General features: G+C 48.3%; 38 protein-coding genes and 2 pseudogenes. 22 read left to right on the forward strand and 18 right to left on the reverse strand.

Going from position 1 to position 54,887, the window contains the following annotated elements:
- The first annotated feature begins 41 nt into the window (after positions 1-41).
- From GXO76_04550 to GXO76_04570, 5 genes and pseudogenes are all read left to right on the forward strand, one after another.
- Positions 42-1,144, forward strand: a pseudogene (locus GXO76_04550) (DegT/DnrJ/EryC1/StrS family aminotransferase).
- Between the two features lie 209 nt (positions 1,145-1,353).
- Positions 1,354-2,622 (forward strand): serine--tRNA ligase, encoded by a 1,269-nt coding sequence (serS, locus tag GXO76_04555; GenBank protein ID NOY77121.1) that lies wholly within the window; start codon positions 1,354-1,356, stop codon positions 2,620-2,622.
- A gap of 15 nt (positions 2,623-2,637) precedes the next feature.
- Complete coding sequence (locus tag GXO76_04560; GenBank protein NOY77122.1) at positions 2,638-2,829, forward strand: hypothetical protein; 192 nt, start codon at positions 2,638-2,640, stop codon at positions 2,827-2,829.
- Positions 2,817-3,119 (forward strand): type II toxin-antitoxin system RelE/ParE family toxin, encoded by a 303-nt coding sequence (locus tag GXO76_04565; GenBank protein NOY77123.1) that lies wholly within the window; start codon positions 2,817-2,819, stop codon positions 3,117-3,119. The genes GXO76_04560 and GXO76_04565 overlap by 13 nt, the downstream gene beginning before the upstream one ends.
- 13 nt (positions 3,120-3,132) lie before the next feature.
- A pseudogene (locus GXO76_04570) lies at positions 3,133-4,565 on the forward strand (sodium:solute symporter).
- A 128-nt stretch (positions 4,566-4,693) separates the two neighbouring features.
- Here the strand turns inward: GXO76_04570 and GXO76_04575 are convergent.
- From GXO76_04575 to GXO76_04610, 8 genes are all read right to left on the reverse strand, one after another.
- A complete protein-coding gene (locus tag GXO76_04575) occupies positions 4,694-5,608 on the reverse strand; it encodes a glycosyltransferase family 2 protein (GenBank protein ID NOY77124.1) in 915 nt (304 codons plus the stop codon).
- Positions 5,601-6,641, reverse strand: coding sequence for an aminopeptidase P family protein (locus GXO76_04580; GenBank protein ID NOY77125.1), 1,041 nt, complete (start codon positions 6,639-6,641; stop codon positions 5,601-5,603). The genes GXO76_04575 and GXO76_04580 overlap by 8 nt, the downstream gene beginning before the upstream one ends.
- Positions 6,642-6,691: 50 nt before the next feature.
- The gene (locus tag GXO76_04585; GenBank protein NOY77126.1) at positions 6,692-7,939 is read right to left on the reverse strand and encodes a tetratricopeptide repeat protein; all 1,248 of its coding nucleotides are present in this window, start codon (positions 7,937-7,939) and stop codon (positions 6,692-6,694) included.
- A gap of 130 nt (positions 7,940-8,069) precedes the next feature.
- Entirely contained in the window at positions 8,070-8,588 is a 519-nt protein-coding gene (locus GXO76_04590) for a hypothetical protein (GenBank protein ID NOY77127.1), read from the reverse strand.
- A complete protein-coding gene (locus tag GXO76_04595; GenBank protein NOY77128.1) occupies positions 8,563-9,771 on the reverse strand; it encodes a sigma-54-dependent Fis family transcriptional regulator in 1,209 nt (402 codons plus the stop codon). The genes GXO76_04590 and GXO76_04595 overlap by 26 nt, the downstream gene beginning before the upstream one ends.
- On the reverse strand, positions 9,765-10,526 hold the full coding sequence (locus GXO76_04600; protein NOY77129.1) for a ribonuclease Z: 762 nt from the start codon (positions 10,524-10,526) through the stop codon (positions 9,765-9,767). The genes GXO76_04595 and GXO76_04600 overlap by 7 nt, the downstream gene beginning before the upstream one ends.
- 2 nt (positions 10,527-10,528) lie before the next feature.
- Positions 10,529-11,452 carry an SDR family oxidoreductase gene (locus tag GXO76_04605; protein NOY77130.1) on the reverse strand — a complete coding sequence of 308 codons (924 nt, stop codon included), beginning with the start codon at positions 11,450-11,452 and terminating at the stop codon, positions 10,529-10,531.
- Between the two features lie 214 nt (positions 11,453-11,666).
- Positions 11,667-14,393 (reverse strand): UPF0182 family protein, encoded by a 2,727-nt coding sequence (locus GXO76_04610; GenBank protein NOY77131.1) that lies wholly within the window; start codon positions 14,391-14,393, stop codon positions 11,667-11,669.
- An 819-nt stretch (positions 14,394-15,212) separates the two neighbouring features.
- Between GXO76_04610 and GXO76_04615 the strand changes: the two genes are divergently transcribed.
- The 6 genes from GXO76_04615 to GXO76_04640 all read left to right on the forward strand — a co-directional run bounded on the left by GXO76_04615 (position 15,213) and on the right by GXO76_04640 (position 21,862).
- On the forward strand, positions 15,213-15,968 hold the full coding sequence (locus GXO76_04615; protein NOY77132.1) for a YjbH domain-containing protein: 756 nt from the start codon (positions 15,213-15,215) through the stop codon (positions 15,966-15,968).
- Between the two features lie 7 nt (positions 15,969-15,975).
- Positions 15,976-16,509, forward strand: coding sequence for a hypothetical protein (locus GXO76_04620; protein NOY77133.1), 534 nt, complete (start codon positions 15,976-15,978; stop codon positions 16,507-16,509).
- Between the two features lie 7 nt (positions 16,510-16,516).
- Positions 16,517-18,928: a penicillin acylase family protein gene (locus GXO76_04625; GenBank protein ID NOY77134.1), complete on the forward strand. Its 2,412-nt coding sequence runs from the start codon at positions 16,517-16,519 to the stop codon at positions 18,926-18,928.
- 551 nt (positions 18,929-19,479) lie between these two features.
- Positions 19,480-20,484 carry an HD domain-containing protein gene (locus GXO76_04630; GenBank protein ID NOY77135.1) on the forward strand — a complete coding sequence of 335 codons (1,005 nt, stop codon included), beginning with the start codon at positions 19,480-19,482 and terminating at the stop codon, positions 20,482-20,484.
- A gap of 26 nt (positions 20,485-20,510) precedes the next feature.
- Positions 20,511-21,038 (forward strand): macro domain-containing protein, encoded by a 528-nt coding sequence (locus tag GXO76_04635; protein NOY77136.1) that lies wholly within the window; start codon positions 20,511-20,513, stop codon positions 21,036-21,038.
- Positions 21,035-21,862, forward strand: coding sequence for a glycosyltransferase family 9 protein (locus tag GXO76_04640; protein NOY77137.1), 828 nt, complete (start codon positions 21,035-21,037; stop codon positions 21,860-21,862). Before GXO76_04635 ends, GXO76_04640 begins: the two co-directional genes overlap by 4 nt.
- 8 nt (positions 21,863-21,870) lie before the next feature.
- On the opposite strand, the gene hemW is transcribed toward GXO76_04640, so the two are convergent.
- The 3 genes from hemW to lepA all read right to left on the reverse strand — a co-directional run bounded on the left by hemW (position 21,871) and on the right by lepA (position 25,755).
- Entirely contained in the window at positions 21,871-23,022 is a 1,152-nt protein-coding gene (gene hemW / locus GXO76_04645) for a radical SAM family heme chaperone HemW (protein NOY77138.1), read from the reverse strand.
- Positions 23,023-23,110: 88 nt separating this feature from the next.
- Positions 23,111-23,836, reverse strand: a complete 726-nt coding sequence (gene lepB, locus GXO76_04650) for a signal peptidase I (GenBank protein ID NOY77139.1) — start codon at positions 23,834-23,836, stop codon at positions 23,111-23,113.
- Between the two features lie 119 nt (positions 23,837-23,955).
- Positions 23,956-25,755, reverse strand: coding sequence for an elongation factor 4 (gene lepA / locus GXO76_04655; protein NOY77140.1), 1,800 nt, complete (start codon positions 25,753-25,755; stop codon positions 23,956-23,958).
- A 177-nt stretch (positions 25,756-25,932) separates the two neighbouring features.
- On the opposite strand from lepA, the gene GXO76_04660 reads away from it, so the two are divergent.
- Both GXO76_04660 and GXO76_04665 read left to right on the forward strand, forming a co-directional pair.
- Complete coding sequence (locus tag GXO76_04660) at positions 25,933-27,054, forward strand: aminopeptidase (GenBank protein ID NOY77141.1); 1,122 nt, start codon at positions 25,933-25,935, stop codon at positions 27,052-27,054.
- Complete coding sequence (locus GXO76_04665; protein ID NOY77142.1) at positions 27,051-27,578, forward strand: metallophosphoesterase; 528 nt, start codon at positions 27,051-27,053, stop codon at positions 27,576-27,578. The genes GXO76_04660 and GXO76_04665 overlap by 4 nt, the downstream gene beginning before the upstream one ends.
- Positions 27,579-27,616: 38 nt before the next feature.
- Here GXO76_04665 and GXO76_04670 read toward each other — a convergent pair whose 3' ends face one another.
- Both GXO76_04670 and GXO76_04675 read right to left on the reverse strand, forming a co-directional pair.
- The gene (locus GXO76_04670; protein ID NOY77143.1) at positions 27,617-29,422 is read right to left on the reverse strand and encodes a chloride channel protein; all 1,806 of its coding nucleotides are present in this window, start codon (positions 29,420-29,422) and stop codon (positions 27,617-27,619) included.
- A gap of 99 nt (positions 29,423-29,521) precedes the next feature.
- Positions 29,522-31,594, reverse strand: coding sequence for a CBS domain-containing protein (locus GXO76_04675; protein NOY77144.1), 2,073 nt, complete (start codon positions 31,592-31,594; stop codon positions 29,522-29,524).
- A gap of 299 nt (positions 31,595-31,893) precedes the next feature.
- Here GXO76_04675 and GXO76_04680 point away from each other — a divergent pair, with 299 nt between their 5' ends.
- Positions 31,894-32,322, forward strand: coding sequence for an Rrf2 family transcriptional regulator (locus GXO76_04680; GenBank protein NOY77145.1), 429 nt, complete (start codon positions 31,894-31,896; stop codon positions 32,320-32,322).
- Positions 32,323-32,417: 95 nt separating this feature from the next.
- Here the strand turns inward: GXO76_04680 and GXO76_04685 are convergent, their stop codons facing one another.
- From GXO76_04685 to uvrA, 4 genes are all read right to left on the reverse strand, one after another.
- A complete protein-coding gene (locus GXO76_04685) occupies positions 32,418-33,299 on the reverse strand; it encodes a hypothetical protein (GenBank protein ID NOY77146.1) in 882 nt (293 codons plus the stop codon).
- 1,335 nt (positions 33,300-34,634) lie between these two features.
- On the reverse strand, positions 34,635-35,903 hold the full coding sequence (locus GXO76_04690) for a hypothetical protein (protein ID NOY77147.1): 1,269 nt from the start codon (positions 35,901-35,903) through the stop codon (positions 34,635-34,637).
- Between the two features lie 106 nt (positions 35,904-36,009).
- The gene (locus GXO76_04695) at positions 36,010-36,576 is read right to left on the reverse strand and encodes a nitroreductase family protein (GenBank protein ID NOY77148.1); all 567 of its coding nucleotides are present in this window, start codon (positions 36,574-36,576) and stop codon (positions 36,010-36,012) included.
- A 212-nt stretch (positions 36,577-36,788) separates the two neighbouring features.
- Positions 36,789-39,647: an excinuclease ABC subunit UvrA gene (gene uvrA, locus GXO76_04700; GenBank protein NOY77149.1), complete on the reverse strand. Its 2,859-nt coding sequence runs from the start codon at positions 39,645-39,647 to the stop codon at positions 36,789-36,791.
- 614 nt (positions 39,648-40,261) lie between these two features.
- Here uvrA and GXO76_04705 point away from each other — a divergent pair.
- The 6 genes from GXO76_04705 to GXO76_04730 all read left to right on the forward strand — a co-directional run bounded on the left by GXO76_04705 (position 40,262) and on the right by GXO76_04730 (position 51,596).
- A complete protein-coding gene (locus tag GXO76_04705) occupies positions 40,262-43,447 on the forward strand; it encodes a PAS domain S-box protein (protein NOY77150.1) in 3,186 nt (1,061 codons plus the stop codon).
- Positions 43,448-43,624: 177 nt separating this feature from the next.
- A complete protein-coding gene (locus tag GXO76_04710) occupies positions 43,625-44,380 on the forward strand; it encodes a tetratricopeptide repeat protein (GenBank protein ID NOY77151.1) in 756 nt (251 codons plus the stop codon).
- 224 nt (positions 44,381-44,604) lie between these two features.
- A complete protein-coding gene (locus GXO76_04715; GenBank protein ID NOY77152.1) occupies positions 44,605-46,710 on the forward strand; it encodes a sodium:solute symporter family protein in 2,106 nt (701 codons plus the stop codon).
- Between the two features lie 383 nt (positions 46,711-47,093).
- Positions 47,094-49,841 (forward strand): PAS domain S-box protein, encoded by a 2,748-nt coding sequence (locus GXO76_04720; GenBank protein ID NOY77153.1) that lies wholly within the window; start codon positions 47,094-47,096, stop codon positions 49,839-49,841.
- 228 nt (positions 49,842-50,069) lie between these two features.
- Positions 50,070-50,966, forward strand: coding sequence for a 1,4-dihydroxy-2-naphthoate octaprenyltransferase (menA, locus tag GXO76_04725; protein ID NOY77154.1), 897 nt, complete (start codon positions 50,070-50,072; stop codon positions 50,964-50,966).
- Positions 50,967-50,969: 3 nt separating this feature from the next.
- Positions 50,970-51,596, forward strand: a complete 627-nt coding sequence (locus tag GXO76_04730; GenBank protein ID NOY77155.1) for a CPBP family intramembrane metalloprotease — start codon at positions 50,970-50,972, stop codon at positions 51,594-51,596.
- Between the two features lie 74 nt (positions 51,597-51,670).
- Here GXO76_04730 and GXO76_04735 read toward each other — a convergent pair whose 3' ends face one another.
- Entirely contained in the window at positions 51,671-51,958 is a 288-nt protein-coding gene (locus tag GXO76_04735) for a GlsB/YeaQ/YmgE family stress response membrane protein (GenBank protein NOY77156.1), read from the reverse strand.
- A gap of 555 nt (positions 51,959-52,513) precedes the next feature.
- On the opposite strand from GXO76_04735, the gene GXO76_04740 reads away from it, so the two are divergent.
- Positions 52,514-53,548: a Gfo/Idh/MocA family oxidoreductase gene (locus GXO76_04740; GenBank protein NOY77157.1), complete on the forward strand. Its 1,035-nt coding sequence runs from the start codon at positions 52,514-52,516 to the stop codon at positions 53,546-53,548.
- A 205-nt stretch (positions 53,549-53,753) separates the two neighbouring features.
- Positions 53,754-54,842 (forward strand): deoxyhypusine synthase, encoded by a 1,089-nt coding sequence (locus GXO76_04745; GenBank protein ID NOY77158.1) that lies wholly within the window; start codon positions 53,754-53,756, stop codon positions 54,840-54,842.
- Positions 54,843-54,887 lie beyond the last annotated feature (45 nt).

The raw sequence follows: 54,887 nt of genomic DNA on the forward strand, positions 1-54,887 counted from the left end.
GCAAACAACCCTATGACAAATCATAAAAGCAAGGAGGAAAAATGAAAGTACCCTTAGTGGACTTAGTGACCCAGTACAATAACATAAAGCCAGAAATGGATGCGGCTATTCATGGTGTTTTGGACAGCGGGGCCTTTATTTTAGGGCCTGCCGTTAAGGAATTTGAGAAGAATATGGCCGAGTATACCGGTGTGAAACACGCCGTGGGTGTGGCGTCCGGAACGGATGCCATTCAGCTGGCACTGATGGCCTACAACATTGGGCAGGGCGATGAGGTGATTACCACGCCCATGACATTTGTGGCCACGGTGGAAGTGATGGTGCTGCTGGGTATCAAACCGGTGTTTGTGGACATCGATCACAAAACCTACAATATTGATCCCGATCAGATTGAAGCCAAAATCACTTCAAAGACCAAAGCCATTGTACCGGTGCATTTGTACGGCCAGTGCGCGGATATGGATGCCATTAACGACATTGCAAAGCGTCACAATTTGGTGGTGATTGAAGATTCGGCTCAGGCAGTGGGCGCAACCTACAAGGGTAAAAAGGCCACCTCCCTGGGCAATGCCGGCTGCTTGAGTTTCTTCCCCAGCAAAAACCTGGGAGCTTACGGCGATGGGGAATGGTGCTGACCAACGATGATGAAATTGCCGACCGCGTGCGCAAACTGCGTGTCCACGGCTCAGCCACCAAATACCAGCACGTGTACCTGGGCGTGAACAGCCGGCTGGATTCTATTCAGGCAGCCGTGCTGAACGTGAAGCTGAATTACATTGACCAGTGGAACGAGATGCGCCGGCAGAATGCGGAAAAGTACAACGAACGGTTAAAAGATACACCCGCCATTACCCCCTTTGTAGCGGATACCAATGAACACATTTACCACCAGTACACCATTCAGGTGGATGACCGGGAGGGCCTGCAGGCGTACCTCAAGGAAAATGAGATTGCCACAGGTATTCACTATCCCATCCCGCTGCATCTCCAGCCCGCTTACCAGAGTCTGGGTTACAAAAAGGGTGATTTCCCCGTGGCCGAAGAGGTTTCCAGTCACGTGGTGTCTCTGCCCATGTATCCGGAGCTCCCGGAGGAACACATCGACTACACGACGGAACACATCAAGAAATTCCTTTCAAAATAAAAAAACGGCCTTTCAGGCAGAGGACGATTTCGCAGGAGATCGTCCTTTTTTATTTTTTAATTGATTTATTTCCTGCAAAGACTTATTTTATAATGAAAATCCGGCCACGAAGATTCAAAGACTCAAAGGAAAACCTCGTGTCTTTGAGTCCTTGTGGCAAATTGTTTTTTATTTGTTGTAATTTTGGTTTGAAATTTTAAGGGAATACTATGTTAGATTTGAAATTCATCCGGCAACACCCGGACGTGGTAAAGGAAGCGGTTAAGAATAAGAATGAGAAAGCCGATATCGACCGCCTGCTCCAATTGGACGAGGAACGGCGCCAGATTATTCAGGAGGTCGAAGAACTCCGACGTCTGAAAAATGAGGTGTCGGCACAGATCAATCAACTGAAGAAGCAGAAGCAGGATGCCTCGGACAAGATTGCCGAAATGCGCAAAGTAGCGGAACGCACCAAGGCCCTGGACGAAAGGCTGCGCGCCGTTCAACAGGCGATTCAGGAAATCCTTATCTGGGTGCCCAATATTCCGCACGAATCCGTACCGATCGGCCCCGACGAGAGTTTCAATCAGGAGGTCAGGCGCTGGGGAAAAATCGAGGAAGTTGATTTTGAGCCGAAGCCCCACTGGGAATTGGCGGAAGCCCTTCATTTAATAGATTTTCAGCGGGGAAGCAAACTCTCCGGCTCTAATTTTGTGGTGTTCAAGGGAATGGGAGCACGGCTGGAGCGTGCGCTGATCAATTTTTTTCTGGATTACCACACGCAGAAGCACGGCTATCAGGAAGTGGCTCCTCCGTTTGTCGTGCGCCGGGATACAATGTTCGGCACGGGACAAATTCCCAAGCTGGAAGAGGATATGTACCACATCGAGCAGGACGACCTGTTTCTGATTCCCACGGCCGAAGTGCCGGTGACCAATCTGCACAAGGATGAAATTTTGCGCGGAGAGGATCTGCCGCTGTACTACACGGCGTACACGCCCTGTTTCCGGCGTGAGGCCGGTTCTTACGGACGAGACACCCGCGGCCTGATGCGTATCCACCAATTTGACAAGGTGGAACTGGTGAAGCTGGTGCCACCGGAAACCTCCTGGGACGAGCACGAAAAGCTGCTTCACGATGCGGAGGAACTTCTCCAGCTTTTGGGTTTGCCCTACCGGGTGCTGAATCTGGCTACGGGCGATTTGAGCTTTGCGGCAGCCAAATGCTACGATCTGGAGGTTTGGGCGCAGGGTCTGGGTAAGTGGCTGGAGGTCTCGTCGGTGTCCAATTTTCTGGATTTCCAGGCCCGGCGGGCGAACATCCGTTTTCGGCGCACGCCCGATTCCCGACCCGAATTTGTCCACACGTTGAACGGTTCCGGCCTGGCCCTGCCCCGCACGGTCATTGCCATTCTGGAAAACTACCAGACAGACGAAGGCACCGTGGTGGTACCGGAAGTGCTGCGGGAATACGTCGGTGTGAGTGTGTTGAAATAAAGAAAGGATATTAAAATGTCTGTAGCCGTTTCAAAAGAGAAAATTTTAGATTCAATTAAAGACCTGCCGGAGAATGTCTCGATTGAAGAGGTCATGGAGCGTCTTTACTTGCTTTACAAGATCGAAAAAGGAATTCAACAAGCGGATGCGGGTCTCACGATTTCTCATGAGGAAGCTCAAAAACGATTGGGAAAATGGCTGAAATAGTTTGGACAAAACAGGCTATTGAAGATGTAGAATCGATTTGCGAATACATTGCCGGTGACTCGCCCCATTACGCAAAGCTATTTGCTAATCACGTGTTCGAAACCGCTAAAAAAATAGGCGGATTTCCGGAAATGGGAAGGATTGTTCCTGAAATTAACCGAAAGGAAATTAGGGAACACATTTTGGGGAACTACCGGATTATTTATCGCTTTTCTCAGAATAGGGTTGAAATCGTATCCGTATACCATTCCGCTCGACTTTTGGATGTTCAAAAAATACTGAATAATTAAACTAATTGCAACCATGACTGAAACCACCGGCTGGCTTTCCATTATTCCTCCGCTTTTAGCGATCTTTTTGGCTATTCGTACAAAACAGGTGTACCTTTCTAGGTGTACCTTTCTCTCTTCCTGGGCATCTGGGCAGGATGGCTGATCCTGGCCCACTGGAATCCCCTTTCCGGACTCAATCTGGCGCTGGAAGCCTGTATCAATGTGTTCAAAGACCCGGACAACACAAAAGTCATTATTTTCAGTGCGCTGGTAGGAGCCCTGATTGCCTACACTCAGCGCTCCGGCGGCGTGGACGGTTTCATCAAGGCAATTACCGAAAAGGGAATTGTCCGGGGACGCAAAACGGCTCAGCTTCTCACGTGGGGATTGGCTGTGGTTGTTTTTGTGGAAACCAGCATCAATGTGCTGGTGCGGGCGTCCTTCGCACGTCCCCTGTTTGACAAATTGCGCATTTCCCGCGAAAAATTGGCCTACATTTGCGACTCCACCTCGGCGCCCATTTGCGTGCTCATCCCGTTTAACGCCTGGGGCGCCTATGTGCTGGGACTCCTGGACAGCCAAAACGTCGCGCAGCCCATGCGTACCTTTGCAGAAGGCGTGCCCCTCAATTTTTACGCCATCTCGGCTATTTTATTTGTGCTGTTCATTATTCTTACGGATAAGGACTTCGGTCCGATGAAGGAAGCCGAACGCCGCGTGCGCGAAGAAGGCAAACTCCTGCGCGATGGTGCCGAACCGCTGATCTCCGAAGATGTGGTAATGCTGCCTGCCAAACCCGGGGTTCCTCAAAAATCCGTGAATATGATTATACCGGTGCTGACGATGGTAGCCATGATGCCGATTGGCCTGTTGATTACCGGTCGCGGGAACATCACCCAGGGTTCCGGTTCCACCGCGGTTTTCTGGTCGGTGCTCATGGCCATTGCCGTAGGGGCTGTGATGTACCGATGGCAGAAAATCTTGACCACCTCCGAGCTGACCGATCTTTTTCTCAAGGGTGTGGGCGGGTTGATCCCCATGGCCATTCTGATGATGCTGGCGTTTGCCCTAGGCAATACCTGTAAGGCGCTGGGAACCGGTCCCTACGTGGCAAACGTGACCAAAGGCTGGATGATTCCGGAGATTGTGCCGGCCGTGATTTTTGTCGTGGGTTCATTTATTGCGTTTGCTACGGGTACCTCCTGGGGCACCTTTGCCATCATGATTCCCATTGCCATACCGATGGCCCAAATTATTGGCGTGAATCTGCCCCTGACGCTTGGAGCCGTCCTCGGCGGGGGTGTCTTTGGTGACCACTGTTCTCCCATCTCCGACACCACCATCATTTCCTCCATGGCCTCCGCCACCGACCATATCGACCACGTACGTACCCAGCTCCCCTACGCCCTGGTTTCGGGGGCTATTGCTTTGGTGTTGTATTTGATCGCCGGATTTTTGATTTGACAGGATTGAAGGAGTTGGTTTTTACGACAGATTGTTTTGCATTTTAAATGGCACGTATTTAATTTAAGAAGAATCAATTCGTGAAAATGTGAGTTATTCGTGAGAGATAGCCTTTTGGAGCAGGCTTGTTAATTCTTCCTGTTCCGAAAAAGTGTTCCAGGCAGGGCCAGCATTATCCGGATGGCACCTGCGATCAAAAGCAAAAGAGTCATTCCCAGGTTAAACGGAAACTGCCAGACTTTTCGGTTGTATTTCCAGAAATATTTGATAAAATCACGGTGGGAGTAAAACAACGATTTGATTCGATGCCGATAAACGGAATCCCCTTTTTTATGAATCGCTTTGGCTTCCGGATAGAAATAAATTTTCTTCCGGATCCGCTTGACCCGCCGGCACCAATCCACATCGCTAAAAAAAAGAAAAAAGCGTTCGTCCCACGGACCGATCCTGTTTACGATCGAGCGGGTAGTGAGCAGACACGCTCCCTGAGGCTGGTCTACCCGGCGAATGCGGTTGTGGGGGAAATAGCCCATCTTCCAGTAATTGAAAAACTTGCTTCGACTGAACAATCGGCTCAGGCCGGTAAGTTCGAAAATTACATCCCGGTAGCGGGGAAAGTGCCGGCAGGAAGGTTGAATGCGCCCGTTTGGAAAAAGCAATTGAGGGGCAACAATCCCCACGTCCGGTTGAACGGTTAAAAGCTCCACCATTTGTTCAACCGAATTTTTTGCGAGCTGAACATCGGGATTCAGGAACAAAATAAGCTCGCCCGTGGCATGCCGAAGGCCCTGGTTCACAGCATGTGTAAAGCCCCGGTTTTTCTTGTTCAAGCGGAACAAAATACGAACGTCTTTTGTGCTTGCCTTTCGGGCAAATGAGCGGATGATGTCCAGAGTTTCGTCAGTGGAGCGGTTATCGATAAGAATGATTTCCAGCGGGCGAAATGAGACATTTTCCACAAGAGAAGAAAGGGTGGCCTGGAGAGCTGATGCGTTGTTGAACGTGACGATAATTGCGGATAGTTTTGCAGAAAAATCACTCAATCTCCAGCAGCTCCTTCGGAAAATGGGTCAACACCTCACATCCGTCTTTTTGAATCAGAATGTCGTCTTCAATACGGACGCCGCCCACATTGGGAATATAAATTCCGGGCTCAATGGTAATGACGGTGTTTTCTTGCAGAATGGTTTCTGAACCGGCCCCCACACGGGGAAGGGAATGCACATCCAGACCCAGCCCGTGTCCCAGACTGTGCCCAAAATAGGGACCGAATCCTTTTTGGTGGATGTATTCCCGGGCGATTTGGTCCAATGCATGGCAGCTTATTCCGGCCCGTGCAGAATCGATAGCCTTTTGCTGGGCATCTTTTACAATCTGGTAGATGCGTTTCATGTTTGGCGACGCCTTACCCATGGCGACCGTTCGGGTCATGTCGCTGGAATAGCCGTGGTAGACGGCTCCAAAATCAATCACCACGAAATCACCGTCATCAATTACCTTGTCTGACGCCAGTCCGTGCGGCAGTGCCGAGCGCCAGCCGCTGGCAACAATGGGTTCAAAGGCATCTCTTTCAGCCCCCAGAAGGCGCACCTGACAGCTCAATTCCGCCGAGAAATCACGTTCCCGTGATCCGATTTTTAGATGGGGAAGTGTTTTTGTCAGCGCGTCGGTGGCGATTTGGGCCGCCTGTTTTAGATGGACGATTTCGGTTTCATCCTTTTGAATGGCCAGGCGTTCCACGAGTTTTTCGGTAGGCACAAATTTTGTTTGCGGGAAGAGATTCTTTAGCGAGGAATAAAGCGAGTAGGGAAGATGGTCTGCTTCAAAACCGATTTTTGCCCCGGAATCGATCAGTTTTTTTTCTTTAAGTGTATCAAACAGCGTGCGGGTGCTGATAAAAATAGAAAAGTTTTGAACTTCCTCGCCTGCCTGATCCAGATAACGAAAATCGGTTACGAAGGCCGCCTGTTCGTCCGAAATAAAGGCGATTCCGCTTGAGCCGGTGAACCCGGTCAGGTACCGGACGTTAACCGGGTTTGTAATTACCAACCCCTGTAAACCTTGCCGGGCTGTCATCTGGCGGAGAAGCCGTAATCGCCTCATCAAATAGTCACGAGCCAAAGGAATTAGTCTCCGCTTTTCCCCTGTTCCTCGGCAAGTTTGCCTCGCAGATAGGCAATTTTGTCTTTGTAGGTTTGGTTGTCGGGGTCCTTTTTCAACAGGATTTCGTAGACACCAATTGCTTTCGAATAGTGTCCCTGCGCCGCATAAATTTCTCCCAGTGTTGGCGTTACAATTGCGGTGGTTCCCCGATGTTCTTCGGCTATTTCGTAAACGTCTGGTTCCGGCTGAGGCGGAGGCGCTTCGGTTGTTTCATCCTCTGAAAGAGGAGTCTCTTCAGGTTCCGTTTCCTCTACGGTTGAAATTTCTTCTGCCGGAGGCTCTTCAGCGGATTCGGGTGCGGGGGGGACTTCTTCCGATAAAGCCGTTTCCACGGCCGGCGGTTCCTGATTTATGAATTCTTTTTCCTCTTCCGTAAAGAACTCTTGCGATTCCTCATCACTTTCATCCAGGGATTCCACTCGTTTGTGAATGGCAGACGACAAATCCTCTTCTGTAAGCTCCTCGCGGGTTTCCGTTTCTCCGCTCAGGACCTCGTCTTCAAAGATTTCATCCAGAATATAATCAAATTCTTCTTTTTCATCCTTTGGGGGCTCCTCCACGGGGGGTGTTTCAACCTCTTCCGAAGCACGTGCGGGCTCTTCTTCGGGGCGTTCTTCTCCTGGAGGAAGTGGTGTTTCTTCGACTTCCTCGGCTTCGCTAAGATGTTCGGCCACCATTTTGGTCAGTTCCTGGTCATCACTCGGAAGCGTTGGGGAAGCTGTTTCTTCAACAGGAAAGCTTTCTTCCTTGGATTCAGGCTGAGGTGTCTGCTCCGATTTTTCATGCAGAGGACCTTTTGTTTCTTTTAATTCTTCCTGAACAGATTGTAGCAGCGTGCTGGCACGCTCGAAAAGCGGATCAATCGAAAGAATGGTCTCCAATTCCGTCAGGTAATTTTGGGTCCAGCCGCGCGAACGGGCAATTTGAGCCAGGTAATACCGTGCTCCCAGATGTTTGGGGTCGTAAAGCAGCACCCGTTTCAACTCCGTTTCGGCCCGATCCAGTTCTTCAATTGCCAGCAGGGCCTTGGCGTAGATGAAATGACCATTCACGTAATGGGGATGCTGTTTAAGACCGTCCTCGCAGATTTGCACCGCCCGATAGGCATCCTCGTTTTCAAGATAGCGGTCAGCAAGACGGGCAAAACTATAAGATTCAGGGTTATTGTGGAGGATTTCCTGGAGTTGTTCCAATTCTTCAATACCTGGCATTTGAAAATCTCCTTATCTAAAAAAATAAAAAACAAAATGTTCAATCTAATTTAAAAAAAACGACTCAACTTCGCAACATTTTTTTCCACAAAGGAGCACGTCAAATAAAGGGTGTTCTCCCGTGAAAACCTTACCACCCTGCTACGCTTTTGTTTAGGATGTCTTCAGCCAGTTTCTTCACGGCGTCATCAATCGCCCTTTGCCGCTCTTCCGTGGATGCCGAATGCTGGTACTCACCCCATTCCTGCAAAACGGCTTTCCAAAGGACTTTTCGCTTTTTTTGATCCCGAAATTCGGCCCGAACAGTGACGTACACCCGGTACGACTGGACCTGTTCCTGCTGATTGAATGTGCTGGCGCGGTCGGTTACGGATGTAATTTCGCCGGAGATAAGGGCGTTGGCGAGCGAAGGATCAACGATCCGCAGGGTATTGTCCTGTGTGAAGGCATCAATCACGGCATCCGTCAGTTTTTCACTGATTCCAAATTCGGAGGTTTTGTTTTCAAATAATGGGATGGCTACGGTTTTGATGTAGGCCGGGAGGGTATTCCCCGAAAAGGAATAGTGTCCGCAGGAGGCACCCCAAAACGCAAGAGCGATGATGCCGGCACTGGCTGTTTTCTTAATGATCATCTTCAGACGAGTCAAAGCCGTAGTCCTTAATTTTTCGGTAAAGAGTCCGTTCACTGATATCCAGAAGTTTCGCCGCCTTTCGCTTATTCCAATTGGTTTTTTCAAGCGCCCGCAGAATTAAATCCCGCTCGGCTTTTTCGAGAGAGGGAATTTTATCGTTTGTTTCGTGAATAACGGTGATATCTTCAGCCGGGATTTTTGTGGCCTGAATTGGGCTGTTCCAGGGAGGGAGCGGGTGCGGGACGGCGGCCTTTTGTGTTGCAGGCATGTGTGCCAGCAGAAAATCCTTGATCTGAGCGATTTCGGAACGAAGCTCCAGGAGGACCCGGTAAATGAGCTCCCGTTCGGCCTTGTCAGCGGGCATGTTTAACGGTACGGGCAGATTGCGGTCCAGGGGCTCCTGTTGTCCCAGATGCTTGTAAACGACCTCGCGGGTAATGGGATTTCCGCGCTCCAGCACGATGGCGGTTTGAACAAAATTTTTGAGCTCCCGGATATTTCCGGGCCACAGGTATTCCTGCATGGCCTTGATTCCTTCGGGAGTAAACCCTTTAAAGTCGATGTGGTTTTCAACGCAGAACTCTTTGGCAAAGTGTTTTGCCAGCACAGGAATGTCTTCTTTTCGTTCCCGAAGGGGAGGCACCACGATTTTGATGGCATTAATTCGATAATACAGGTCCAGCCGGAACTCCCCGTTTTTGACGGCCGATGCCAGATCCCGATTGGTGGCAGCCACAATGCGTACGTCTACCTTGTGAGGAGTACTGCCCCCCACCCGAAGGAACTCCTTATCCTCCAGAACCCGTAGCACCTTTACCTGCGCTTCCTGCGGCATTTCCCCGATTTCATCCAGAAAAAGTGTACCGCCGTCAGCCAGTTCAAAATAGCCCTTTCGAGAATCCACGGCGCCGGTAAAGGCCCCGCGCTGGTGCCCGAACAATTCACTTTCGAAGATTCCTTCAGGAATGGCTCCGCAGTTGACCACAATAAGGGGCTTGTCTTTTCGAGGACTGTGTTCGTGAATAGCGCGCGCAACCAACTCCTTTCCGGAGCCGCTTTCGCCCAGAATAAGCACAGGAATTGTGGTGGGAGCTACCTGCTGAATGGTTGCCCGGATTTGTTGAATGACGGGGGAAATACCGATAATTCCCATGTCGTCCGAAGCAAAATTTCCCGAATGTCCGGTCTGATCTACCATTCGATCACATCTCCGTCGAACGTGATTTTTAGATCGGTTATTCCATATTTCATCGCCAGCGCAGCCAGGGTGGAATCCTGTTTCTCCAATTCGGGCGGCACGTGGGTGATTCGTACGTGGGGAATATTTTTCTCCACCGCAAATTGGCAGATTTCATCCGGGGAGGTGTGCGCTCCCTCGATAAACAGCCAGTCAGCCGTCTGGATATGGGGAGAGACGGCCTGAACCGACTGGATGTCAGAGGTGAAAACAAGGATTCGGGAACCTACCTGGAAGCGAAAGCCATAGCTTTCGATTCCCACGCCGTGTCGGCGGGCGGTTTCGGCTACGCCGGACAAATGACGGGTGGGAAAGGACGTTACCTGCAGGGAATCCCAGAAGAGAAGTGATTGTTCAAGGGTGTGGATGTGAATGGGGAACGGCCATGTTTCCGGGAAAATGTAAAATCGATACAGCTGCTCCACGAAAAAATCTTTGTAAAAGGCGGGCAGAAAAATATCCAGTGGTGCTTTTCTTCCGGACATCATCATAAACTGAAGCAACAAGGGAAGCCCGCCAACATGATCCGGGTGTGTGTGGGAAATGAGAACAGACTCAATTGCCAGGGGTGATTTTTTCTGGCGTGCCAGCGTATAGCTGACGCCGTCACCGGCATCAATCAGCAGGAATTTCCCCTTGTTCTCCAACAAATAGGCTGAATGGAAACGGTTCGGAACGGTCAGCCCGGAAGCCGAACCCAGAACGTGCCATTTCATTATTACACCTCGTAATTTTTGAAATAATCCACGGTTTTTCGCAGCCCTTCCTGCAACGAGACCTTGGGCTCCCATCCCAAAAGTTTCTTCGTTTTTGAATAATCAATCACGCTTCGCTGCTGTTCCCCCTCTTTGGCAGGACCGTGAGTTTCGGGAATGTTCTTACCGATAATCGTGTTGAGTTCACGGAAAATGGTGTTGACATCGGTTTCGATGGCCGTGCCCACATTAAAAACGTCCGATTCGGGGTAGTCCAGCGCCAGAAGATTGGCGCGAACGACATCATCGACAAAGACAAAATCCCGCGTTTGGGTGCCGTCCCCGTTAATAATCGGTTGTTCGCCCAGAAGCATTTTTTCAATAAAAATGGCCACAACACCCGCCTCGCCGTGCGGATTTTGCCGGGGCCCGTAAACATTGGCATAACGGAGAATGACATGCTGCAAACCGTAGGTCAATTTGTAGAAATACAGATATTTTTCGACGGTCAGCTTTGTAATTCCGTAAGGAGACACCGGACGATTGGGGTGATTTTCATCCGCCGGAAAATAATCCTGTTCGCCATAAATGGCGCCTCCTGTTGAAGCAAAAATAATCTTTTTAACCCCATTCTTTACGGAATTCTGCAGGACATTGAGTGTTCCCAACACATTGACCTCAGCATCGAAGATCGGGTTTTCCACGGAACGCCGGACATCCATCTGGGCCGCCTCATGGAAAACCGCATCAAACTTTTCCAGAGCAAACACCTTTTCCAATTCGTCTGCACGCAGATCCAACAAATAGAATTTTGCTTTGGGATTGAGATTCTTCAGGCGCCCCATGTAGAGATTGTCTACTACCACTACCTTGTGACCGGCAGAAATAAGTGCATCAACAATATTGGATCCGATAAAACCCGCTCCTCCGGTAACTAATACCTTCATTTGACCTCCGTGTTTGATGGACAAGAACCGACGTGCAATTTTATTTTATTAAATATAATTTAAAAGAATTTTGAATTCAATCAATTGTTTTTTTGGAATTAATATTAAGTTTTTGTAATTGTTGGATGAAAAGGATCGGAAAGAAGGCTGCAAAAAAAAGAAGCGCCCGGATGAGCGCCTCTTTTTTAAAGCGAATTTGTGAAATCTGCGGCTTCTACTTTTTCTGAGCCATATCTTTAAGAATTTGTTTTAATTGATTCAGTTCCTGTCCGTACGCGGCCCAATTCCCCTGTTTTAAATAGCCAACGGCCCGGTTGTAGATGTCCAATGCTTGCTGGGCCTTGCTCGAAAGTGCCGCTATGGGCTGCCTGCCCTGAAGGATGTTTTTTGTTTGAGCAGGAGAAATATTTTCGCCAAGAAAGACGGCCTGTAGGGCCTGATCCAGCGTGGTTCGCATCTGCAGTTGTTGATTAAACGCCACGATAACGCGTTTGAGTTCCGGCATTTGACTTTGTTCCGATTGCAGGTAGACCGGCTCCACATAAATAAAGGACTTTTCGATGGGAATCACCAGCAGATTACCCCGAATGACTCTGGACCCTTTTTGACCCCAGAGTGTCAGCTCGGAGGAGATGTCCGGTTTCTGATTGATGCGGGCCTCAATTTGCATGGGACCGTAAATAAGCTTTTCTTTTGGCAGGGCATACACAATCATTTTTCCGTAATTCGGGGCATCGCATTGGGCACACATCCAGGCGACCATGTTGTCCTTTTTGGAAGGGGTTAAGGGAAGCATCAGGATGAATTCTTCGGATGAATGATCGGGCAATTTCATGATAATATAATAGGGGAACATAAGTTGTTTGTTTTCCTGATAGATTTCCGTGGGAATGTTCCAGTAATCTTCCCGATTATAAAATACCTGCGGATCCGTCATGTGGTATGTATTGTAGATTTGGGTCTGAATGAGGAAAATATCGGACGGATAACGAATATGCTTCTTTAAAAAATCGGGCATGTCGGCAAACGGCCGGAAAAGCTTTGGAAAGATCTTCTTGTACGTTTGAATGAGCGGATCCTTGGGGTCAATGACGTAGTAGGTTACATCACCATTGTAGGCGTCGATTACAACCTTTACCGAGTTGCGGATATAATTGAGGCCTCTTTGCGCATTAAGCTGGGAAACGGGTTCCGAATAGGGAAACATATTGCTGGTCGTGTAGGCATCGTGAATCCAGTAGAGTTTTCCGTCGTCACCGATAACCAGGTAGGGATCGGAATCGTAGGCCAAAAAGGGAGCAATCGTCTGGTCGCGATTGGTGATGATCCGATTGAAAATAATTCGGCTTTCTTTGGTCAGAGAGCTTGTTAAAAGGATCTTAATATCTGAAAAATTCCACGCGTAAACAGCCCGTCTGAGTAAACTGGAGATTCTGACGCCACCATTTCCGCTGTAGGAGGTGTAAACGTTTTCATTTCCTTTGGGATAGTCAAACTCCTTCGTTTTGGTGTTAACCAGAGCATATTCGTCCGTTTCTTCGCCGTAGTAGATCTGCGGCGTGCGAATTTTCAGAGAAACGGAAGACTGGGACGGAATGTTTTTGATAATAAAATCGGGCATTCCATTTGGGGTAACTTTATTCACCGGACTCATGACGGCGCCAAAACCATGTGTGTAGATCAAATGTATATTGACCCAGGTTCGCGCCCGGCTCGGAATTTGTGACGGTGGAAGCTCCCGGGCGGCAAGAGCAACCTCGGTATATTTATCAAATTGATAGCGGTCCACGTCGACATTCTTAAAATCATAGTACAATCGAATTTCCTGCAATTGTTTGTAGGTTTGAATTAACGGACGCCGATCCCATAGCCGGATATTCCGGATGGTGTTGTCGTTGTTTTGGATGTCCTTATATGTGATCCCCTGGTCAGCCGGGAAAATTTTTTCTTCCACTTTATTCAAACCGTAGGCCAAACGTGTAAAAGAGATATTGCTTTCAATATAGGGTTTTTCTTTGGCAAGTTCATTCGGTCTAACAACGTACTGTTGAATGAGCCCCGGATAGATCCACAGAAGTCCAATGAGAAGAAGGAAGTACGCTCCGAAGGTGATGGTTACCCATTTCCATTTTTTGATCATCGGAGTCAAAAAGAGGAAAAGCGCAGCAATGAGGGTCAGGACCAGTAAAATCCAATAGCCCGGAATTTGTGCATGAACATCGGTATAACTGGCTCCGTAGGCTACGCCACGTGTTGAATAAAGCATGCTGTATAATTTCAGGCGGTAGACCACGGCAATTCCCAGGAAGAAAAATCCGCCCAAAACGGCCAAGTGGTATTTTGCCTTTGGGTAAATATAAAATCGATTTTCAATCAGACTGATGGACTGATCAAAGTAGTAGGACAGTCCAACTCCCATGAAGACAAGAAAAAGCATGTACAGGTACCAGCCCTGAATAAATTTATACAGGGGAAGTTTAAAAATATAGAATCCAACATCCTTTGAAAAAATCGGATCGGAAATACCGAAACTGGTGGAATGCAAAAATTTCAGGAATGTTTCCCATGAACTCACGGCGCCCAAACCCATAATAATGGAAAAAAATAGAATAATCGCACCCCAGGCATATTTGGCGTATTTTTCCTTGAAAAGACTGTCAAGAGAGGGAAGGGGTTGATCCGGCGCGACCAGCTGCATGGAGCGGGTATGCTTTCCCAGTTTTCGGGCAATGGCAATGTTGAGCCAGGCAAACAAGGCGAAAATAACAAAAAACAAAAGGAATGCACCAATTTTTGCCCAGAACATGGTCATAAAAACACTGGCATAGCCGAGATTTTTAAACCACAGCCAATCCCCGTAGTATTTGGCAAAAAGGGCCAGAAAAATGAGCGCGGCAATCGTAACGGATATTAAAACCGCAATCAGAGACTTCGATTTCATAATGAGACCTCCCGAAAAATTTTATCATATGTTAATTATGAATCTGATTTCCAATGGAATAAAACCGCATGGCATGTGCGTTCTGCCGTTGTGATGATTCATAACTGGAATTGTATACGATTTAAACCAGCAAAGACAAAGAACAGTTTTGCCGGTTCAGAATAATTCTTTTTTGAACAGACTTCTCAATTAAGTGCCAAAACTACATGTTAACCGGTTTGTTTTTGATCAGATTCGTGAAGGCAACATGAATCCGCTGTTCGTAATCGGAGTACAAATGACATGAATTGGGCAGATTGACGTAAAGAGTTTTTTCGGAAATTAGAAAGAAACACGCCCGCCATAAAACCGGGCGGGATTTCTCCTTACTCTTTATTCTTGAGAAAATGATTACGCCTTTTTCTTTTGCTTTGCGCGTTTCTTTTTTATCCGTAACTTTTGGCGGCGTTTGATGCGTTCCCTCTTCTGTTTGCTTTTGCTAACAGACACGAAACACCTCCATTCTGATGAAAGTCCAATTCCTTGAAGAAAAGAAAGTCCGGCATTTTATATAAAGATAAACGGTCTCGAGAGTAAAAGCAAGCGGTTTTTTGGTTTTAAGTAAATTCCGTATTTTACTGGAATTATTTGCTTGAATGAGGACAGCCCTTTGACCGGGATTTTTCTGCATGGTGTGACTCGGATTTTATTTAAGACCAGGTATTCACAAAGATCAGACTGACGGCCAGTTTTCACTTGACATTCACGGGGATTTCTTGTAATTTTAAACAAATAAATTCACGCAAAAATGAATCAGCCTAATGTAAGGTAGCAAATACGATGATTAATTTAAGGATGGGTTTTGGAACCGGAGTTTTCGTTCTTTTGTTGGCGGGAACCATCTTCGGTCAACAAATGCAGCCTGTAATGCTCATCGATACGCCCACAGCCGGCACGCTGGACAGGGGAAGTTATGAAGTCGGTCTGCGGCTTTACCCGAATGGAGGCGTTCTGGGGCATGTTTCGGTCGGGTTGTCTTCCCGGGCCATGTTCGGTATTTCCTTCGGGGGGGAGAACATTATCGGTGAGGGGGATATTCACTGGAATCCCAGTCCGGGGATTCATTTGCGCTACCGGATTGTAGACGAAACGGTCGCCCTGCCGGCCGTTACGGTCGGATTTAATTCTCAGGGGTACGGCCCCTATTTGAAAAAAGAAAGTCGGTACGCGATTAAATCACGCGGGTTTTTTGTGGTGGCCAGTAAAAATTATGCGTTTTTGGGGGACTTAAGTTTTCACGGCGGGGCGAATTACAGCCTTGAAAAGGGGGACGGAGATACCGACTTGAATTTCTTTGCGGGGGTGATGAAAAGCCTGAATCCCGATTTGTGGCTCATTGCCGAGTACGATTTTGCAATCAACGATAACGACAACAATTCCCTGGGTTCCGGGAAGGGGTATTTAAATGCCGGGTTCCGCTGGATTTTTGCCAAACAGCTTTATGTGGAATTCGCGCTAAAAAACATCTTAGAAAACAAGAAAAACATCCCTTATGCCAATCGAGAAATCAAAATTGTTTATCAGGAACATTTTTAACCCGGTTGTGTCGGGCAGAATTATTTTCCTTTTGGCGGCGATTCTTACACTGAATGGCTGTTTTACGGTTCTGCAGCATCCGGTTGTTGAACGGGAAACATACCTTTCATCCGAAATTACCCACACGGATCGATGCACGGCCTGTCACGCCCAATCGGCTGAGTATTGGTATAAAAACCCCTACGAAATGGAGGCCCCTTACACGAATCCTCATCTGACCAGCTGGAATTACTATTACAATTATCCGTGGTGGCTGCGCGATCGCTTTCTGGAAGAGCGCTACACCCTGTCCTCCGATTCATCCGCTGAAGTCATTCCTGTAAATCTCCGGGGGCGCCGCAGAGGGCTCGATGCCTATACACCGGCTGCCGTCCCGAGTAGTCCAAACAGCGGGCTGGGACTTTCAGCCACATCCGGCGGAAATGCCGGAACATCTGCAAATTCCATTTCTTCTCCCGGGGCGAAGAAGCGGGAAGGAATCGATTCTTCGCCGAAAAAATCGTCTCAGCAAACACGCATTCGAAAGAAAAAGAAAGAGTGAGACTTCGATGACAATCAAGAAAATTCTGTTGGCTGTTCTCGTCCTTTTTTTGGTGTTTATCACGATTTCCACTCTTTTGAGTTATCGTATGCTGAAAAAATCCATGACCAAGGAAAAGGGGCAAATTACCCTTTCCGGTCTCCAGTCTCCCGTCCAGGTGTACCGCGATTCGTACGGCATTCCGCACATTATGGCAAAAAACGACCACGATTTGTACATGGCTGCCGGATTTGTAACGGCCCAGGATCGTCTGTGGCAGCTTGAGATGATTCGCCTCGCCGTTCGGGGCGAGCTCTCCACCATGCTGGGCGACACCAGCCGCCATGTGGATCGCTTGATGAGGACCATGGAATTTTATCAGACCGGAAAAAAACTCTTTAATCGGGCATCGGAAAAGTCGAAAGCCGTTTTGTCGGCCTATACAGATGGTATTAACCAATTTATTCATTATGCCAGGGGAAAGTACCCGGTCGAGTTTGTGCTCTTGAATTGGAAACCCCATCTCTGGACGCCTGCCGATGTGCTGGCCTATGGGCGGCTCATGTCCTGGGAGCTCAGTTTGTCCTGGTTCGTGGAGTGGACGGCCGGGGAAGTCCGGCAAAAACTGGGTGTCAATCGGGCCAAGGAGCTTTTCTCCAATTATCTGCCATCCTGGCCAACCATTCTGTCAGAAAAAGATCTCAGACTGGCCGGTCAGTTGAATTCATTCAAAAAAGCAAATACAGAGCTTCGGGCCTTTCTGAATAGTCCCGGAACCTTTTCCGGCAGCAATAATTGGGTGGTGTCCGGGAAGAAATCAAAAACAGGGAAACCCCTTCTGGCAAACGATCCGCACCTTCCTCTGGCCAATCCCTCGGTCTGGTATGCCATGCAGCTGGTTGCGCCGGGCGTCGACGTAACGGGTTTTTCCCTCGTCGGCTCTCCCGGAATCATTATCGGGCATAATACGCATCTGGCCTGGGGCTTCACCAATGTTATGGCCGATGATGCCGATTTTTATGTTGAAACCGTGGATCGGAGCGATTCCACGCGTTACCGGGTGGATGGGAAATGGAAGAAAATGGAGGTTTTTCAGGATTCGGTTGTGTCCAGAAGTGGAAAGGTCTACCGGTTCGAACGGTTCAAAACCCGCCACGGACCGGTTGTAACCGACGTGCACAAACTGATGAAAACATCCGGTAAAGTGGTGAGCCTGAAATGGACCGGCTACACGATTTCCGATGAGACGGATGCGATTTACAAAATGAACCGGGCCTCCAATTGGAAGGACTTCGTCCAGGCCCTTCGATTGTACCGATCACCTGCCCAAAATATTGTTTTTGCAGATGACGGAGGAAATATCGGCTATTGGTGCACCGGGGCCATTCCCGTGCGCAAGGGGTTCACCGGTACGTTTCCGCTTAACGGAGCCACCACCGCCACCGATTGGAGCGGATTTATTCCTTTTGATCAGCTTCCCCATGTCATCAATCCGCCGGAAGGGTTTGTAGCTTCGGCCAATAATCGGGTCGCTCCGGCCGGATACCCGTATTACATTTCCAATTTGTGGGAGCCTCCGGCGCGCATTCAACGGATTCGCGAGCTTCTTACCGCCAAGGACAAACTTTCGGAGGTTGATTTTGAAACGATTCAACTGGATGTTCTTTCTCCCTTTGCACGGGATGTGACGAAAGAGGTGCTTGCGGTTCTGGATCGGCAGAAAACGCGCGATGATACCCTGAAAACAGTTTACAAATATCTGAAGGGGTGGGATTGTGCCATGAGGGGGGAAAGCACCGCAGCAGCTATTTTTCAGGTCTTCATAAACCACCTTTTGCGAAACACCTTTCAGGATGAGTTGGGCAAAAAGCTTTACGCCTCTTTTGTGGAATTTGCCGGAATTCCCATTCAGGATTTGCAGCGGTTTTTGTCCAAACCCCGAAGCCGCTGGTTTGATGATGTCCGCACGCCTGAAAAAATTGAAACCAAAGAGGACCAAATCCTGCGCAGTCTGCACGAGGCGGTTCGTGAGCTGTCCGGGAGATTGGGATCGAACCCGGTTAAATGGCGCTGGGACCGCCTGCATCACATGACATTTCGGCATGTTCTGGGCGGCGAATCGATGTTGGGAAGAATTTTGAATGTGGGGCCCTTTCCTTTGGGCGGCGGTCTGACTACCGTGAACAATGCGCGGTATAAATTGACGAATCCCTACGATTGCTGGGTGGGGCCATCCATGCGCATGATTGTGGATTTTACAGATTTGACCCGAACAAAAATGGTTCTGCCTCCGGGAGAAGTGGAGCATCCGCTAAGCCGCCATTTCAGGGATCAGGCGGAAATGTGGGTGAATGGACTCTACATGGACTGCAAATCGGATATCAAGCAGGTTCAGGAGGAGGGTAAAAAACTGGTTCTGGTGCCGGCTGAAGCAAATTGAACATGTTCCATCATCGAACCTGAATCATTCATTAGCCACAAAGTCACGAAGACACAAGGGTATAATGAACAAAAAGATAAAGAGAAAGCTTTGAAAAAGTCGGATTTTATTATTTACTTTTTTTCAACCCACCCCCTCGCTCCCCCTCCCTTATTTAAGTGAGGGGGAAGGGGGGAGGGTCAATAACAGAAAATCTTACATAAAAACCTATTTTTCAATTGATTGTAAAGCGACTCCGTATTAATGGTAACTTGATTTTTATCACAAATTGTGATCTTATTTTGTTACAAGCCATTGCCTGTGTCAGAAATCTTGATTTTTTCGAAGCTTTCAAATAAATATTCATTGAAAAAGGAAAATATACAAAAGAAACTGAGTTTCAAATAGCTAATTATTTTAATTGGTATAACCGTTGTGACGTAAGGGCTTGGTGGCGAAACTTTATGAATAATGCCGGCTAAAGTGGTTTTTTGAGGGGGTTTTTGGGGGTACAAATAGAGGGCTGTTTTAATAAACGGTCTTTTCAATCAATCGTTTTAAAAAACTCGAAAATGGTGCCTCTGCACGAGGATTCGGTTACAATGGATTCCAAGCGGATTAAACAGTTTCAATCCGGAGACAGGATTGTAGCCTTCTTTGTCATCCGGAAAAAGGAGCTGCGAACGAAAAAATCCGATGGTTCGCCCTATCTTGCGCTGGAATTGGGGGATTCGTCCGGACGAATCTCAGCGGTGCTGTGGGAACACGTGGCTCAATACAGCGATGATTTCCATGTGGGCGATATCGTTAAGGCGCAGGGTACGATTATCGACTACAACCAGGGCCTTTCATTCCACATTGACCGTATTCGGAAAATCCGACCCGAAGACGGGATCCGCCCGGAACTCTTTCTTCCCGAAAACCCCAAAGATCTCAATGAACTTGAAAAGAGATTCCGGGAATTGCTGGCCCTGGTAACATCCCCCTTTCTTTCAGACCTGTTGCACCGCATTTTTGATGACCCCGCGTTTTGGGATGCCTACTGCCGGGCACCCGGCGGAAAACTCTGGCACCACAATCGAATTGGCGGGCTGATGGAACACACCATCGGTGTTGCGGAAATTTGCCTGAAAGCCGGCGAGCAGTATCCCTTAATTTCAAAAGATTTGTTGCTTTCCGGTGCCCTGCTGCACGATATCGGAAAGGTGGAGAGCTACCAAACGCGTGCCGGATTTATTGACTACACCGACGAAGGACGGCTTCTGGGACACATTGTTTTGGGTGCCAACCGGGTGGAAAAGGAAATCGACCGTATTCAGGACTTCCCGCCTGAGCTGAAGAAAAAACTCTTGCATGTGATTTTGAGTCACCAGGGAGAACTGGAGCAGGGATCTCCCGTTGTTCCAATGACGATTGAGGCAATTGTTCTGTACCATGCTGATGAAATGGACTCGAAGGCCGATGCGTTTAGCCGAATTATTAAAGGGGAAATGCAGCCCGACAAAAAATGGAGCAATTATGTGAATTTGTTGAATCGTTTCATTTATTTCGGAGAATCGGATGAAGAAACGCACTAATTTTTAACACGTGAAGGAGACAGACAATGGCTGAACAAGACAAACGTATCGACGTCATTAAGGGTGACATTACCGATATGGACACGGATGCCATTGTGAACGCCGCCAATAATCACCTCTGGATGGGAGCCGGTGTGGCCGGTGCAATCAAGAGGCGGGGCGGCCAGATAATCGAAGACGAGGCCATGCGCCAGGGGCCTGTTGAGGTGGGACAGGCCGTTATCACCAGCGGCGGGAACTTGAAAGCAAAATATGTGATCCATGCCGCCGGAATGGGGCAGGATTTGCGCACGGATGCATCGAAAATCAGAGAAGCCACCATCAACAGTCTCCGGCTGGCTGAAGAAAAGGCCCTGGAATCCATTGCATTTCCGGCCATCGGTACCGGTGTGGGCGGGTTTCCCATGGATAAGGCCGCGGAAATTATGATCGATGAAGCCCGCAAATTTCTAAAAACCGCACGCCACCTTAAGAGAATTGTGTTTGTTTTGTTTGATGATTACAGTTACCGGATATTTAAGGATGAAATGAGTCGCGCGGAAAACGCCGGGTGAAACGATTTCTGTTTATTTATCCGGGAGCGCTGGGAGATCTTCTCCTGGCTGCTCCCGTGTTTCAGGCGCTTCGCGAGCAGAATGCTGACGCAGCCATTGAATGCGTGGGAAGTGTGCCCCAAATCCGGCTGCTGCCCCTGCTGGGGCTGATCGATCGGGTTTACTCCATCGACGATCGCCGGTTTTTGCCGCTGTTTGGGGGAAAGAACTGTCCCGAGAGGCTTCTGAGTTTTTTTCGCTCATTTGACGCCGTTGTCTTTTGGGTTTCCAATCTCAATGTAAATTGCTCCGATATTCCTCTGAAAGTGCTTGACCCCCGGCCGGATCCCCACCCTCCTGTACATCATGCGCAGTATTTGTACCAGACCGTTCAATCGTTTCTGAATCTGCCCGCCCGTAACGTCACCTCATTTTATCTGAAAAACGAACCGGATAATCGGCCGAATTACAGACCCGTGCTTTTGGTGCATCCGGGGAGCGGCAGCCCGGCAAAGAATGCGCCGATTGACCGGTTTTTGGTCTCCGCCCAAAAATGGAAACAAAAAACCGGGGGAGAGGTCCTATTTTTATTTGGTCCGGCCGATGCGGATGTCCGGCAGGAATTTAAAAAAATGGCTCCGCCATCCGAGTTTTCGATCTGCGATTCTCCCGGTTTTGATGATCTGATCAAGCGAATGGCCTCGGCGGATTTTTATCTCGGAAATGATTCGGGTGTGTCTCACCTGGCGGGGGTGTTGAATAAAAGGGGGCTTGTTTTTTTCCGCACGACCGATCCGACAATCTGGCGGCCGTTGGGTACCCGGTTAAGAAGTGTGATAGTGTAGCCGGGGGATTAGAACCATTCAAAGAGGCTGTCGCTCAGCCAGAATCCTTTGGTCGTGAAAAAGAGGCGGTCGTTTTGCAACACGAGAAGCGGTCCTGTTTTTTCTTCCGTTTTGCGAATGATGTCGATAGAATGCGAAAACTCTTCCAAAAAATTCGTTCCAAATTGATCACGATAAGCTGACAACGAGAGTCCCCGCTTTTGCCGAAGGGATAAAAAAATAAACTCCATTTTTCGTTGTTGGGAGGATAACGATTCCTGCCCGTCAATCGGAAGTTTTTTCTCCTGCAAACGTGAAATATAGGCCGTGACGTCGCGTACATTCCACCAGCGCTTTTTCCCCTGAAATGAGTGAGCCGACGGGCCCATCCCCAGATAAGCGGTTCCGTTCCAGTAATTCTGGTTGTGGCGGCAGGCCTTTCCGGGAAGGGAAAAATTGGAGATTTCGTACTGGCTGTACCCGTTGGCCTGGAGGGTTTCAACGGTCAAACGGTACATGTCCCATTCGATCTGTTCGTCCAGCGGTTTGATTGTGCCGGTTTCCCGCGCCCGGCCAAAGGGGGTGTTGGCTTCGTAGATGAGATTGTACGTCGAAATATGAGCCGGCTGCCAGCGAAGAACCTTCTCCAAATTTTCCTGCCAATGACTCAAGGTTTGCCCGGGAATCCCAAAAATCAGGTCCAGACTGATGTTGCTGAATCCGGCTTTTCGGGCGGATTGAATGGCCGTTTCTGCTTCGGCCGCGGTGTGAATCCGTCCCAGCTGCCGGAGTTCCTCGTCGCGAAAGGACTGAACACCCAGACTGATCCGATTAAATCCCATTGAAAAATAGGCCTCAAATTTACCCTGATCCACCGTTCCGGGATTGGCCTCAATGGTGATTTCGGCAGCGGGTGCAAGTTGGAAACGGCTGCGGAGGCTCCGGAAAATGTCTTCCAACGCATCCGTCGGCAAAAGCGACGGGGTGCCTCCGCCGAAAAAGAGGGTTTCTACAAGAGGGGGTGTTTCGGAAAAATGTGCGGAAACACGGTCTATTTCAATCAAAAGGGCACGAACAAATTGCCGCTGCAGACCGGCGGAACCCGTGAGCGAGTAAAAGTCGCAGTAAGGACATTTTCGTTCGCAAAAAGGAATGTGGATGTAAAGACTAAGGGGTTTCATAGGAGCGAAAACCAGGGGGCCGGCAAAAGCGTGCCGGCCCGCAGAATCCAGTGGTTAACTTCGTATTAAAAAAATAGAGAAAATCCGATCATTTAATAAGCATTCCGATGCGGTTCCAACGCACCTTCTTAAAAAACCGATACATGGGAATGGTTTTGTCCCACGACCAGTAAATAATCAGCGCTTCGCCCAGTACGTTGTCGTGGGGCAAAAACCCCCAATAGCGGCTGTCCGAGCTGTTATCCCGATTGTCACCCATCATAAAATAACTGTTGGGGGGAACAACCACCGGGCCGTAATTGTCCCGATTTCCCGCCCCGGGCGGGTAAATCCCGTATTCGATTTGACCGGGCGGAATATAATAATTGGTGTATTTTACGTGCGGCGGGTCCTTAAAAGGCTTTCCGTTTACGTACACCTTTTTCTGAATGACCTGAACGGTGTCACCACCGGTGGCAATACACCGCTTGATGTAGTCCAGTTTTGGGTTTCGGGGATACTTGAATACAACCACATCGTGCGGCCGGGGATTCCGGATGGCGGGCAGCCGGGTCCAGGGAATTTTAATCCCCGTTAGGGGAATGGTGTCCGGCGTGCGGACGCCATATTCAAATTTGTTAACCAGCAGAAAATCACCCACCAGGAGCGTATCTTCCATTGATCCGGTCGGAATGCGAAAGGCCTGCACGACAAATGTGCGCAAAATCAGTGCGGCCACAAGTGCCCAGATGAGGGAGTCCACGTATTCCCGTACAACGCTTTTTTTCTTCTTTTTTTCCTTTTTTTTCAACCCTAAAATTGATTTCCAATCCATTCGCTTTCACCGTTCCTGAGATTTGTAATTAGTCTGTTTTACGAACCCATCTTTTGGGCGTGTCTAAATATAAAATAAAACTCGCTTAATATCGATTCGTTCCCATTCAAATCGGTTTTTTAATCTTCCATTTGCAGAATGGCCAAAAAGGCCTCCTGGGGTATTTCGACGCTGCCCACCTGTTTCATGCGCCGTTTTCCCTCTTTTTGTTTCTCCAGCAGTTTTCGCTTCCGCGAAATATCGCCTCCGTAACACTTGGCGGTTACATTTTTGCGGAGCGGTTTGATGGTTTCCCGGGCAATTATTTTCGATCCGATCGATGCCTGAAGCACGACCTCAAAAAGCTGACGGGGAATAAGTTTTCGCAATTTTGTGATGAGCCGCCGTCCCCAATCGTAGGCTTTATCCCGGTGTACAATGGAGGAAAGGGCATCCACCGGTTCCCCGTTTACGAGAATATTCAATTTAACGAGTTTTCCCTCTTTGAATTGCCAGAAATCATAATCGAAGGAGGCATATCCCCTGGAAATGGATTTTAGTTTGTCGTAAAAATCGAAAATAATTTCGGCCAGAGGCAGATAATATTGCAGATTGACCCGTTTGGTGTCCAGATAGGTGGTGTTGCGATAGATACCCCGCCGGTCCAGTGTAAGTTTCATGATGGCGCCAATATATTCACTGGGTGTAATAATGGAGGCGTCGATGTAGGGCTCTTCCACGCGTTCAATGTCTCCGGCATCCGGGAAATCCGAGGGATTGTCTACCGTCAGGACCGTACCGTCACGGGTAATCACCCGGTATTCCACGTTGGGCACAGTGGTGATAATGTTAATTCCGTACTCGCGCTCCAGGCGTTCCTGACTGATCTCCATGTGAAGCAGACCCAAAAATCCGCAGCGAAATCCGAATCCCAGGGCCGCAGATGTTTCGGGTTCAAATCGCAGGGACGCATCGTTCAGACGAAGCTTTTCAAGGGCTTCCTTTAATTCTTCGTAATCGTCACTGTTGGAAGGGTAAATTCCGCTGAAAACCATGGGTTTGGCTTCTTTGTAACCCGGCAGCGGTTCTTTGGCCGGCCGGTTGGCCGTCATAATGGTATCCCCGACTTTTGTATCGGCAACTTCTTTCACCCCGGCAATCACGTAGCCGACTTCCCCGGTATTCAGGCATTTTTGCGGAATTCTCTTAAGCCGAAGGACTCCCACCTCCTGAACTTCAAATTCTTTTTGAGTGGAAAAAAATCGAATCGAATCCCCGGCGCATATTTTCCCGTCGACTACCCGGACGTAGGCCACGGCACCGCGGTAGCTGTCGAAGGCAGAGTCGAAAATAAGGGCTCTCAGCGGCGCGTCGGGATCGCCGCTGGGGGGTGGAATTTCTTGGACGATCTTCTCCAGAATCGGCTCAATGCCAAGGCCCTCTTTTGCCGAAGCCAGCAAAATGTCGTCGGGACTTCCGCCCAACAGGTCCAAAATCTGTTGCTTGATTTCTTCCGGACGGGCGCTGGGCAGATCGATTTTATTAATGATGGGGATAATGACCAGATTGTGTTCAAGAGCCTGGTACAGGTTGCTCATGGTCTGAGCCTCAATGCCCTGAGAGGCGTCGACCACCAGGAGTGCCCCCTCACAGGCGGCGAGGCTTCGGGAAACCTCATACGAAAAATCCACGTGTCCGGGTGTGTCGATGAGATTCAGGATGTAGGCCTGTTTGTTTTTGGCCTGGTAATGCATGGTAATGGCATGGGCTTTAATGGTGATTCCCTTTTCCCGCTCCAAATCCATGTTGTCCAGAACCTGATTCATCATCTGCCGGGAGGACAGTGTGTGAGTGACTTCCAGTAACCGGTCAGCCAGGGTGGATTTCCCGTGGTCGATGTGGGCAATAATAGAAAAATTTCGAATATGTGCTTGGCTCATAACCTCTTCAAATTCATTCAAATTCAGCTAAAAAATATAATCATTTATCAGCGCCAATTCAACACTTTTTGTGGAAATGGCCAGTAAAATCAATGGAAACAAAATTCTTTGCAGACAAATGAAAAAAATCTTATATTCTAAGAAAATTATTAACCCTCACCGGCAAAGGAGTTGGACATGAAGGATCCCCGGATTGATCGGTTTGCATCCATTATTGTGGATTATTCCCTGAAATTGAAACCGGGTGACAAGGTGCTGATCGAAGCGTTTGACGGCCCTGAGGCGCTCACGCTTGCCGTTTTTCGAAAGGCCGTGGAAAAGGGGGCAATTCCACTGGTTTCCTGGCGGAGCAACCGGGTTTTGCGCGAAGTGTTCCGCCAGGCAACGGAAGACAGTATGAAGCTTATCGGAGAAATTGAAGCGTTCCGCATGGAAAAAATGGATGCCTACGTCGGGATCCGCGGATCCGAAAACAGTACCGAATTCTCGGATGTTCCGGATGACAAAATGAAGCTTTACCAGAAATTCTGGCTAAAGCCGGTTCACCTGGACATTCGCGTTCCCAAAACACGCTGGGTGGTGATGCGTTACCCCACACCCGCTATGGCTCAGCAGGCCGGAATGAGCACGGAGGCCTTTGAGGATTTTTATTTTGATGTGTGCACGGTCGATTACGAGAAAATGTCCCGGGCCATGGATCCGCTGAAAAAGCGAATGGAAACAGTCGATCGGGTACACATTGTGGGCCCCGGAACGGATTTGCAGTTTTCAAAAAAAGGCATTCCCGTACTCAAGGGAGACGGTACGGCGAATCTCCCCGATGGCGAACTGTTCACGGCACCGGTCAGGGACTCGGTGAACGGCGTTCTTTCATACAACACGCCCTCCCTCTACCACGGATTTGTTTTTGAAAACATTCGTTTTGAATTCAAAAACGGGAAAATTGTAAAGGCAGAAGCCAATCATACGGAAAAAATCAATGAGCTTCTGGATTCCGATGAAGGAGCCCGCTATATCGGGGAATTCGCGCTGGGGGTCAATCCCAAGATTACCCGTCCGATGAAAGACACCCTCTTTGACGAGAAGATTGCCGGATCTTTTCACTTTACGCCGGGCGCCGCTTACGAAGAAGCCGATAACGGAAACCGGTCGGAAATACACTGGGACCTGGTGTGCATCCAGACACCGGAATATGGCGGAGGCGAAATCTACTTCGACGGGGAGCTGATTCGAAAGGACGGCCGGTTTGTCCCTGACGATTTGCAGGGGCTGAATCCTGAAAATCTGGCGGCACAATGACAAAAATCGGAATTATTTCGGATACACACGGAGGCCTGTGCCCGGATATTTTCAGGCAATTTGAAGGTGTTCAGGCCATTCTTCATGCAGGAGATATTGGTAACGAAGATGTTTTAATTGAGCTGGAGGCCATTGCCCCGGTTTATGCGGTTCGGGGAAATGTGGATTTTTTCGGGACGGCCCGGATGCTTCCGCGAAAGCGAATTGAAACATTCGAGGGCGTGCGTTTTGGAATGGTTCACGGGGACCGATTTGAGCGGACATCGATTTATGACCAGCTCATTCCCTATTTCGCAAAGGATCATGTAGATGTTATTGTGTTTGGTCACACCCATGAAAAGACCATCAAAAAAGAAGGGAATGTGTGGCTCATTAACCCCGGAGCCGCTGACCCGCGTCAAAATCGGGAGTGCAACTACGCGATTGTGGTGGATGTGCATGCCGGGAAGATTTTGAAAATACATGACCTCAAACTTCGTAAGGTTGAAATCAACGACTACTGGTTTGATGAAGATGACATTTAGGCCAGGCATCCCGGGTACGGGTGAATTTTCGGTTTGCCTTAATAATTGATTAAATATTCGTTGGTTTCCCAATCCCGGATGAGCTTGTTGTAGGCCTGAATAATGTCGTGATGCGTCAGAATTCCCACAATCTCGCGGTCGCTTTCTGACTTAACAACGGGAATGTTTTCAATATTGTATTTTTCAATTTTCCGAATCGCCAGCGAAACAGGATCATTCTCCAGAATAGTGGGAACAGGCATGGTGAGGTCTCTTGCAATGAGTAAATCGACCAACTCGGTATCCACCAGCGCTTCCCGCACATCTTTTAATGAAATAATTCCAAGCAGTTTATTGTTGTTGTCCACAACAAATACATCCCCGTATTTGGCATTTAAAAGCACCTTCAGAAGTTCCCGAAAGGTCATGTTATGATTGACCTGATCGAAATCGCTTTTCATCAATTCCTTGACTTTGATCTTGGAAAGAAGGTCCATCTCACCGCGTTTGGTTACATCAATCCCCATGTGCAACAGCTCAAGACTGTGCACATTCATTTTTGTGTAGTAGATGGTCACCAGATATGAAATGACCGATACCAGCATCAGGGGCAAAATAAATTTGTAATCGTTTGTGACCTCGAAAACCAACATGATGGCCGTTAACGGAATCGAATTAAATCCGGCCAAAACCCCGCCCATTCCCACCAGAGCGAACGTTATGGGGTCAAGTGTGGTGTGAAAAATAAGATTCATAGTGGTTGCAAAAGAGGACCCCAGGAAGGCCCCAATGCTCATGGACGGTGTAAATGTTCCACCATACGCCCCGGCCGCCAAAAATAGGGCCAGAAAAAGAACCTGAAGAATCAACAGCATGGTCACATCAAAAAAGGAAATGCGATTATTGAAGACATCGTTCAAGGTTTCGTATCCAATTCCAAACAATTGGTAATAATGGATCAGAATAATGCCGAAGACGAGAGAAACGGGTATTATTTTCAGGAAAACATTCTTTGTGTGAAATTTTTTGCTAAAGACATCTTTTGACCACCCCTTAAACCACACGTAAAAGATGGATAACAAACCGGCCACCACTCCCAGCAAAAGGAAAAACAAATAGTCGTCCATGGAGCCCAATTCATAACTGGGTATATGGAAGATGCGGTTGTTTCCAAGCGTAGCCCGGGAAACCACATCGGCAAAAACCGAGGCAATAATGAGTGAGCTGAGAGCTCTGTTTTTGAGATCGTTCAGCAGAATCACTTCGATTCCAAAAAACACCCCCGTAATCGGGGCATTGAAAACAGCGGCTATTGCGGCGCCCCCGCCGGCAGCCGTGTACATCATCATATCATTTCGATCAAAATTAAAAATCTGTGACATATAAGAGCCGATGCCGCTTCCAATCTTTGCCACCGGGCCTTCCGGGCCCAACGGCGCACCGGTTCCAATTGAAATGACTGAGCTAAGAAAATGGAAAAGCGTAACTTTTAGAGGAATGATTCCATTATTGACAATAATAGCGCGGATCACACTAACCACCCCCCTTTCGCGGGCTACATCCGGAAAGAGGCGTGTCAGGGTGGCTGTCAGAATTCCGCCAAGCACGGGAACAAAAATGATGAAGTACAGGCTTACATGGAAAAATGCCGTAAAATGTCGGGGTTCAAAAAATTGGCGTGTCTGTTCCAATAAATAGTGAAAAACCAGAGATCCCAGACCTGCCAGCACGCCCAATATCATCGAAATAATAACGTGAATAACATATCGGGAAATGTCCGTTCGAAAATAAAGCGCTCCAAATCGTTTTTGAAACGAAATTATTTCGTGAAGGGTGGTTTTCAGTTTTCCCAGTTGAATGGCCATTTCCTGATATGCTTTCCTGTTCCCAAAAGATCTAGTGTTTGTCCATTTTTACAAAAGTACGAAATCCATTTGTTTTTTTCAATTAGAATTTTGAATCGGTTACAAATTTCGAATTCGCATCAGATCCTTGCGGCTGCCCATTAAAACCAGAACGTCCTTTTCGTTAATGGTGTAGTCTGCGTCGGGGGCAATGCGTTTCTCTTCTTCATTTTCTTCGATACGTTTGATTAACAGAATTTGAACCCGATAATTGTTGCGCAAATTCAACTGCCGCAGGCTTTTTCCCACAAACCGGTGGGGAGCAGGGATTTCAATCATAAAATAGTCGTCAACCACTTTTGTAAGATCGGACACCGCCAGAGAGGAATAGGCCCGTTCCAGTCCGAGCGTCAGTTCGCGCCGGGCCAGTTCCTTATTATAGGCATCAATCACATCCTGCCGGGACAGATACCCCACCAGCCGATTGTTTTGCTTGGGATCCACAACCGGTAATTCGCCAATGCGTAACTGCCCGAAGATTTTCATAACCGTATCCAGATTGGTTCCCGGCGTGACAAATTTTGGATTCGGTTCAATCAGATCATAAGCCACGATAACATTATTCAGGGCAGACGGATCATCCAGAATCGTTCGAATACTTTTCAGCGTGACGTAGCTGATGAAGTGATCGTCTTTGTCAACCACGTAGAATATTTCATGGTCGCTGTTCATGACAAGCGGAATAATCTGCCGAAAAGAGGTGTTGGGCAGCAATTTGTCACAATCCGATTTACACACATCATCCACCGTTAAGGATTTTAGGACGTTGATCTCTTTCCCTTTAAACAGGTTGATGCCGCGCCGAACCAGTTTTAGTGTGTAAATGGATTCGGGCTGGATTCGGGTTGTAAAGGTAACGGAAATAATGGTGGCGATCATTAGGGGCAGAATAATGGTGTAATCGTTTGTCATTTCAAAAATTATGATAATGGAAGTAATGGGGGCATGCGTGACCGCTCCAACAAAGGCACCCATTCCAACCATCGAATAGGCGCCCGATGTCGCAGTCATTCCGGGGAAAATCTGGTGAACCACGGTACCCACGGCCCCTCCCAGCATGGCCCCCATAAAAAGGGAAGGTGCAAAAATGCCTCCCGATCCCCCCGAGCCCAGTGTGAAGGACGTGGCGATAATCTTGAGTAAGAGCAAAATGAGCAGAAATTCCCAGGACATGGTGCCGGTGAGAGCTTCGTTGATGCCCGCATAGCCCACGCCGTAAATCGCCGGATAAAAGATCCCCATGCCACCGACCAGGAGGCCCCCGATAGCGGGTTTGGTGAAATCGGGAAATTTCCAGCGATCGAAGTAGTCCTCCAGTGAATAAAGGGACTTAATGAAAATAAGCCCGGCAATCCCGGCAAGCAGTCCCATTCCGGCGTAGAAAAAGAGTTCCCACGGTGAAACCAGAGAATATTTGGGTACGATAAATGCAGGAAAGTCTCCCAGATAGTGACGCGAAACCACGGTGGACGTAACGGAAGCAATAACAATGGGGCTGAATTGCATAACGCCGAAATCGCCGAAAATAATTTCAATTGCAAAAAGAGCCCCTGCCACCGGTGCATTAAAAGCGGCGGCAATTCCACCCGCTGCACCCGCTGCCACCAGAGTTCGCAATTTTTCCGGCGAGAGCTGAAACCACTGCCCGATGGTGGACCCGATGGCGGACCCGATTTGAACGATCGGGCCTTCACGACCGGAGGAGCCTCCCGAACCGATACAAATAGAGCTGGCAATGATCTTTGCCAGAACCACCCGCGGGCGAATCATGCCGTTTCTGAGAATGATGCTCTCCATCACCTCAGGTACCCCGTGACCCTTTACTTCCTGCGAAAAAAATGTAACAATAGGACCGACAATGAGACCGCCAATCGCGGGCATAAGCAATTTTTGGTACCACGGCAGATTGGCCACCATCTCCAGAGCGTAATGGGCGTGTCCTGTGGAAATGATCTGAATCAGGTGAATCAAATATCGTAAGCCGAGAGCTCCATACCCCGTAATGAGTCCGATTACAACGGCGAGAAGAACCATAAAGGTATGTTCGGCACTCTTGAGCTTATCAAGAATGTTGGTCAACACACGGAGAACGTTATCAGAATCGTAGATATCCTGTTGCTGAGATGTTTGCATATCAACCCGGTCTCGTAATTTAATTTGACAAAATGGCTAAGGAAAACATTCTCTCATTTCTATGATTTTTAAAAATTTAAATATACAGAATTTAATTGAAATTTTCAAGTACGAAATTCAGGAATCACTAATTTCACTAATTTTAGTATTTTGTACGCTATAAAATTCTCCCGGAACGTGATGAAAATAATAGCAGATAAAGCCCCTTTACGGTACGGAGCCGATTTTTCTTGGCATTTTTAAAGGAATTATTCTATTTTAAAATAGGACAAAAGCGGTCGCATAAAAGTGAGGATGATATGCTTCGTTTATCGAAAAAAACGGAATATGCATTAATTGCTCTGAAAGAAATTGCCCTGAACTCAGGTGTAAATGTAACTACGGTGCGGGAGATTTCAGAGAGCCACCAAATTCCCCGGGATTTGTTAGCCAAAATTTTGCAATCCCTCAAGCGTGAAAAAATCGTTCGCTCCGTTCAGGGAGCAAAAGGGGGCTACAGTTTGAGCACCCCAATCGACGAAATTACCCTGCTTCGACTGATCGAAATTCTGGAAGGCCCTGCCGGATTGATTGAATGTGCTATTCCGGACAGTAAACATTGTAAAAAAGCCGAGGTCTGTTCCATTCGCGATCAATTATTGAAGTTGAATGACCAGATGTTGGCCCTGCTGCAAGGAACCACGTTGCGGCAGTTTCTTTTTAACGGATTATCCGTGGCCGTGAATTAAAAAAGAAACCGCCCCGATCGGAGAAGGCGGTTTGGGATTTTAAAATGAAAGAAGGGTTGTCATTTTTTTGACAACCCTTCTTTTTGTTAAAGAAATCAGCGTTTGTTATTTTTTCGAACCCGTGCGGATGAGGAGTGAGATGAGCTTCTCGACCGGGAATAGGATGAAAATCCCGTTCGGCGCCCGATAACCCGGGAATAGCTCGGAAATGAGGATTCTGTCGCCGGTGATTCCAAAAGAGTGCCGGTCTGCCGGGAGGCTCTTGTCCGCTCATACAGAAACGGACTTCTGGGAACCAGGGGCGGGGTTTTAATGTCGGGAATCACATCATTGATAAACACCTTCATCGGCTTTACGCGCATGGAAAGCGCACCCCTTTTGGCAGGGAGGGCGTCCCGGACGGTTTGATGTTTTATCGAGACGGTTTCCCATTCCACTTCCGGATGGATGAAATCTTCAGCAGCCATTGGAATGGTTTGCGTTCGAGTCTGCTTGCGAATGCGTGATTTTGATGGACGGTTTCCCGATGCCCGCCGATTGGGCGAGGCTCCCCAGACGGGTTCTTTGAACACGATTTTCTCGCCATTCAAATTTTGAAAGGCGAAAAAATCAAAGGGCGTGTACCATCCAAAATAAGGATTGTACCACCCATAGGGTGAAAATCCGTAGCCGGCAAGGGAATAAGGTGTTCCGTATCCCATTGCCAGCAGATAGTAATAATTGGACATCCCGTAAAACGATTCATCCCAATAGGGTGAAAACATGTCGAGTGAGTTGGCCCACCCCGGCCCAAGGAAATGGTAGTTTGCAAATGCACTGTTTGCAGCCGGAGCGTGTTCAATAATACCAATATGCGTGACGTCTTTTTTTGCAAAGATTTCATGGAATCCTTTGGGACGCGTGTAACAGCCCGTAAGCAGAAAAACGCCCAAAAGGATCACCATCCCCAGCCCAGGAAGAAGTTTTCGATTGTTCATTTTCTTCCACTCCAAATTCTAAGGTTCTAAAATCTAAAAGCCGCTGTGAAAAGCACTTTATCCGCGGTAATGTTTTCCACGTATTTGCTTGTTGTGTGCTTCCACCAGCCATGAACCCAGGCAAAATCAAACGTGTATTGGCGATCAATAATAAAACCAAAGCCTGCGGTGAGAAATTGCCTGTTTGTATACGCACTGCCTGTTGCGTAAGGCTGCGGGTAAACCATGTAGCCTCCGCGCAGTTTTAAACCGGTAAACGGAATGGTCAATTCCGCTCCCCCGCGAAGCCTGACGGTTTCACGATAGGTTTTCATCAGATTTTCATTTTGAGCAACGAGGCTGTCGGGGGATTTAAAACGAATTTGCGACCAGTCGTTGTATTCGGCATCACCGGAGAGAATCAGCAACGGGAGTTTAAGTGCCACACCCCCGGAAAAGCGGTACGGCCGTTGAATCTTGTATTCGTAGTATCCCCGATCCACCGGGTCCTCCTGAATGGTTCCGTCGTCAAAAACAATCCGGTGATTCTGATGGTACCAGTCTTCTTTCGCAAGAATCGTGAGGGGGGTAGAAATGGTACCGCCAATATTCAGAAAATGACCGAGTGTAAACAAGCCGGCCAGTTTCAGATTCGTTCCGCTGAATTTTGTGTGAATCTGATCGTGTGCCAGGGTGTTCGTATTAAATGTCCAGAGGTCCAGGGCGTCCCATTCGTAGTAATTCCAATTGTAGTTGTCGTCGCCGCGCCAAAAGTTAACCGCACCCCCTACATAAAAATTGGGTGAGAGCTGCACGGCTCCGGAAATGGTCCAGTAGCCCAGATAGCCTGATTCCAGTTCATCTCCGATATCGTACACGGAATCGCCGGGTGTATTAATGAATTCCTTGGAATTAAAGACGCCGTCAAAGTTCTGGGTTCGGTTGTAGCCCACGGCAAAAACCAAACTCCCCCGATAGGTAGGGATGGGAAAAACAACGCCCCCCGCATTTAATCGGGAAAAATGGCCCTTATCTGTGGTGGTGATGGGACCCAGGGTAACCTTATTGACCAGGCCGTACCGGGACAAAGACCCGTACCATTCGATCTTTTTGATCAATCCCAGCCCGGCAGGATTCCAGTGAGTAGCCGAATAGTCATCAGCCACCCCGATAAAAGCACCTCCCATGCCAAGTGCCCGGGCGCCTACCCCAAATTCCTGTCCCTGCAGGGGAACAATGTCCTGGGCAGAACTAGTCCCGATCCAAATTCCAAATAGGAGTGTGAAAGCAAGATTTATTCGAAAGACGCGTGTCCACATAAATTCCTCCGCTGTTCGTTTCTGGTTTGTCCTTTTCCTATTTCCGCTCGCGAGTTGACCGACTCTTGGATGAAGAAGACCGCGGGGCCGGCGCAGCCGGACGACTTCTGGGCGCCGGACGCGAGTAGCTGGGGCGGCTGGATGAGCTGCTGCGTCTGCGAATTACCGGCTCTGAATGTCTCACCGGCGGCCGGTACACGCGCATCCGCGTGGACGAAGCAGATGAATGAGAAGAGTTCGACCGTCTGATTACGCGAATACGGCTGTCGTGTGCGGGTTTTCGGATGCTTCGGGATCGATTTATGGCCGGGCGTTTTGTCCGACGCGCCTCTGACCGCCTGACGTAAATTTTTCGGGATCGTTTTTCCGCTTGAATCGCGGTTTTGCGTGTGCGTTTCGGATGCCGAACCAGAATGCGTTCCCCGTTTTTGTTGTAGCGCTTCGCCTTTCTGATACGTGTAATCTCTGTTCTTTCAGTTCGTTTGGTTTTTTCAATACGAACGGCGTCCGATGGGTATTGAGTACCTGCAGGGGCCTGTTTCCGAACGCGAACAGGATTGGGCTCCAGTCCGTTTCGACGCCGATCCGGTCGGTGCACGGGTTTGTTGAATCCGGCTGAAAGACCTCCACTCGCTCCTCCACCGGCCACAACCGGAGCATCAATGAGGCCTCCCCGGCGTCCGGAATCCAACCCCTCCCGGCGCTTGAATGGCCGGCTTCTGAGCTCACGTTGTTCATACGTGTACGTTGAGTACCACCACCAATCTACGCCACCGCCCCATCCGTCGTACCAGTAGTAGCGATACGGATTATACCAGGGGGCCAGGCTCCAACGGTAAAATGGGGTTGAATAGCGCCAATCCCACAAGAACGGATCGTAATAATAGGGAGAACCAAATGTGACCGAAAAATAGAATCCGTTGTAGTAAGGGGGGTAATAGGGATAGTCGAAATACCAATCCCCATACCAGGTGTTCGGCCAATAGGGCGGACCATAAGGGTAAGTGGGAGCATAGTAATTGTAAATGTTGGTTGTTCCCGGCTGTTGATTATTCGATTGTTGATTGTCGTATTCGGTTTCCTGCTGATTATCGTCGACGTAAACAGTGTCGGTTTCGGCCGGATTTTCCTGCTGCTCGGAATAGGATTGCCCGGAATTCTGGTATGTGCCCTGGTCACTCTTGGAGGCCGTGTACGATTCCTCTGTTGCGGAATAATTCTGCAACTGTGTGTAACAGCCACCCAGGAAGCTTCCAACAAAAAGGGTCAGGCCAAGAATAAACAATTTTTTTGAGATTTTATTCATACGCGCCTCCTTCCCTGAAAAGGGGGATATTGAAATCTGGGGATAAATCACCTATTATTATTTACAAGCAAAAAAGAATAAATGTTCCAAATAGTTTTGATTTTTTCTATTTTAGCGACAGGAAGCTTTCCACACCCCGTTTTGGGCGCTGCGCTATAAATTCGTCAGGATCGGGAAAACCGACCGGTAAAATAACCTGCAAATCCCATTCCAAATCCACCTCTAGTACCTGGGAAATGGCGCGTTTTCGGGACGGTGTGTAGGGAACGGTTCCAAGCTGCGCATTCGTAACGGCCAACAAAAACCAGCCCACGGCGATCCAGAGGGACTCCTTGTAATAGGGCGATTTTTTCAGGCCGAAAACACACACCAGATAGGGTGCATCTGTCAGGAAAGGCTTTTGCGGCCCAATGCCCTGTTCCTGGAAAAAGGCCTTCATCCAATCGGGGGCACGCCTGTGAAAATCGTTTTCGGCATCCTCCGCAATCCGGCGGATTTCTTTCCGCGTGGATTCGTCTCTGACCAGAATGACCTTCCACGGTTGGCGGTTGGCTCCGGACGGGGCGTATCTGAAAACATCCAGCAATTTCAACATGGTTTTCAGAGGAATATCCTGTTGAAGAAAGTGTCGGCGTGTGCGTCTCTTTTGAACCACATCCCAGAATTCGCTCATTTGACCCTCAATGAATTTTCAAATGCAATTTAAAAAAAATAGGCTCTCGTTGGGTTAAGGAACCCCCGGTCGTTGAGCGGAGTCGAAACGAGCGGGGGAAGATCGTCTTTCAGGCTCCTTTCGTCACTTCGATAGGCTCAGTGTAAACTCTTATCTTGGAGTGGTTTCTCCATAGGGTTAAAAACGGGTAACCGAACGTATGAAATAAACCACTAAACTTCGGAAGTGCTCCGTTTCTCTTTTCCTTCCATGAGCAATTCCTGCTTCAGGAATTGCCCCGTATACGATTTTCCGTTTGCGGCCACGTCTTCGGGTGTGCCCGTTGCCACGACGGTTCCTCCGGCATCGCCTCCCTCGGGGCCCAAATCAATAATGTAATCCGCCGTTTTAATCACATCCAGGTTGTGTTCAATGACAATAACGGTATTCCCTTTGTCCACCAGGCGGTTTAGCACGGTGAGCAGCATTTTCACATCTTCAAAATGAAGGCCCGTAGTCGGTTCGTCCAGAATGTAGAGGGTTCGGCCGGTTGCAATTTTGGAAAGCTCTGTGGAAAGCTTCACGCGCTGCGCCTCACCGCCGGAGAGGGTTGTGGCCGGTTGTCCCAGGCGGATGTAACCAAGTCCCACATCGTAGAGGGTTTTCAATTTTCGATGAATAATCGGGATGTTTTTAAAAAATTCCATGGCTTCGTGTACGGTCATGTCCAGAATATCGGCAATGGATTTGCCCCGGTAGGCAATTTCCAGTGTTTCCCGATTGTAGCGTTTCCCCTTACACACCTCGCATGTGACGTACACATCGGGCAAAAAGTGCATCTCAATTTTAATGATGCCGTCACCCTGACAGGCCTCGCAGCGGCCGCCCTTCACATTAAAACTGAATCGTCCGGGCTTGTAGCCGCGGATCTTCGATTCGGGGAGCTGAGAAAATAATTCCCGAATGGGGGTGAACACCCCGGTGTACGTGGCCGGATTCGAACGCGGCGTTCGGCCGATAGGTGACTGATCGATGTCAATCACCTTGTCGATGTTTTCCAGTCCTCTGATGGAATCGTAAGGGAGCGGACTGTCCTTGCTGTAGTAGAGGTTTCTTTTCAGAGCCGGGTAAAGGGTTTCATTGATCAGCGTACTTTTCCCTGATCCGGAAACGCCGGTGACACAAATGAACGTTCCCAGCGGAAATTTCACGGTAATGGATTTCAGATTATTCCCGCGGGCACCGATTAATTCGATAAACCTGCCGGTGCCGGTACGGCGGGTTCGGGGGGTCGGAATAAACCGGATCCCCGCCAGATATTGCCCCGTCAGGGACTGTGGGTTGGCTTTTACTTGCTGGGGTGTCCCCAAAGCTACCACCTCGCCTCCGTTTTCCCCGGCACCCGGGCCGAGGTCGACCACGAAGTCGGCATGTTCGATGGTTTCACGGTCGTGTTCCACCACCACGACGGTGTTACCCAGGTCGCGCAGGCGCTCCAGCGTGTGAATCAGCCGGAGATTATCCCGCTGGTGGAGGCCAATGCTCGGTTCGTCCAAAATGTAAAGCACCCCTACCAATTGAGAACCGATCTGGGTGGCCAGCCGGATACGCTGGGCTTCTCCCCCGGAAAGTGTACTGGCCGTTCGATCCAGTGTCAGGTAATCCAGCCCCACGTTGATCAAAAAGTGCAGGCGTGCCCGGATTTCTTTCACGATTTGATGAGCGATCTGTTCTTCACGCTCCGACAAGTCCAGTGTTTCAAAGAAATGATTGGCTTCCTTAACAGACATCTTTGTGAGGGCGTGAATGGTGAACCCCTTTATTTTGATCGCCAGGCTTTCGGGTTTAAGGCGGGCGCCCCCGCAGGCGGGACAGGTCTTAATATTCATGTAGCCTTCAATCCATTCCCGAACCGATGCGGAGTGAGTCTGGTTGTAGCGCCGTTTCAGGTTTGGGATGACCCCTTCGAACTTGGTCTGGAATTCGGCCCGGATTTTCCCGTGGGTGCTGCGGTAGTTCACATCAATTTCCTCGTCCGAGCCATAAAGAATGATCTGCCGGAGGGCTTCGGGAAGCGCTTCCCAGGGGGTATCCATGCTGAAGCCGTAATGTTTGGCAAGCGATTTTAAATGGGTAAAATACCACCCCTCTTTGGCCTGTCCCCAGGGCTCAATAGCCCCCTGGTTGAGTGACTTTTTGGGATTGGGGACCACCAGGTCCGGGTCAATTTCCATAATGGTTCCCAGACCGTTGCAAACCGGGCAGGCGCCGTAAGGGCTGTTGAACGAAAACATACGCGGGCTGATTTCCTCGTAGCTCACGCCGCAATCCACGCAGGCAAAGTGCTCACTGAAGAGATGGTCCCCGCCATCCAATTCGTTTACCACCACCAGCCCCGATGCCAGTCCCAGCGCTGTTTCCACCGAGTCAGTCAATCGGTGGGTAATGTGCGGCTGCACCACAAGCCGGTCGACCACGACATCCACGTTGTGTTTCTGGTTTTTGTTCAATTTGATTTTCTGGGAAACGTCCAGGATTTGGCCGTCTACCCGAATGCGAACGTACCCCTGTTTCTGGACGGTCTCAAAAACATCCCGGAATTCACCCTTCCGGCCCCGCACAATGGGCGCCATAATTTGAATTTTCTTCCCTTCAGGCAGTTGCAGAACGGAATCCACAATTTGCTGAGGTGTTTGCCGCTGGATGCGTTTGCCGCATTTGTAACAGTACGGAATGCCAATTCGTGCAAACAGCAGACGCAGGTAGTCGTAAATCTCGGTCACCGTTCCAACCGTGGAGCGGGGATTCTTGCTGGCCGTACGCTGCTCAATGGAAATGGCAGGTGAAAGCCCTTCAATATAATCCACATCCGGTTTTTCCATCAAACCCAGGAATTGACGGGCGTATGCCGAGAGCGACTCCACGTACCGGCGCTGGCCCTCAGCGTAGATGGTGTCAAAGGCCAGGGACGATTTTCCCGATCCCGACAGCCCCGTGATAACGATCAATTTATCCCGTGGGATGTCAACATCGATGTTTTTGAGATTGTGCTCGCGGGCACCTTTTATAAAAATGTGGTTGTTTTTTGTCATTACTGAAAATAATCAGGGTTCTTCGCAAAACTCACAACGGTAGAGTTTTTAATTGCTTTTTAGGAACAATTCCATCCACAACAGAAGTTTAATATTCAATTGCTGGAAATGCCCGAATTAAAAATTTCGGTTTTTCTGTTTTCAAATTGCGGTTCTTCAGAAAATAAATATAGCAGGGGCTCACTTTAATTGCAACTGTTTATTAAAAAGTCGGGTTAAATGAAAACGGGAATATTCAATTGATTGAAACAGGGAATTTTGGCAGGAAACTCCGGAATCCCTATTTCTGGAATAACTTCGCTTTCCTCTGTTGGAATAGGGTAAGACCAGGAGGGGAAGAGAGGAAAAAATTTCCAAAAAGATGTTGATTTTTCCAATTTTTTGTATTATTTTGAGAAATATTGCAATTTTGAATGTGTTTTTCTCTGTCGGTAGCGACGATTAAATAATTGGGTGAGTATCTTTCAAGTAAAAGGTAAGATTCGCACTATTTTTTTGGAATTGGGTTGGTTGCCTGGTCCCTCAGTTGTTCAATCCTTTTTGAACATTTCTGACCCTCTGCTGATTTTTTTCACTGTCTGCATGAAAAATAATGGTTCGGGAGGTTTGTTCAAATGAAATTTTTGCAAAAAAAAATATCCCTCGGATGGGGTGTTTCCATCATCCTGTTTATTTCTGCCATCATTCTTCTGATTTTAGATATCATAATCAAAAATATGGCCGTACGGCATCTTGATTTTCTGGCCAATCTTGCGTATCTGGATACAATTGTCCTTGGCATTTACATTGCAGGCATCACCGTCCTTGGTTTTTCAGGTGCTTTTATTTATCGCTATATTCGAAATAAATATAAAGCCGAACATTTGCTTCTCACATTTGTTACTGAAATTCTTCATAAAACAGGTTTCGATTACATTCGGGCGTTGGCTGAGCAATTCTGGAAGCATTTTCATATAGATGTGGTTGTTATCGGAAAACTGGTGGATTCCGAAAAACAGAAGATTCAGACACTCGTCGTTTTACAGGATGGAAAAATAGTCGAAAATTTTGAATTCGAATTGGAAGGTACCCCGTGTAAGGAGCTTGCCAAAGGGGTAGTCTGCGAATATCCTCAGGATATCCAATCGAATTTTCCCCAGGATGAGCGTCTTAAAAAATGGGGCGTTCAATCGGTTAAAGGGATCCCCATTCTGGATTCATCCCAAAAACCCGTCGGCATACTGGAATTGTTTCTTCGAAAACCCCTTAAGCGAACTGAAATTCTGGATGCGCTTTTCTATCTGGCTTCTGACCGCATTTCTGCAGAGTTGGAACGGATCGAAAGGGAAACAACCATTCTCGAGAAAGAAAAGCGGCTGAAGGATTTTAATGACATCCTGTTGCAGCTTTCAAAAATCGGCCGGCATAAAGAAGATTCGCTTTCTTCCATATTTCAGGAAATAACCGAAGCCGATGCCAGAGCACTACAGGTAGAGCGTGTGGGCATTTGGCTTTTTGTTGAGGAAGGGCAGAAGATTCAATGTGTGGATCTTTATGAACGAAGCAAAGAGATTCACTCGTCCGGAAAAGAACTTTTCGTACATGAATATCCCGCCTATTTTGAGGCTCTGAAAAAAGAACTTCTTATTGCCGCTTCGGATGCTCACAAGGATCCCCGAACGCGGGAATTTTCGTCGTCTTACCTTTCTCCAATAGGAATATCTTCCATGCTGGACGTTCCCATTCGAAAAGGAGGGGAAATAATCGGAGTTCTTTGCCACGAACAGATTGGTTCACCCCGCCAGTGGACAGAGGAAGAACGGAGTTTTGTTCTCTCAATGGCCGATTTTATTGCCCAATCCATTGAATTTCACCAGCGAATGGAGGTGGAAAAAAGCCTCAAGCAGACCCAGGATAAATTATCAAATATTCTTTATACGGTGAGTGATGGAATTATAAGTGTAAATCGGGAAAATAAAATCATTGTTTTTAATAAGGGAGCCGAAAGAATATTTGGCTATGATCATACGGAAATGCTGGGAAAGGATATCCGATCTCTTGTGCCGGACACATTGAAGGAAAAGGTGCTGCGTGTTCTTGGAAGTATCTTTCAGGGCGACGCATCCACCCCGCTTTTGAAAAAACAGTTTGAGGTCCAGGGGCGCCGGAAAAACGGTGATATCTTTCCGATTGAAATATCGGTTTCAAAATTGGTAATGGGGGATGAAATCATTATTACAGCTGTTTTGCGGGATATTTCCGAGCGGAAACGAATTGAAAGCCAGCTCAGAAAATTATCGCAAGTGGTGGAACAAAGTCCTCTCTCCGTGATGATTACGGACAGGGCGGGGACGATTGAATATGTTAATCCTGCCTTTACCCAGATTACGGGCTACTCTGCAGAGGAGGTTATTGGGAAAAATCCAAAAATCCTTCAATCCGGGAAAACCACTCCCAATATATACAAGACCATGTGGGATAGGGTTGCTTCGGGAGAGATCTGGCAGGGGGAGTTGCTGGATCGGAAAAAGAGCGGACAGGAGTATTGGGCTCTTTCACTTATTTCCCCGATCAAAAATAAGGACGGGCTTATTACCCATTATCTGGGGATTCAGGAAGACATTACCCGGCAGAAAAAACTGGAAGAGCAGCTCTTTCAGGCCCAAAAAATGGAATCAATCGGGCGATTGGCCGGGGGAGTGGCTCATGATTTTAACAATCTCCTAACGCCTATTCTGGCCTACTCCCAATTTTTAATCCCGGAGTTTTCGGAAGGCGATCCCATACGCGAAGACCTGGAACAAATCAGAAATGCCGGTGAGCGGGCGGCGCGCCTGACGCGGCAGTTACTGGCGTTCAGCCGTAAGCAAATCCTAAAGCTTGAGGTGCTCAACATCAACGAAATTGTCGGCGAATCCGAAAAAATGTTCCGGCGAGTAATTGGAGAGGATATTGATTTTGTCACGATTCTGGATCCCGAACTGGGTTTTACAAAAATCGACCCCGGGCAATTTGAACAGATTCTGATGAATTTGATTATTAATGCCCGGGATGCAATGCCTCAGGGCGGGAAAATTATCCTGGAAACCCTTAATGTGGAACTGGATGAAAACTACACCCAGCAGCACGCCCAGGTCCATCCCGGATCCTACGTAATGCTGGGGGTTAGCGACAACGGCATGGGCATGGACGCCGAAACGCAGGCCCGGATTTTTGAACCCTTTTTTACCACCAAAGAAAAGGGGAAGGGTACCGGGTTGGGGTTGGCAACGGTCTACGGAATTGTTAAACAGAGCGGAGGATATATCTGGGTTTACAGCGAGCCCGGCAAGGGAACGACGTTCAAGATTTATTTTCCGCGGGTTCGTGAAGACGCCAGTGAATTTCCGGCAAAAGAGATTCTGATTGACACGTTTCAGGGAAATGAGAATATTCTGGTGGTGGAAGATGAAGAAGTGGTCCGGCGTTCGGCCATTAAAATCTTGACAAAATATGGTTACAATGTGTTTGAAGCGTCCAATGCGGGTGAGGCACTCCTGATTGCCGAACAACTTGATGAACCCATTCATTTGCTCTTAACCGACGTTATCATGCCCAAAATGAGTGGCGTTCAGCTGGCAAGCCGGCTAATGGAACTTCAGCCTCAGATGGCCGTGCTTTATATGTCGGGCTACACCGATAATGCCATTGTTCACCATGGGGTACTGGATTCCGATAAAGAATTCCTGGAAAAGCCGTTTACTCCGGAAACGCTCACCCGGAAGGTGCGGGAGGTCTTGGAGAAAAAGCGGCTTTCGGGGCAGAACACGAAAAATAAGTAAAAAAGCGCACCCGGATGAAGATGAGCGGTACCGGAGGCCGACCCGGGAAGAGAATCTCCATAAGATTGCCGTAATTTATCATGGTGATCCCTCAAAAACTTGTTGACTTTTTCTTGAAAAAGTTGTAGGTTTGAACAAAGGTTTTTGCTGTGAATGACCTGAAAGAGGAGGTAAGCCATGAAGAAACAAAGCATTTTGTTGGGTTTGGTTGTTTTTGTGCTTTTGGCGGCCGGTTCCGTTTTTGCTCAGAACACGGTACAGGAGTGGATTGCCAAAGGAGACACGGCCTACAAACATTTTGATGACAAAGCGGCTCTTGAGGCGTTTCAACATGCAGTTAAGCTGGATCCGAAAAATTATGACGTTTTATGGCGCCTCAGCCGGACCTACCTGGACATTGGGGAACATCAACCCAAAGACAAGCAATTGGACTATTACAAAAAGGCACTCATGTTTGCTGACAGCGCAATTCATGTCAATCCGAATGGCGATGAAGGCTACCTGAGACGCGCCATTGCCAATGGAAAAATCTCCTTGTTTAAAGGGGTTTTCAAGTCCATTGGATTGGTTAAAAAGGTAAGGGCCGATTGTGAGAAGGCGATTCAACTCAATCCCAAAAATGATGTGGCCTACTACGTTCTGGCGCGTGCCCATCAGGAGGTGGCTCGAAAACCGAAATTCTTCCGCGGACCCCTGGGATTGGGTTGGGCCAGTCGAAAAGAATCGAAAAAACTCTTTGAAAAAGCGCTGGCTCTGCATCCCACATTCATCATGTTTAACTTGGATTATGCCCGCCTTTTAGTCGAAATGAAACAATACGACCAGGCCAAAAAAATTCTCAAGAAGATTCCAACTCTCCCCCGCGAAGATGAAGACGATCCGCAATACAGAAAAGAAGCTGCGGCCCTGTTGAAAAAGATAGAGAACAAATAGCCGTTTTTTTTCACGAAGTCCCCGGCACGTCCAAAGTACCGGGGATTTATTTTTTAAATTATTTTCTTTTCCTCTTGATTTTTTCCTCTGGATTTCTTACACTATTTGCTAACCTACCAGGGTAAATTTAGAGAAAATGGGTGACGGATTATTTCACCCTGAAATCACTCAAAAAATACCCTGTTTTCTTCTGCATCACATTCATTATAACCGGGAGTACAGCAATGTATATTTGGGGCCTTCACATTATCGATTGGTTGGTGATTATTGGCTATTTTGTGGGAATGGTTTACATCGGCAAATGGGCCAGTAAGAAGGTTGTAAATACAATGGATTTTTATCAGGGGGGGCGCAGTTTCGGCAAAATTCTTTTTTCATTCTTGAATTTCGGGAATATCACCAGCTCGGATCAGGCCGTTGGTGTCACGCGCGAAATTTACAGAGAGGGGATGTCAGGGCTGTGGTTCCAGAATATTGTTTTATTTATTACGCCGTTTTATTGGTTTAAATCCATTCTTCAACGCCGTGCCCGGTACATTGCCGCCGGTGATATTTACATTCATCGTTTCGAAAGCAAATTTCTGGGAGGCCTCTACGCTTTTTACATTTTGATGATGGCCATGTATGGCGGCTCAATGGGGTACCTGCTTACCGGAAAAACCATGCAGGCGCTTATGGTAAAACCTCCCTCGGAATATACGCTCGCCGAAAAACAAAGTGTGGCTGACTTTAAGGAATTTAAGGCCCTGGAGCAGAAACAGTCCTTCCAGAAATTAACCCCGGCCGAACAACAGCGCTATAATTATTTATTGGAACGTAAAAAGCGAAACGAAATTCACGGGTACATTTCCTATCTGCCATTGGTCGAATTCTACTTTCTTTATGGGGCCATTGTTGCCACCTACACCATTTTGGGGGGGCTTTTTGCGGCCGTTGTCACCGACGTGATTCAGGGCCTTCTCATTGTGTTCCTCTCGCTTATTTTGATTCCGGTGGGATTGGCCCACATTGGGGGATTTGCGGGACTTCATGCTCACGTTCCCGATTATCTGTTTGATTTATTCGGAGGGGCAGCCACCTCCCAATACACCTGGTATTTTGTTGCAGCCATGGCCACAGTCAATCTTGTGGGGTTACCTCCCTCGGATTTTACGACGGGAGGGTCGGCAAAGGATGACATGTCCGCTCGAATGGGCATGATGATCGGGTCCTTTTCCAAGCGTTTTATGATGATAGGCTGGGCACTTACCGGGCTAATCGGGATCGGACTTTACGCCGGGAAGCTTTCTGATCCGACCATGATTTGGGGGCGCATGACTCACGATTTGCTGGGGGTCGGATTAATTGGTTTGATGGTGGCTTCAATTATGGCGGCAAATATGTCGACGATTGATTCGCAAAGTCTGATGTGGTCCGCTGCCTTTACCAAGAATATTCTGCTGCCTATTAAGCAGAATATTACGGAAAAAACGCAGGTCATTGTGGGGCGTGCGGTTATTCTTGTGGTATTGCTGGCAAATGTCTATTTTGCCACCAAGGTAAACGATATTTTTGTGATGTTTCGGTATGTTCTTTCTATTGGAACCATCATTGGCCCTTCTTTGTGGCTGGTGTATTTCTGGCGGCGCTTAAACACAAAGGCCGTTGTAACTCAAATGCTGCTTTCTATTTTAATTACAGTGCTTCTCCCAAACGTGGTACCGACGTTTCGTTCGGCCACTCACAGTTCATACCTAACCCAACAGACGACCGCTAAAACTGTTCAGATTACCACAAAAGCAGTGGAAAAAGATGTTAAGGAAGGCCGGGCCAAATATGTGGGGCAAAAAATCAAGAAAACACAGATCATAAATCCAACGGCTCTTTTTTTTGAGAAAGTCGTTCGCGAAAATCCGGAGGATGAAACCTCTCCGCTGGTGGGGGTTGGGGCTTTCCGAACGGAGCTGTATTTGGTCTCCCTGATGGGGGTTCATTTGAAAAACATGACGCGTCCTCAGCTGGATACGATTTCATTTGCCTTTGATATTATCTTTCCCTTCATCATTCTCTTCTTAATCGGATTCCTGTCCCGCCCGAATTCGGAAAAGGTGCTGCGTGAATTTTACGCACGCGTGCACACCCCCGCTGTGGCCGATAAAGAATTGGATGCCCGGCTGGTTCAGGAAGCCGTTGACAACCCGGAAATTGTGGAGCGGAAAAAGCTTTTCCCCGGCACGAGCTGGGAATTCTGGAAGCCCTCCGCCCTGGACATCTGGGGATTTGTGGCATCCTGGTTTGTGGTGGCCTTTATCATTTTTCTGTACTGGGTCCTGGTGCACATCGGAAGCTAAAATAAAAGGTGTTCTCCCACGAATGAACACGAATTTTCACGAAGAGACGAAATAAAGTTAAAATTTGTGTTAATTCGTGCAAATTCGTGGGAGATATTTGGCCCACGAATGGACACGAATTTTTACGAAGAAAGGAATGGGGTTTAAATTCGCGGCAATTTGTGCAAATTCGTGGGAGATTTTCTTAATTCGACCCGGGCAATAATTCCTTGTTTTGAAATTATTTGTTGCACGATCTGTATTTTTAAATTATATTAGTTCTTAGTTCATCTTCTCTTTAAATACACGCTTCAATCTTTATTTCCACCTCTCGATTTCGTGCTTTGGGGAAAGATAAGCGATTATTTAATCGATTCCTTAACCCATGTGTTTGTGAGACGTCCATGATTTCCATTCTCCTGATATCCATTCTTTTTCAGCTATTGGCTGTATATTTTGCTCTGAGGTTAATAAAAACCACCGGAAAGTTAAATGCCTGGCTGTTGCTGTCGCTGGCATTTGTTCTGATGGGGCTGCGCCGATTTTCCAGTCTGATTGGAACCTATTTTCCCCAAACGGAATTTTTGTTTGGACACGAGGTGGCCGAGTCCATCGGGCTGGTGATTTCGATTGTGGTTTTTGTCGGTGTCATTTTGATTGCCCGGCTCTTCCGGCAGGCCCAAGCGGATTCCGACCGGGCAAAAACAGCCGCACACGATTTGGCCATTTCAGAGGCCCGGTTTAAAAATCTTCTGTTAAATGTTCCCGCGGTAACCTACACCCTTCTTTTTAAAAAAAAGATTATTTTTCATTATATCTCTCCGGTTCTCCGCGAATGGACAGGAAAATCTCCGGAAGAGCTCTATGCGCGGCCATCGCTCTGGAAAAAATTGGTTCCATCGGACGATCAAAACCGGCTAAAAGAGTTGCTGATAGAAAGTTTTAAAACGGGACGGAAATTTACCAGTGAACATAAAATTCTGTCAAAATCCGGTGACTGGATTTGGGTACGAAATGAAGCCTTTCCGGATGTTCATCCACAAAGCAAACAAAAACAGCTTCACGGCATTCTGACCATCATTTCTCATCAAAAGGAATTCGAATTACGGATTAATCGATTAAATTCAATCCTCGAAACGGTTAACAGAATCAATCGTCTCATTGCAAAGGAAAAAGATATTTCCGCACTCCTCCGGAATATTTGTGAGATTCTCACGCGAACCCGGGGGTATTTTTCAACCTGGATCGCCTTGATTGATGAAACGGGAAAATTTACCGGGTTTGCAGAATCGGGAATCGGAGACTCTTTTCAAAAACTGACCGAGCAATTGAAAAACGGACACATTCCGCCCTGTATTCAGCGCGCGCAACAGGCATCGGAAGGGATTCTTATTGAAGATGTGGAAAGCTTTTGCCGCGATTGTCCCCTTTCGGACAGTTATCTCTCCCATTCGGTCTGGGTGGCCCCTCTTTTATATGAAGGGCAATTATTTGGATTTCTTGCTCTTGCCATTCAAAAAAATGTGGATCATCCCAGAGAGGAAAAGGTCCTCTGGGAGGAGATCGTTTCGGATATCTCCTACGGGCTTCATGAGCGTGAGCTTGAAGATAAAAGACGCTTGATGGAACAGGCCCTTCAGAAGAGTGAAGAGCGGTTTCGTTCCATCGTCGAAACCTCCCAGGAGGGTATTTTTATTGTGGATTCGGATTACCGGATTATCTACTGTAATCAGGAAATGGCGCACATATTGGAACGCCCGGAAGCGCAGATTCTGAACCATGATTTTCGGGAATTTTTGGATGCGGAAAGTATTCCCATTGTGGAAGACCGGTACCGCCGCCGCCAAAAGGGCGAAAAAATTCCCGCACGGTATCAATTCAAAATTATCCGAAAAAGCGGTGAAGTACGGTGGGTTGAAATCAGCGCAGCCGTCATTAACAGCGGCACGCCCCACGTCCAGACCATTGCAACCCTCCTGGACGTAACCGATCAGATCAAGCTTCAGCAGCAATTTCTGCAGGCTCAAAAAATGGAAGCTGTCGGACGGCTGGCCGGCGGAGTGGCTCACGATTTTAATAACATTCTGACGGCGATCAACGGGTATGCCCAGCTTTTGTTGAGTGAAATGGAACCGGAAAATCCCTTGCGGGAGGACGTGGAAGAAATCTACAAGTCAGGGAATCGCGCGGCGGCCCTGACCCACCAGCTCTTGGCGTTCAGCCGGCGGCAGGTTTTGGAACCTCAGATTCTTTCGCTGAATGATGTCATTCAGGGATCAAAGCGAATGATTCAGCGGATGATTGGTGAAGATGTTGAATTGGTTTTTCATCCCGATGAAAATCTCGGTACGGTCTATGTTGACCCGGGTCAGGTCGATCAAATCCTGCTCAATCTGGCAGTCAATGCCAGAGATGCCATGCCAGATGGGGGGCGGCTGATTGTTGAGACGAGCAACATTTCGTTAGCCGAGGCGTACACGGAGCGTCATGTCAGTGTGAAACCGGGCGACTACATTCTTCTGGCTATCACAGATACCGGTCAGGGCATGTCCAAAGAGATCATGGAACACATTTTTGAACCCTTTTTTACCACCAAAGAAAAGGACCGGGGGACCGGATTAGGGCTTTCCACGGTCTACGGAATTGTCAAACAAAGCGGGGGACACATCTGGGTGTACAGCGAACCCGGGAAGGGCACAACCTTTAAGATCTACTTTCCCCGGGTGGATGCTCCGCGCAACGCGGGTAAGAACGAGAGCGTTTCCGACCAGGCGCTGCGGGGCACGGAAACGATCCTGGTTGTGGAGGACGAAAAGAATGTCCTGGAGGTGGCTTCCCGAAGCCTCTCAAAATTGGGCTACACGGTTTTGACTGCCCCCAACGGAAAAGACGCCCTGAAAATTGCTCGTTCGTATCCGCGAAAAATCGATCTGATACTGACAGATGTGGTTATGCCGAATATGCCGGGAGACCAACTTATTCGGGAAATCCAAAAGTTTCGCTCCGACTTCCGGGTCCTGTTTATGTCCGGGTATCCGGACCGGGCCATTACCAAAAATGGTTTTTTGAAAAACGGACTATTTTTTATTCAAAAACCATTTACCCCGCAACGAATTGCCCGTAAGGTACGCGAAATCTTAAATCGGAAATAAAGGAAAGCGCCTTGTGCCACAACGGAATTGTCAGTACAAGAAACTGCGCCGTATGACTTTCTTTTTTTGAGGCATGGATTATTTTTTAAGCGCGCTCTGGATGGAGGTTACGTTCTGTTTTCCGTGTTCGAAACGAACGAATGAATGAGAGTTGATTTTTACCGAAAGATTTCCTATCTTTATTGGAATTTAACTTAAGTGAAAAAGCAGATACAGGAGGAGAAAAATATGACATCCGTGAAATTGTGGCTTCGGGCAAGTCGCCCCTTTTCATTTACGGCATCGGTAACACCTGTTCTTTTGGGAAGTGCGTTGGGCTGGTACCTGGGATATTTTAACATCCTTTATTTTGTGGCCGCCTTATTCGGAGCCCTGCTCCTGCACGCCGGTTCCAATCTAATTAGCGACTATTACGATTACAAAAAGCAGGTGGACCGTGAGGGCACGCTTGGAGGAAGCGGTGTTTTGGTAGAAGGGCTGTTGCCTCCCCGGTCGGTTTTTTGGGCTGGACTCGTCGCCTTTGCGACGGCAACCCTGATCGGTGTCTATTTGATTTCTGTGCGCGGATTACCCATTCTGGTTCTGGGTCTCGTTGGCATGTTGGGTGGTTTTTTCTACACGGCGGATCCCGTTGAGTACAAATACAAGGCCTTTGGCGATGTGGGTATTTTTCTGCTTTTTGGCCCCCTGATGGTTCTGGGTGCTTTTTATGTTCAGACCGGTTACCTGAGCTGGTTTCCGGTGTGGGTGTCTCTTCCCATTGCCCTGCTGGTAACGGGTATTCTTCATGCCAACAATTTCCGGGATATCCGAAACGACGCCGTTGCCGGCATCCGGACGTTTGCAATGGTACTGGGTGAAAAGGGATCGGTCGTGCTCTACAAAACCATGGTTATTCTCGCGTATGCCATTACCATCGGACTGGCGGTTGCCAGCGTCATTCCATTGTGGGGTTTTCTTGTACTGCTGTCTCTGCCTTCTGCAATCAAGGTTTTTCAGGTCATTCAGGGTAAGGACGTCAAGGGCCAAAATGGGGTGGCCATGGCCGATGTTTTAACGGCTCAACTGCACATGCAGTTTGGAATTCTCCTGACCCTGGCCTTTATCCTGGCCCGAATCATCTAAAAAATGGCAGAGTCTGCACACACACAAAAAGCGGATTTGATTTTCGGTTTGGTTCTCGCCACCGGATTCTGGTTTGAGCTTTTCCGGTGGCGGGCAGCCAACTTTTGGTGGTCAATGGCCGTTTTTACCGCATTGCTGTCCATTTATTCTGTCTGGCGAAAACCCCGTTTATTTTTTCCAAAGCCTTCGGTAAAACAGACCCTTCTTATCGGACTGGTTTCGGCCAGTTTGCTGTACGCTTTTTTTTGGGCGGGCAACTGGGCAACCTCTTTTCTGCCGTTTCAGGCGCAGCAAATTCAGGCCGTTTACCAGAACAAACAGGAGGCCTCCTTCGGAATTATCCTCCTCCTGATGGTTTTGTTCATCGGCCCGGGTGAGGAGATTTTCTGGCGCGGATTTGTTCAATCAACTCTGGAAGACTGGGCAGGGAACACGTGGGGTTGGCTGCTGGCCAGTGCACTTTACGCCGCTATTCACATTCTTACCGGCAACGTGATGTTGATCGGCGCGGCTGCTACGGCGGGCCTCTTCTGGGGCTGGCTGTATCTGCGTTATAAAAATTTGTACGCCAACATTCTGTCCCACGTCCTGTGGGATGTGGCTATTTTCCTTATCTGGCCGATTCATTAAAGAGATTGCAAAATAGGGCCGAAACCCGGGAAAAGGGGGGCTTATTCGGAGAGGGCAGGCTCTCCCTGTTTAGACTATTGTTTGCTTGATGCCCAGATTTTGGCAATACCATCGATAAGCATTATGGCAGAAATAGAACCCAAAATTGCCGGAATGATGGAGATATTATTAACCGTCCAGACCCAGTTGCCAAACACCGCTGTACCAAGCCAGGCACCAATCCAGGCCACAATAAGTTCAAACCAGTATCCTCCCGAGGTCTTAACTTTAAGAACAAACCACCATACCACTGATATTACGATAGCAATTATGGTCAGCCAAAGCCATGATAAAAATGGCATAAAAACAATTCCAGATTGCATGTTGAATCACCTCCTTTTATTGGTGTCAACATCATTAGAACATGTTTAAGGAAAGCCTGCCACTTTTGTGAATAGATCTCCGAAATGGGTGTGATCTATTTAGTGTATTCACACGCTAAATCCTATGCAGAGAATCTAAACGAAAACCAACACATTTTTGAAGTATAGCTCTCGTGGCGAACCCGCCGCAGGAGGGTCAGGAAATCCCTGTTATTTAAGATGTCAGCGAGATTGCGGGCCGCGGGGCATTTTCACCGGTGACGCTTTGCTTCCCCCAACAGCACGAAATCCATATTACAGAAGATCTTTGTTTGACTACTACCTATTTTTCTAAAAATTAAACATTAATTGATGTTTTGTCAAGTAGAATTCTTACAAGATGCATATTTTTGGATCGAAAAACCCTTGTATTTTTAGGTGAGATATGTTAATTTCTAATTCAGATTATGCATTGATACAATGATCCTCGGGATAACGATAAATCACAGCGAGCGTGTCAGGCCCGTGAAATCCCGGTGGCATTGAAAAAAGAGCGATTTAAATGAGTGGATTGACATGAGTGATCAAAAAATTCGTATCGGCATTGTAGGGGCGGGGGGAAACACAAAGGCCCAGCATATTCCCAGGTTGCGGGCGATTGAGGGTGTTGAAATCGTCAGTGTGTGCAACCGCAGCCGGGAATCATCGGAAAGGGTCGCGCAAGAATTTGGAATTCCAACCGTTTATGAAAACTGGCTGGAGTTGGTGGAAGCGCCGGATACGGATGCCATTGTCATCGGAACCTGGCCCTATCTGCATGCGCCGGTAACGCTTGCGGCGTTTCGGGCGAACAAACATGTTTTGTGTGAGGCCAGAATGGCCATGACGGCCCGGGAGGCCCACGAAATGTGGGAGGCTTCCCGGCAAAAGCCCCACCTGGTCGCGCAAGTGGTACCGTCGCCATTTACACTGCATGTGGATGCCACGATTCAGCGCCTGATTAAAGAGGGTTTTCTGGGTGAGATTCTTGCAATCGATGTCCAGACCAACGGCTCATTTGTCGATCGGGAGTCGCCGTTGCACTGGCGCCAGAATGCGGACTTAAGCGGATTGAATGTGTTGAGTTTGGGGATTTGGTACGAAGCGATGATGCGCTGGGTGGGAGAGGCAACGGAGGTAATGGCGATGGGGAAGGTGGCGGTTCCCCTGCGAAAGAACCCGGATTCGGGGGTGCTTCAGGCTGTGCGTCTTCCCGACCATGTGGATGTGATTGCAAAAATGGCGTGCGGCGCCCAGGCACATTTTGGGTTTTCGTCCATTCGCGGACTGGGCGGATCCGATGCCGGAACGCTGTTTGGAAGTGAGGGCACCCTTCGATTTTCAGAAGGAAAGCTTTTTGGCGGGCGCCGCGGCGATTCCGCGCTGAAAGAAATCCCCATTCCGCCGTCCGAGCAGGGCGGATGGCGGGTAGAAGAAGAATTTATCGGCGCGATTCGCGGCAAAGAAAAAATTACCCGTACCTCATTTGAAGACGGCGTAAAATACATGGAATTTACCGAAGCCGTGGCCCGAAGCATAGCCGAAAAGCGGGCCGTGTCGTTGCCGCTTTAAAGATTTGATGCGCTTGCCAGGGGGTCAGATCCCTCGCAAGTCTGCATGGTTTTAAGATTTTAGAACGACTAAAGAGCTCACTCTTGAAACTGCGAAATACACAAACGTCACGAATAAGATTTCAATAAAATCAATCTGTAAAAATTTGTGGAATTAGTGGGCAGAGGCTTCTTGGAGCAAACTCACTAAAATTTAAGGGAAAGAGATGGCTTCAAAAAATCCGCATCTGAAGGGAAAAAGGATTGATCCCAAACCCATTACAGGCGGCCTGTCCCTGACGGAATTGATGGACCGCAGTTTTTGGGCATATAATGCCGCCCGTTTAAAGGAAGCCGCCCAGCTCTTCACCCAAAAAATGCTGGAACCGGACGTGACGATTGGCATGAGCCTGACCGGCGCCCTTACCCCTGCGGGCATGGGCATTTCAACTATCATTCCCCTGATCAAAGCCGGATTTGTGGACTGGATCGTCAGTACGGGAGCCAATCTTTACCACGACGCCCATTTCGGAATGGGACTCCCCCTGTACAAGGGAACGCCCTTTGTAAATGACGTCGATCTGCGGGATAAGGGGATCGTACGGATCTACGACATTTTTTTTGATTACCACGTCCTGTTGGATACGGATGCCTTTTTCCGGCAGATCATTTCTCAGCCCGAGTTTCAGCGCGAGATGAGCACGGCAGAATTTCACCACTTGTGCGGAAAATACCTGCTGGAGCGGGAAAAGGTTCTGGGTTTGCAGGAACGTTCGATGCTGTCTGTGGCGTACCAGTACGACGTGCCCGTTTACACTTCGTCGCCGGGGGACAGTTCCATCGGGATGAATGTTGCCGCAATGGCCCTTTCGGGGAATCAATTAAAGATCGACGTTTCCCGGGATGTAAATGAAACCGCCTCAATTGTCTGGGAAGCCAAACGCACCGGGGGAAAAAGTGCCGTATTCATTGTGGGAGGGGGATCGCCGAAGAATTTCATGCTGCAAACAGAGCCGCATATTCAGGAAGTGCTGGGTATTTCCGAAAAGGGACACGATTACTTTTTGCAAATTACGGATGCCCGCCCCGATACCGGAGGGCTTTCCGGCGCCACACCCAGTGAAGCGGTGAGCTGGGGGAAGGTGGATCCTGAAAAACTGCCGGATGCTCTGGTCTGTTATGTGGATTCTACCGTGGCACTTCCCCTGATTACCGCGTACGCACTGGCCAATCGTGAAACGAGGGAACCCAAAAGGCTGTTTCAAAAACGGGAAAAAATGGTCAACGATTTGAAGGCATTCTATTTAAAGAAGTAGGCGCAGGCTTTATGCCTGCGGGGTTTTACGGGAAGACGCACCCGT

It is taken from the genome of Calditrichota bacterium (assembly GCA_013151735.1).
In the GTDB taxonomy this organism is placed as follows: domain Bacteria; phylum Zhuqueibacterota; class JdFR-76; order JdFR-76; family BMS3Abin05; genus BMS3Abin05.

Excerpts from the sequence above, each read along its gene's own strand:
- serS (NOY77121.1), top strand. The coding sequence starts at position 1,354 with ATGTTAGATTTGAAATTCATCCGGCAACACCCGGACGTGGTAAAGGAA.
- GXO76_04560 (NOY77122.1), top strand. The coding sequence starts at position 2,638 with ATGTCTGTAGCCGTTTCAAAAGAGAAAATTTTAGATTCAATTAAAGAC.
- GXO76_04565 (NOY77123.1), top strand. The coding sequence starts at position 2,817 with ATGGCTGAAATAGTTTGGACAAAACAGGCTATTGAAGATGTAGAATCG.
- GXO76_04580 (NOY77125.1), bottom strand. The coding sequence starts at position 6,641 with ATGACAGCCCGGCAAGGTTTACAGGGGTTGGTAATTACAAACCCGGTT.
- GXO76_04585 (NOY77126.1), bottom strand. The coding sequence starts at position 7,939 with ATGCCAGGTATTGAAGAATTGGAACAACTCCAGGAAATCCTCCACAAT.
- GXO76_04595 (NOY77128.1), bottom strand. The coding sequence starts at position 9,771 with ATGGTAGATCAGACCGGACATTCGGGAAATTTTGCTTCGGACGACATG.
- GXO76_04600 (NOY77129.1), bottom strand. The coding sequence starts at position 10,526 with ATGAAATGGCACGTTCTGGGTTCGGCTTCCGGGCTGACCGTTCCGAAC.
- GXO76_04605 (NOY77130.1), bottom strand. The coding sequence starts at position 11,452 with ATGAAGGTATTAGTTACCGGAGGAGCGGGTTTTATCGGATCCAATATT.
- GXO76_04610 (NOY77131.1), bottom strand. The coding sequence starts at position 14,393 with ATGAAATCGAAGTCTCTGATTGCGGTTTTAATATCCGTTACGATTGCC.
- GXO76_04615 (NOY77132.1), top strand. The coding sequence starts at position 15,213 with ATGATTAATTTAAGGATGGGTTTTGGAACCGGAGTTTTCGTTCTTTTG.
- GXO76_04625 (NOY77134.1), top strand. The coding sequence starts at position 16,517 with ATGACAATCAAGAAAATTCTGTTGGCTGTTCTCGTCCTTTTTTTGGTG.
- GXO76_04630 (NOY77135.1), top strand. The coding sequence starts at position 19,480 with ATGGTGCCTCTGCACGAGGATTCGGTTACAATGGATTCCAAGCGGATT.
- GXO76_04635 (NOY77136.1), top strand. The coding sequence starts at position 20,511 with ATGGCTGAACAAGACAAACGTATCGACGTCATTAAGGGTGACATTACC.
- hemW (NOY77138.1), bottom strand. The coding sequence starts at position 23,022 with ATGAAACCCCTTAGTCTTTACATCCACATTCCTTTTTGCGAACGAAAA.
- lepB (NOY77139.1), bottom strand. The coding sequence starts at position 23,836 with ATGGATTGGAAATCAATTTTAGGGTTGAAAAAAAAGGAAAAAAAGAAG.
- lepA (NOY77140.1), bottom strand. The coding sequence starts at position 25,755 with ATGAGCCAAGCACATATTCGAAATTTTTCTATTATTGCCCACATCGAC.
- GXO76_04660 (NOY77141.1), top strand. The coding sequence starts at position 25,933 with ATGAAGGATCCCCGGATTGATCGGTTTGCATCCATTATTGTGGATTAT.
- GXO76_04665 (NOY77142.1), top strand. The coding sequence starts at position 27,051 with ATGACAAAAATCGGAATTATTTCGGATACACACGGAGGCCTGTGCCCG.
- GXO76_04670 (NOY77143.1), bottom strand. The coding sequence starts at position 29,422 with ATGGCCATTCAACTGGGAAAACTGAAAACCACCCTTCACGAAATAATT.
- GXO76_04675 (NOY77144.1), bottom strand. The coding sequence starts at position 31,594 with ATGCAAACATCTCAGCAACAGGATATCTACGATTCTGATAACGTTCTC.
- GXO76_04680 (NOY77145.1), top strand. The coding sequence starts at position 31,894 with ATGCTTCGTTTATCGAAAAAAACGGAATATGCATTAATTGCTCTGAAA.
- GXO76_04685 (NOY77146.1), bottom strand. The coding sequence starts at position 33,299 with ATGAACAATCGAAAACTTCTTCCTGGGCTGGGGATGGTGATCCTTTTG.
- GXO76_04690 (NOY77147.1), bottom strand. The coding sequence starts at position 35,903 with ATGAATAAAATCTCAAAAAAATTGTTTATTCTTGGCCTGACCCTTTTT.
- GXO76_04695 (NOY77148.1), bottom strand. The coding sequence starts at position 36,576 with ATGAGCGAATTCTGGGATGTGGTTCAAAAGAGACGCACACGCCGACAC.
- uvrA (NOY77149.1), bottom strand. The coding sequence starts at position 39,647 with ATGACAAAAAACAACCACATTTTTATAAAAGGTGCCCGCGAGCACAAT.
- GXO76_04705 (NOY77150.1), top strand. The coding sequence starts at position 40,262 with ATGAAATTTTTGCAAAAAAAAATATCCCTCGGATGGGGTGTTTCCATC.
- GXO76_04710 (NOY77151.1), top strand. The coding sequence starts at position 43,625 with ATGAAGAAACAAAGCATTTTGTTGGGTTTGGTTGTTTTTGTGCTTTTG.
- GXO76_04715 (NOY77152.1), top strand. The coding sequence starts at position 44,605 with ATGTATATTTGGGGCCTTCACATTATCGATTGGTTGGTGATTATTGGC.
- GXO76_04720 (NOY77153.1), top strand. The coding sequence starts at position 47,094 with ATGATTTCCATTCTCCTGATATCCATTCTTTTTCAGCTATTGGCTGTA.
- menA (NOY77154.1), top strand. The coding sequence starts at position 50,070 with ATGACATCCGTGAAATTGTGGCTTCGGGCAAGTCGCCCCTTTTCATTT.
- GXO76_04730 (NOY77155.1), top strand. The coding sequence starts at position 50,970 with ATGGCAGAGTCTGCACACACACAAAAAGCGGATTTGATTTTCGGTTTG.
- GXO76_04735 (NOY77156.1), bottom strand. The coding sequence starts at position 51,958 with ATGCAATCTGGAATTGTTTTTATGCCATTTTTATCATGGCTTTGGCTG.
- GXO76_04740 (NOY77157.1), top strand. The coding sequence starts at position 52,514 with ATGAGTGATCAAAAAATTCGTATCGGCATTGTAGGGGCGGGGGGAAAC.
- GXO76_04745 (NOY77158.1), top strand. The coding sequence starts at position 53,754 with ATGGCTTCAAAAAATCCGCATCTGAAGGGAAAAAGGATTGATCCCAAA.